Below are 55373 nucleotides of genomic sequence, written 5' to 3'. Positions count from 1 at the left end.
TAGTAATGCAGCAGGTACATTAGAATACCCCCGCGTGGGGTAACCTTAATGCTGTAGGCACTTAATGGTTCCCCCGCATTCAGATAGCCTCTAAAGGCCCTCCTGTAGTGATATTCATGCTCTCCTTACACCAAAAAGGAGACGCGGATAGCACAAATAGTGCTCTCTGGTATGGTTACAGTGCTTCAGGTGGCCATTGAAGAAGGCGATGCGGAGACAAAAAAAACTGTTTATAGAACCTAAATCGGCCTTTCTACCCCATACCGTGGTTCTGAAATTTACACCACATCTTTTCACAGTACCACTATGCTATAAGGTTAACAGGCTGTTTTTTATGATGTGGAAACAGTATTTTAAGAATCAGGCCACAGAGGTTACTTTGGTTACTGTAGTGAAAATCAGTACCGGATGTTTGCAATGTTAATGCTGGCACATTTGCGAAGAAACAATTGCGACTGATCACTTTTCTATTGGCTCTAAATGTAATGCTTAACCCAAAAGTGAGGGTAAACGATGGTAAAGACGATTCGGAGAAATACCAGAGTAACACTATATTTTGTTGGTTTACTGTGTTTTATTAGAGGGGTCGTTGCGGATCAAGTACCACAAACAAGCGATCCTGTTTTACCACAGGAGCTTGAAATCACTTCGGCAGACCCTGTTCTGATTTCAGAAGGTGAGTTTACGTTTCCTGTTTCACTGTTAAAGCAGGGGGTGAAGGGATGTGTCGAGCTAAATGTTGATTTGGATAGAGATGGAATTGTCGAAATGTGTCATATAGTATCATCTCTTGAGCCACTGCTTGATTCTCTTGTATGCCAATCGATGATTGAATCGGAGTTTTCACCTGCCTACGTTAAGGGGACGCCTGAACCATCAACTGTTTTTATGAATTACTGCTTTGATCCCAAAGTTATAGCTTCAGGTGGGGGAGAAACAGATCCCGATATTGAAGGCGTACTATTAAACTGGGTCACAATGGAGCCGGTTAAAGGAGCAAGGGTAGAGCTCTACTTTTCCGATACAACAGTTGATAGATCTGTTACAGTTCCCTTTAGTGATTATCTTGAGATTATCTCCAATGTGCCGGGTCAGGAGCTGTATGGCAATTCACTTGTAACAACGACGGAATCGTGTGGGAGTTTCAGTTTTCGAATGATACCACACTCACCTTTCATACTGAAGGTGAGCGCTTCGGGATATGAATCGATCTCACCTGCTTTTACATCCATTGATACATCCGGCCGCAGGATGCGTTTATATATTAATGAGCTTGACTCGATTGAGATTGATGAATCCGAATATGAGGTTGTTGTGCATGGTGCCACAGAAAGAGAGGAACGATTTAGTACTGAAGAGGTGCAGCGTTCCCGGGGGCTCACGTATTATTTGAGTGATCTAATACACTCTCACGCTTCGGTACAAGCTGCCCCTGAGACGCGATCAAAAGCGATCGTGCGCTCCGGAACCCCTTTTGAAAATCGCTACATTGTAGCCGGTGTCCCTTTTTTGGCCCCTTTTCATTTTGGTGGAAGCAACTACGCGGAGATTGACGCATTGATGCTTTCCGGTATTAGCGACGCGGAACTATTAATAAATAGAATTGCCGGCAAAAGGGTTGGTGCAAGTGGGTTTTTGCTTACAGTTGACCCTAAGATGAATGAAGAATTCACCCATTACAGACGACGTCCTGAATTATTACTGGACTTCAATATCATCGGTCAGGACCTACTATTTGCTTTCCCAAACAGCAGAAATGGAAATGATCTGCAGATAGGTTTTACCAGAGCTGAAAATCATACTCTTCGTTATGTCAACAATAGATTCAGTCATACATCGGACCATTTTAGTTTAGGTAATCCCCTCACTTATGGAAACATCAATCTTTATAATTCTTATTGGGGAGAAAATATCAAGGTTGAAATGTTTTTCTGGTTAGCCTGGGATGTTTGGAGTGACGGTTCCGGTGAGAATGTATTCAAACCATGGGGTATGGGTAGTATTACGTTGCAGCCGACCGGTAATGATCTCACTATTACAATAGGAGGCTCAAAACAATATTTTGCATCAGAAAACAGATTCAGACATTATACCTACATTAATGAGACTAATCTGGCAAATGTAGTCGCGTCCGCAAGCAGCAGTATTGACTTTCTTAATCTCGATAGTACCAATGTTGAATGCAGAATCGAATACCAACAGTGGGAAGGAAGCGTCGAATGGGGGAGATCCTTTTTACGGGATGGTTTCGGGGACAAAGGAGATGAAACCGCCGTAAGTGTTCAATCTGCAATGGAAAAAAGGCTTGGGAGTTTGAACATTGGGAGTGATATTCTGGTATCTGGTTTTCTTGTTGATCAAAATTTGGGATATATTGTTGATTACGGTTTATCCTTATCAGTACTGATGGGTGATATTCAGTTTGGCCTTTATGGGGGAAGAGTAACGTCAAGACCTGATATACGGGGACTTCCTGATAGTAATCTAAGACACAAGAAGTTACCAACCTATATGTTGTCTGCCCCGATATATTATACCTCACAGCGTTTCAGAACCGGTCTGCAACCTTATGTGCGAAGAAAACCAAAAGAGCTGAGGATAAATCCCTATGCTTCTGTGTGGGTCGGATCGGAAACCGATCCTGTACGTGCTGCGGGTGTAGATTGGGAAGCAGATCTGGAGCTTGCGGAGTGGATCAGCGTAAATTCAACGGTAAACTACTCCTTTGCTCAGCGAAAGTATGAACAGCAATACCGGGAGTATGAGTGGAATGTTCCGTGGACTATAACCGGAGGAGCTCATTTAAACCTTTCACCTTTTCATACCTATCTAAAGGGGATCTACAATTCAGGACTTTTCTATTATGATGAGGTACCGAAAAAGTATCGCCGCCTGCCAGCTTATAAAAATTTAGATCTTAGCATTCAATACCGAAACGAGGACATAGATCATCGCTTTATCAGAAGATATGATGTGTACATTACCTGCAAAAACTTAATGACTACAAGAAATATAACAAATTATTATTACACTAACGATGGTAGTAAAAGGCCGGTTTTCGGAGGAGATTTTACTATTGATGTTGGTTTAAAAGTGGGTGTTAGATTGTAACTCTGTATGTTTACGGTTTTCAGTCGCTGTATAGCTAAGACGCAATTTGTGAGGATTGCTATTCTGACGCTTAAAAGATATACTGTAGACTAATGTTAAAACTCACTGTTCAGCTATCGAATACAAAAGCAGGTTTTGATACATCCTTTTATGTGAGATAAATGAATCAGTTTCCAACGTTTCTTTATCGAACTTTTGACAGAGAAATGTATCACATTGAGCACATACTTCCAGCTTTTTTTTCTTAACGCAACATGTTATGAATGAGCATGAAGGGTGTTTATTAATAAAATCATCACCACAACAGCCCGGGCACTGTGAAGGTCCGTTGGTATAAAACCGTGGGCACAGGCCACAATCAAGCCCACAGCACCCTAAAATATGGTGTTTTTTGCTCATGATTTACCTTCGTCCAATTGTTAGACTGAGGTTTTGCTACCGGCTTACCCCAACCAGCGCGTTGTATCGATATCTTTCCGCGGTACTTTTATCCTGAGCTTCTACTCGTATCAGATAGGTACCTGTAGAAATTTTCCTGCCGGTGCGATTGGTCATTGGCCATACAATAGGTTCACTTCTTCCAGTTCGGTCTGTAGTGAAATCGTCTTTAAAAAGCAGTGTTCCAAGCTGATCATATATGGCTACTTTTACTGCAGAGTGTCCTGGATTAACAACTTTGAACCGGACTTCATTAGTATATATCGGAACCGGATTTTGCTCTAAGAGTATGCCGTACTCATTACCTCTGTTGTCTGGTTTACTATCGAAACGAAACGCTACAGATGTAACCGGCTCTATAGTGAGAGTACCAAAATTATAGCTTATGTCATAGTTGTCAGCAAAAGCGCCGTAAGGTTCAATATCGTAGGTTCCCGCAGTATCACTCTCAGCCCATCTAAACTTAGGCATGGTGATTGATGAGGTATCATCATCGTTAACAAAACCATCGTAGGTAGCAGTAAACAATGGCTCCGGATCACCTTCACTTATAACAAAGTCATTAGCGGTTATTGTTAAAGGAGCTGCGCTAATGATGAAAAAACCGTCACCGAATGAAATAGCGTAATTATCACCTGCGCCAAGATCTCCCTGTAGGACCCGATAGCTTCCAGTGCTTTCTCCGGGTTCTCGGGATAAAACCCCGGTAATCTCATCATCGCCTAAAAGATCGCCTGAAAAAATACTGTAGGTCAATTCAGGGTCTTTTTCACCATATATCTTTCTTACGGAATCGGCTGCTATGGTAATCGGTCTTGGATTAATGATAAAAGGAGCGTCCCTAAAGTATATGTGGTAGTTGTCCCCTGCACATACTGATCCCTGATTTATGTCGTAGGTTCCAACATTTTCTCCTGAGTCTCTGGACAAATCCCCCGTGAATTGATCATCTCCAATAAGGTCTGAAGCAGTGTAGGTCAGCTCAGGGTCGTCTTCTCCGTACACTTTACCGGTGGAGTCCGCAGCTACTGAGATCGGACGTGGGTTAATCACCAGTGTATCAGAGATTTGGACACTATCACTGCCATCCATTAGGGCAATTACCTCGTAGCGCCCGGCATCAACAGGCAAGCTATCTATGCCATTATAGGTAAGTTGTATCTGCGAATCTTCGGGTGCAGAAAGCACCGTTGCACTCTTTTCCAAACCGTCGTAAATGTGATAGAGATCTCCCAGAATAATAAGCTCTTTACCCGTAACTACGATATCATCAACATTTAAATGGCCATTGTAACCGGTATAATTCCATTTAAACCTCACGTCTCTCTTACCGTCAAAATTGCTAAGTGTCACGTTTAAAGAAGATGGATTGTTGGTCTCGGGGTTCCATTGTGAAATGTAAGTCCAGTCACCTCCATCAATACTGTAAGAGAGGGTTGCCTGAGATTCATCAGAGTGGCTGTAATAGTAGGTAAATGATAGGGTAAGGTCAGTATAGGCTGAAAAGTCCAGGGAAGGAGTTATCAAATCTGCATTTACTGTATCACCATTTCCAGAACCATCACTTTTTAAGTAGGCATAGTTTCCGGTAGTTCGCACTAAACCATCGGAATGTGTTCCAAAGTTCCACATCCTGCCATATCCCTGGTGGTCTTCCGTTTCCCACCCAAACGGAATGGTATCGGTTGCGTCAAAATTCTCTGAAAATACTACCGAAACGCTATCTGTTATGGCATTGGTTTTGATTCCAAGTGCAGACCATTGGGGTGATGGTGAAATTTTGGAATATATCTTGTAATAATAGCGGGTATTTGGGGTTAATCCGTTATGACTGAACGATTCTGCGTCTCCGGCATAAAGCACTGTTCCTCCACCATTGATAGAATCACCTTCCAGATAGTACTGCTCGTTTTCCGGTATACCGAAAAGGCTGTCGGTAGAGTAAAGAAGCAGGATATCTCTGTTCTCTTTTTTGTTCCATGTGAGGTCGATCTGTGAAACAGAGCTCGGGGTGGCCATAAAGTCCCTTGGCGCATCATGTGCGGGTCTGTAACCAGCAATTACATGTCTGATCTCCCGTAAAGTTCTTGCGTTGTCTGCATATACTGCATCCCCTGTTGGCGTTTCCTGGTAGTTGATATCCGGGTTTGAGAAGTGAGGGACCCATATTACACTATCGCCGTCCCAGGGGTCATTATAAGACATAACAGAGCAATACCTGTTACGATCATTTCCAATCCAGCGCCATCCCGCAGACCAGGTGTTGTCCGACCAGGTGTAGTTCCATTGTGTCGGTCCGGGTTGATGTTCCTGATCAGCTCTGTGGTGAGCTCCCATATTATGGCCCAGTTCATGAATAAAAGTATAGCTCCATGCTGCTTGCTGAATACGCGAAAGAGCAAAACCCATTTCTGGTTTACCATTTTTACAGTCCAATTGGTAACCAAGGCCTCCGGTTTGAGTTTCATAGGAGAACAGGTGTACCAGATCAGCTCCGTAAAGATCGCGCAGGTCATGGACCACATCCATGTAGCCATCATCGGGTGTTCTTAATCTTTTAAGGTCGGTGTCGGCACTTATTGTATCTTCTACGTAGTCGACCATACCAGAATAGACCAAAGAGATATTCATCAATGTGTTACTGTTATCGAGTACCAGATTGGCTCTTTCCATAGCCATAGCAACAACGTTATCGATGCCGCCGCCGTAGTTTTGGGCCCACTCTTTGGCCTTTGGCGTATAAACCACCATTATATCGATAATAACCGGCTGCAGGTCATCCTGAATATCCATTCCCTGGAGCTGGTTAAAACTCATTAGTCCGGGCTGCTCGTCAATATCCGGAACTATCGGAGGCGATCCTACCAATACATCAATATTTTTAACTTCTAAGAGTTGTTGTGTACCAGTGTTTACCATATCTCTGATGACATATCGCTCTGCTCTTTCAGGAATGGATATATACCCTGCGATTTTGTTCTCTGTAGTAGCGGATAAAAGAATATAGCCAAATTCGTAATCTGCTATTCTTGCCCGAATTGAAACAGTGCCATTTACATCCTCTTTAACCCGGTCAACAATCGCAATAAAATCTCGGTCCTCAAAGAGGTTCAGTTTAAGCGTGTCTTTCGTCGATATTACAGATGTATTTACCACAGCAGAATTAATTTCAACAAATCTGGAGCGTTTTTCTATTATATCGGTATCAGTTAAACTCTGTGCCAGCATACTTTGGTGGGGTGAATCAAATACCAAAGGAAAAGTTCTGTTAGTATGTGTCTGAGCCAGGATAATAGCTGGTACTACTACCAGTACCATTGCCAGTCTTTTAAAATGGTTTACCACTCTTTCCCTCCGGTGTAAAATTGTCGCTTACGCAAGACAGCTGTGCACGAAAAATAATGTAGTTTATTACCTATAAAATAGTAGTTACATCTGTGACGTTAGGTTTACCAGCAACACCTACACTTAAATACAATAAGCGAAGATTAGGGGCAAGGACAAAAATAAGAATTATTGCCCCGAAAAGGGACAGTTGATTTATAGTTTTTTTCATGTTTAGAAGATGTTGATTTCATTATTTTACAGGTAGTCTGAGTGCTTGTTTATGCTGGACACGGCAATAGTTGTTTGATTTCAAATGTATAGGGTTATATTTATGTGCGCTTAGGTTGCCTAAATGGTTAGGTATCATAGTGTTAGTATGTGTTTATAAATTGTAAGATATTGTTTCCTACTATTTTGTTTTCAGGTACTTAGAGTAGACTTTAAACCCAAAGTTTATCTATTTTATGAGTTAAAAGAGGGGTGAACCATTAAAAACCATAATGCTGCATAGTGTGGGGTTAATTATACATACTGTGTTACTTCTTTCTAAATGTTAAAAAATCAATCACTAAGCAGGTAGAGTGAGAAGGTGGAGCAGGGGGATGGGGACTTTCAACCCCAAAAAAAACAGTTCACGGTCTTAAAGGGTAGGTGTAACCCTATGTTATTTAGAGGGATAGGGTTTATGGCACGTTGTTTGATTATTTAAGCGCTCAGATAATAAATACAATTGTTTTTAAGGGAGGAAGTATGAACAGGACATTGAAAACTATAAGCATGGCAGTTGCGGTTTTTATGCTCGTGTCCGGGGCAACAGCACGACAGGCACCTGCACCAAATGCCCCTTCCGATATGGAACAGCATATGAACAGGGTTATGGAAGACGCAGAACCGGTGCTTGAAAAAGTACGGGAGAGTGTGGAGGAGTTCCAGACCCAGAGAGCAAGAGGCAGATCTGAGGAGTTTATTGCAGAGCGACGCCAGCAGGCTGAAGCGAACCTTAACGAAGCACTGGATAAGCTGCAGCAGCACATGGAGATCGTTTCTGAGCGTGTAAGAGAAAATGTATCGGAACAGGCCCGGGATAGAATGCAGAAGCGGGTTGATCAAAAGCTGCTGGAGATTCGACAAATTCGTGAAAGACTCGATTTAGAATAACCAAAGAAGAAAAACGCTTAGTATTGGCAGAATAAAACCAGGGTCAGAGTATGATACTCTGCCCTGATCGACGGGAGAGGGAGATGAAACCTGAACACTTTAAATACATAGCTTTCACTTCAATATTAGTGCTTCTGTTCTCTACTCAGGTAATCAGTGGCGACAGAGAAGGGGTAAAAAGAGATGCCTCATCAATGATGACACAAATAATGGAGTCGTTGTCAGAAGAAGATATCGCCCGAATAGATTCCGCGTCAAGAAACCGGCCAGCAGAAAAGGAGCGGGGCGCTGTAGTCAGGGAGAAGGAGCTCCAGGTGCACAACAGATTAAAGGACTTGCCCCCTGAGGTAAAAAAGCAGGTGGAACGTACCATCGCAGAGATCGAGTCCCGTAGAGAAGAGAGAGGTATTCAATTTAGAGAGCAGCTTGAGCAAAACAGAGGCACCCGGGATTAAATACGCGTTTTGGTTTCGGGGTCGAACAGGTGCAATCTGTTCATGTCCAGTTTTAAACCACAAGCAGTACCGGAAGCAACAGGGGTTCTTGACTGCATTGTAAATTTACCTGCTCCATCCAAAAATGCGTGAAGCAGATACTCCGGACCGAGGTTCTCGACAATAGTAAAGCAGATAGATGTATCTGCTTTTTCTTCACTGGTAAAAGAGATCGCTTCTGGTCTGATTCCAAGCACCACCTTTTTACCGTACATCTTTACCGCTTTTTCCTCAACAGCACCACTGAGTTTTATTTTTAGATTTTGGGATTGCAGCACAGTGTCTTCATCATTGTGCTGCACCGTTCCTTCGATGAGATTCAATGGCGGTGAGCCGATAAAAGAGGCGACAAAGATATTTCGCGGGCTGCTATAAATCTGATCTGGTGATCCGATCTGCTGCAATATACCCTTGTCAAGGATCGCGATGCGATCTCCAAGTGTCATAGCCTCAATTTGATCATGGGTAACATAAACAGTAGTAATTCCCAGTTTCTGCTGTATAGCTTTTAATTCAGCTCGCATTTCGGTTCTTAGTTTGGCGTCTAAGTTTGAAAGCGGTTCATCCATAAGAAATAGTGATGGGTTTCGAACAATCGCTCTTCCAATGGCCACCCGCTGACGCTGACCACCCGAAAGTTCCGATGGCTTTCGATCAAGAAGATCCTCAATTTGAAGGATTTTTGCTGTCTCCCTCACCTTGCTCAACCGCTCCTGCTTGGTTAGTTTTTCTTTAAGATTTGTGAGGGGGAACTCGATATTTTGCTCTATGGTCATATGAGGATAGATTGCATAGCTTTGAAACACAAAAGAGATGTCTCGTTCAAAAGGGGCAAGAAAGATTTTCTCCTTTGCATCAACCACACATTTATCGGAAAAGTGTATAGTTCCGCCGGTTGGTTTTTCCAGGCCGGCAATGAGGTTTAAGGTGGTGCTTTTGCCACATCCTGAAGGTCCAAGCAACACAAAAAGCTCACCGGGCTTTATACTCAAATCGATAGATTTAAGCACTTCAACCCTACCTCTGAGTGATGTAAATGTTTTAGATAACTCACAGAGTTTTACCTCTGTTGCGTCTGTGCTTTGGGCTTTGGGATTTTTAAAAGGTGGTTTTGTTTCAGTCATATCGTTTTAATTATGGGTTAAGTTTTTAAGCTTTGACAGATCCGCTCATAAGTCCACTGACAATATATTTCTGGAAAAGCAAAGTAAGCGCTACAAGGGGTACTGATGATACCGCTGAGGCTGCCATAAGATTACCCCAGGGTATTTCTCCATGTATCCCCTGAAAAAGCGCTATTCCTACCGGAATCGTTTGCGCTGAATGGTCAATAGTTAACATTAAAGCAAACAAAAATTCATTGAAACTCATAATAAAGACCAGCAAAAAGGCTGAAAATACCCCGGGAAGAGCAAGGGGTAGTATAATTTTAAACAGCACTTTAACTCTGCCTGCTCCATCAACCAGCGCTGCTTTGTCAAGATCTGTAGGGATTTGAAAGAAATAACTCATGTTTATCCACAGCGCAATTGGTGTGGTCCAGGCTGTATAGGGAAGAATCAGAGCTGCATACGTATTGGTGAGGCCGAAATCGGAAAAAAGCCTGAACAAGTATCCCACAATACTTATTTGAGGAAACATGGAAAGGGCTAACACTGCCACCGGAATAGCCACCCGGCCCGGAAAACGAAAGCGGGTTACCGCATAGGCAGAAAAACTGGTTATAATTGTGACAATCAGTGCTGTTACAGAACTGACAATAAGACTGTTTTTCAGGTACGCTGGAAAATTAAGTGAAGGAGATGTAAGGACGTTTCTGTAATTTTGAAACGTGTAGCTGACATTACCGGTAATAAGGAAATCGGGTTCAGTTGTAACAGAGATGACAATCATCCACAAAAAAGGGGTTAAAGCAAAAAACATCAGGAAAAGAGCACCTGCGAATATGAGAAATCTCTGGGTGAATAACTCTCTCATAAATTAGTTGATTCCCTTTTTAAAGTTACCCTTTTTTATGTACACTATCGTTATTGCAAAGGAGATTGCAAACATTATTACAGAAATAGTAGAACCCATTCCAAACTGATCATTATTAAAGTGCTGATAGCCGATATATGAAAGGGTTTGTGTCGTGCCGCCGGGGCCGCCTCCGGTGAGTACATAGACCAGGTCAAAAATTCGCAGAGAATCGATGGTGCGAAAGATTACTGCCACCAGTATCACCGGGCTTAAAAGGGGTAGAGTGATTTTGGTGAAACGTTTTACCATCGTTGCTCCATCAACCTTAGCCTGCTTGTAAAGGTCTCCGGGTATTGCCTGAAGTCCTGCCAGTAAAATAATTACCACAAACGGAGTTGTTTTCCAGACATCGGCAAGTACAATTGCCCAGAATGCACTATAGGAAGTACCCAGCCAATTGATATTATTTTCAGCAACTCCGCTTGAGGTAAAGATGAAGTTAATCACACCATAGCTGTATTGATACATCACCTGCCATGTTCTGCCTGCAATAATGGTGGGGATAGCCCATGGTATAAGAACGGCAGCTCTGAGCACACCACGACCCCTGAACTTTTCGTTAAGCAGGAGAGCAAACAGTAAACCCAAAAAAAGCTCCAGTAGTACCGCAACGGCAGCAAAGAGAAGCGTAAACACTGTAGCACGCCAGAACCCCGTTGATGTAAGGGCGCTACTATAGTTATCCAGGCCAATAAAGGCTCTTGGGAGATAGCTGACATCCCGGTACATACTGTTGACAAAAGTTCCAAAAATAGGGAACAGGATAAAAGCCGCACTAAAAGCAATTACAGGAAACAGAAACAGCAGGGCGATAACTGTTTCCCTGCTATTGATCTGTTTAAGTAGTTTACTGTGCATTTTCATGGGTGGTTATTAAGTTAACAATGCCCTTGTCTGCATTTTCCAGCGCTTGTGCAGCACTGACCTGACCTGCCAGAGCGGCGTTTATCTGCTTTTGTAGAATTTGGGAGATTTCTGAATAATAGGGGACAACCGGTCTGGGGACCGCCCCTTCAAACACCGGTTTTAGCTCAACAAGGTGAGGCGCGGAGCTTTGTATGGTTTCATTTTCATAAAGATCACTTCTGCCTGGATTCCAGCCAAGGTTCAGTGTCATATCCTTTTGAACATCATAGGAAGTTATATATTGTAAAAATTGTACGGCTTCTTCCGGCATATCGCTGTAAGCAGAGACCACCGCATGCCAGCCACCAAGTGTAGCGGCCGATTGGTGTTCGGGAAAAGAGGGCAGGGGTGCTATTGCCACTTTACCTTTTATTTCTGAGTCTTTTGCATTGTGAAGTCCCCAGGCATAGGGCCAGTTGCGCTGAAAGAGTGTATTGCCAGCCTGAAAAGTCATTCTTACCTCCTCCTCTTTCATGTCAGTGAAGGTATTGGGAGGGGAGACCGCGTGTTCATGGATAAGTGAGATCATAAATTCAAGAGCTTTAACATTTTCCTCTGTGGACGTGATTGAGTTACCATGTGAATCGAGGATACCACCTCCCGCGGAGACAAATGTCTCAAGAGCATTACAGATCAGTCCCTCATATTGTGCTCCCTGCCACACATAGCCCCAGAAATCACTGTTATGTTCCCGCTCACCGTTCTGGACCGTTTTGGCCATCTCAAGAAGTTGTTCCCAGGTCTGGGGCGGTGAATCGTACCCATACTTTTCCAGAAGGTCTTTTCTGTAGTAAAGAAGACCACCGTCAACATACAAAGGCAGGCCAATAAGCGACTCTTCATAGGTATTTGCCAATGAAATAACGGGTGAAAAGAATGGCTGGGTATCTATGTTGTAATCATTGAGGGGCATAAGCCACCCTGATGCTGCAAGCTGACCTATCCAGGCAACATCCACAAGCATCACATCCGGATCACTGCGCCTTCCCCTGAGCGCTAAAATAATACTCTGCTTTCGTTGATCGGTATCGGTGGTCTGACGAATGAGTCTTACCGCAATGCCGGTTTCCTCCTCAAACGTTTCGACCACAGACTCCCAGTAGGCAATTTCGTTGGGTGCACCGCCAGCCATAAATGTCAAAACCGGATCACCACTACAATGAAGAGACGTTAAGGAGATTAAAAGAGAGAGAAACAGCGCCGAAAGTTTCATGATGTGCTCCTTACTGAAACAGAGGTTAAGGTTCAGAAGGTGTAAATACAGTTATAGCGTAAAAAGCTTTAACACAAAGACCTGGAATACTAAGGAGAATATTTGATTGAAAGACATATCACCAGATCAGTACAAATGGAGATATAGTATTAGCAATATAGTAAATTATTGCTAATACAGGCAAGTATTGTTACAAAGATAATCAGATGCAGTGGTTAGCCGGCTTTAGCCTCTTGTACTGTGTTGGTGAAAACATCTGTAATCTCCTCTATATCACCTTTTGCATAGACTTCACCATTTTGGAGCAGTATGCCTTCATGGGCCACTTCATGGGCAAAGGGCAGATCATGGGTAACGATGATAAATCGTGTGTTTTCCTGCAGCGTTTTTAACCATTTACAGAAATCGTTGGTGGTGTTGATATCAAGCGCTGAAGTGGGTTCATCCAGCAGTAGGTAATCGGGTTCGAGGACCAAGGCGCGTGCTATTGCGGCTCTCTGGGCCTGACCACCACTAAGTTGACAGGGGTAGCTGGATTTAAGAGACTGCAACCCCAGGCGCTCAAGCACTCTGAGACTTCTTTGCTGTGCTTCTTTAGGTGAAACCCTGAACACCTTTTGCAGTGCAAGGGTCATGTTTCCCATAACCGTAAGATGGGGAAAGAGGTAAAGCTGCTGAAACACGATCCCTACCATCTTTCGAAACTGCTTTTCTTCTATTGTGCTTATCTCCTTACCCTTTACCAGTATCTCACCGGATTGTGGTAAGAGGAAACGACCAAGCAGGCGAAGCAGCGTTGTTTTTCCCGATCCGCTTTCACCCAGAACAACTGAGATTGGCTCCGAATCACGAAACGTTGCGGATATATTATTCAGTACAGGTTTACCGGGAACATATTCGTAGTTAACATTTTTAATTTCTATCATACGGTGTAACCTTTGCTTTTGAGATTGCGTTCAATTTTACCGGCAAGCTGCATCAGCGGGTAGGTAAAGGCAAAGAACATTATCGCTACAATAAAATAGAACCTCATCGGGTCATAGGTAACACTGATTATCGACTGTGTTTCTGTGATAATTTCATTTACCGATATTACGGAAACGAGTGCTGTATCTTTAAGAAGCGCAACTGCGGAATTAACCAGCGGGGGAAGAGCCACACGAAACGCCTGAGGCCACACAACGTAAAGAAACTGCTCTCTTCTGTTTAATCCAAGAGCCCTTGCCGCGATACCCTGTCCCTTGTCTACTGCCATCAGGCCCGAGCGTATAACCTCAGACATATATGCTGCGGAGTTAAGTGAAAGGGTTATAATGGCAGAAGCGATAGGGGAAAGAGAGATACCAAGCTGCGGTGCCCCAAAATAGACAAAGAAAAGTTGTATAAGAACCGGAGTTCCACGGATAAAATCTGTAATTGAGCGAAAAATTGTGTACCACACACGGGGTTCGGAGTGCAAAATGACTCCTACCGGTATAGCCAAAATGAGTCCTGCCAGAATTGATGCTATCGCAACACCGATGGTAATAACGAACCCCTGAATCAGCATAGAGGCAATAAGGCCCATGCTCATTGACTCAGATGCGCCTTCCTCAGCTATGCTTACTGTAGCAGGTCCAAAGTACCGTGCGTGTATCTCTTCAAGTGTACCGTCGCTTTCCATCGTTTCAAGCGCCTGATTAATTTTGCCAAGCAGCTCAGTATTCTGTTTTCTAACCGGAATACCCATCTGCTCTTCATAAAGAAGATCGCCGGCTAAAATAAAGGGCATGTTGGCAGATTTGATCTGATGGAGTCCAACCAGTCGGTCGCTCAAAAAAGCCTCGAGCCGGTTATTGTTCATGTCCTGAAAAATATCAACGGTGCTTCGGTAGGTAACCACCTGGACTTCGGGATGGTTTTCTCTGAGGAAATGCTCGTAAGTTTCACCCCGCACCACTCCGACCCTTTTACCACTAAGGTCTTCAATCCCCTCTATTTCCCCCTTATCTTTAAGATTGATAAAGACCTGAGCACCAGAGGTGTAATAGGGGGTAGAGAAGGAGACTCTTTCTGCACGCTGGGCAGTAATGGCCATTGATCCAATAATAGCATCATATCTGTTTGCAAGAAGGCCTGCAAGGATACCATCCCATTCGGTGGTGATAATCTCAAGCTCGTAGCCCAGATGATCGGCTATGGCTTTTGAAACATCGACATCAAACCCATCGAGCTCCCCCTGCACGTTATAAAAACTAAAGGGGGGGTATTGGCCAGTCAAAGCAACCGAGAGGGTTTGTTGCTCAGCAAATGGTGTTGAAAAAAAGAGGCAAAACAGCAGAAATAATAGAAACAAATGTAATTTTTTAAGCATGAAATTAACCTTGTGGCTTTGATTTGAGCCGCAGCATGATTAAATGATCATTTCTACTTATAAATACATTTGTGACATGGGTATGTCAAATCTGGGCATAAATCAGGGAGATCTGAAGGAAAATTCAACTTTGACATCTTTTCGATGCTCAGGGTTAATTTTCCAAAGCTGTGCGCGTCTGTAGCCGATCTGGTTGGCTATAAATATGTCGGGGAACTGTTGAATACGAATGTTATAGGTGTTTACCGTTTCATTATAAAATTCCCGGCGATCAGCAATCATCTCTTCAAGTTCGGTGATACGGGCCTGAAGCTGCCGGAAATTGATATCACTTTTAAGGTCCGGGTAGTTTTCCGTGAGAGCAAACAAAGAGCGAAGTGCAGATGTCAGCATGTTGCTTGCTTCAGTCTGCTGTTGAGGTGAGCTGGCACTTTGAAGCATTGAGCGGGCTTTGGTAACATTTTCAAGAGTTGAGCGTTCATGAATCATGTAGCCTTCGCACACCTTTATAAGCTTGGGAAGCTCATCATACCTTTGTTTAAGCAAAACATCGATATTGCTCCAGGTTTTTGATATATTGTTTTTTAGTGCCACCAGTCCGTTATAAATAGTGATTATATAAACGACACCAATAATTAAAAGCGCAAGAATTAAAACCAGTGCAACCCATGCCATAGTAGTAAACCTTTCATGTAGAAGGAGAATCAATGATAATAAATTAACATTAATCCCTCAATTTTACAACAATTGAATTAGAGAATGTGTACCGATCGCAAGCAATACCAACCCTGAGAGAAGGTACATAACAGATTGAATGCCAAGGTTTTTGATAAGATCCTTTTCTGATGAAGCAATTATAAGGGGCTTTCTTCCGTAGGGGGGTTTATCGATTATTACTTCCCGCTCAGGAGTTATCGATTTTTTCTTCTTTCTGATTTCCTGATCAATTATAGAAGCAGCCTCCAGGAGTTCATTTCTGTTTAGTTTGTTATCGGCACTGGTATCGAACCTGGCAATGGCTGATTTGCTGTAGTTTAGGGATTCCAATTTATGGCGAACCTGCTCTTCAATGGTCTTTTTTTGCCAGCTTCGTTTTGAAAACCCCAAGACATATAATTTTTTACCTTCCGGTATTACATCAAGTATAACGCGGGTATTTGAGTCCAGTTTTGAATACCGCATGGAAGCGCCAAAGTGTCCACCGGTTAACACTTCCCTGTACTTTTTAAAACTGGTGATGTGAGCATTTTTGGGATTGACACATATTCTTCCGGTATCATCAATGATGTAGAATGGAAGTTTTCCTGAAGAATATTCTCTTTTAAGTCTCCAATCACGTCTGTTTTCATGATCGTGACGTTTGTAGATCCTGCACCGGTAATAAACACAGGGGGTGAGGGTAAATGGAGCAAGCAGCTCATATTTTCCGGAAGCCACCCCGGTTAACTCGATCATTCCCATTGCTGCTGAGCGTATCCTTGATGTTGGTGTGTTTTGTACTGTCCTGCGCCACTTAAATAGATACAACCCTTTAACCAGTAAAAATAGTGCAGGAAAAAAGGACAGAATACCAAAAATATAAACTAAATAGGTATCTTTGTACTGGTGTATAGCACTAAACATTGATGCCCAGGCGGTGGGAAAGGCCAGAACAAAAATCGAACTGATTGTTGCTTTGCTAAAGGTATGCCCCTCGACCGCTGGAGGGGGAGATGCTCTTTTCATGATTCGTTTCAGTCGGTCTTCCTGACTGATTCGCCTCTTTTCACTGCTGGTTGGTGCTGGAGTGTTCAAAGGAGTGTTCAAAGGAGTGTTCAAAGGAGTGTGGACCTTTTCTCTCACGACTGCTTTGACGTCCTGGTTCGAAAAAAGTCCTCCAAAGTAGGCTGTACTTAGGATTTGCCCGTAGAGTGTGAGGTCATCAAAAACTTTTTCCCGCGGTTTATCTTTTATATATCGTGTGGTAAGATCTGATAAACCGAAGTAATCATCATATTTATACTGTTTGCAAATAGAGCAGAGGTTTTTTATCAGTATAGATAAATTGATACTTTTTGAGTGGCTCATTCGATCTTTCATACTTAAAAAGGAGAAGGTTTTGGGATCCACTCGTACCGCAATGTCGGGTTGCTCCGGAAGGTAAATGTCAACTACGGGATCGTGCATACATACTCCCTTGAGGGCAGCAGGAAGGTCCCCGTAACATGATGTACCAAACCTGGTTTTAAGCATGCGTCTTGCCTGATCATTACCGGAGATATCGGTGATTATAAAAAAAAGTTCTGCATTACTGTCAACACAAAGCAGTGGTTCGTTATTTGCACCACAGAGCGTTGTGATTGAATCGTGAAATGAAACGGTACGTGCGTTTTTCACCTGTGGGGCATTTTTTAAACCATTAAACGGTACACATTTTACTCGGTTACGTTTAAAAATAGCCTCTATATCATTAATGCTGCCGTTTTGGGGTACAGGGAATTTGTTAAGTCCGTGTCCTACCACAATTTGGCGTATTTCAAAAGGGGGCAGATTGCAGGAGTCAGCGAGATCTTTTATAAAAAAATCAACCGATGTATCCTGTGGTGATAAGGTCTTAAACAGAAGTGACTCTTTTTGAATCATACTCTTTAATTTCCTATCCTATGCCATTGGGTAATAGCTATTTATTTTAAGTTTTTTAGTACCAGCTGTTTCAATATAAATAGAAGAACAAAGATGGTGGTAAAAAAAATGACAATTTAACCGGGGAGCACAATGGGTTTAATTGGTGGCAAGATTTGACAAAAATTTAACCAACACGTTATATTACTGTAGAGAACAACAGCTTATAGAGTAAAACAGGTACATCATCCCCTTTGAACTGCAGAGGTTTCAAGGAGAAAGAGAAGCTGCATGTTAAAGCGAGTTCTGGTTGCAAATCGTGGAGAGATTGCTCTGAGGGTTATTCGTAGCTTAAAGGAGATAGGGGTAGAATCGGTAGCTGTGTATGCTCAAGCGGACAAAGAGTCACTTCATGTGAAATATGCTGACAAAGCTCTCTGCATTGGCAAAGGTAACCTAAGGGAGACCTATCTTAATAAGGGAGAGATAATTACAGCGGCAAAGGTTGCTAAAGCAGATGCTATACACCCAGGTTACGGATTTCTTTCTGAAAACGCTGAATTTGCCAAATTGGTAAATGCCTATGGTATCGTGTTTATCGGCCCTTCACCTGAGACCATTAGTCGAATGGGTGATAAAATAGCTGCTGTAAAAACAGCGCTTGAAGCCGATGTGCCGGTGATACCCGGTAGTCATGGAGCGGTGGAGAGTGATCAGGAGGTGATGCGAATCGCTTCTGAGATTGGGTATCCGCTTATAATTAAAGCCGCTGCAGGTGGTGGTGGCAAAGGGATGCGCATCGTTCGGGAGGAGGCCGAACTTGCAGAGAACCTTCATCTTGCACGCAATGAAGCTCAGAATTTCTTTGGTAATGACAGTGTATATGTGGAGCGTTTTATCGAGGTGGGACGTCACGTTGAAGTACAAATTCTTGCCGATGGATATGGAAATGCGGTAAGTGTGGGGGAGAGAGAGTGTTCGATTCAAAGACGTCACCAGAAACTAATTGAAGAGAGTCCTGCACCGTTTCTACCACAGCAGGTGCGCCAGAAGATGTTTGATTCTGCAGTACGACTGGCAAAGCAAACAGACTACATTGGCGCCGGCACGGTAGAATATATAGTTGATGAACAAAATCGGTTCTATTTTATCGAAATGAACACCCGCATTCAGGTTGAGCATCCGGTAACAGAGCTTTGTAGTGACATCGATTTGGTGAGACATCAGATATTGGTCGCCGGTGGTGCAAAACTGCCCTTCACTCAGCAAGAGGTCCTGCATGAGGGGCATTCAATAGAGTGCAGAATAAACGCTGAAGATCCCGATAAGGGCTTTATTCCATCACCGGGAACAATTACTCATCTTATACTACCCGGGGGCCCGGGGGTTAGAATCGACTCCCACATCTACCCCGGCTACACGATACCTCACCTTTATGACTCGCTTGTTGCAAAGATTATAGTACACGCTGAGAATCGTGATGTTGCTATAGCCAGAATGAAACGGGCACTGCATGAATTTAAGGTGGAAGGGATCGAAACAACAATACCACTGCATCTAAAAATTCTGGATAATGAGAGATTTAAGCAGGGTAAATATAATACCGATTTTATATCCCGGGAGAAAATACTGGCACAGTAAAGCCGTAATATTTAGATAAAAAAAGCCATTTCTTCGCAAGAAAAATGTGATACCCCATTGAAAGGAAAAACGGATGGAAAGAAGGACTAAAACTATGGACGACTCCTTGTTACGGCTTGAAACCGCTTCCGGTACCTTTTTAGCAGCTTCTGTTTTCAGCAGCAAAGCTTTGGCAAAAATGTTGATAAAAACGGGGGCAAATCACATTGAGCAGCCGATGGTGTGTGTAAGTAACAGAATCGATCTGCTTGATATCGTTGCAGAGTTCCCTGAAACTGCTTATTTGCTTTCTACCCGGTTTTGGCCTGGTAGTCTTAATCTGATTTTCAGCTCCGGAGAAAATGTGCCCGGGATTCTAAATAACCGCAGTTCAACTGTAATGGTTACTATGCCGCAAAATGATGAGTTCAGGCAATTTATTGACCTGCACGGTCCTTTGGCTGTGGTAAAAGACTCATGTGAAGAATCTGAGTTTTTGGGCAGTGAGGATGGGGAGGTGTTTAAAACTGATAGTGGGATTATTAACGATGACGCGACTGTTATTTCGTTTTTGGATTCTCATTCACCTCTGATTGTTTCACCTGGATCTATTCCGGTGGAGAAGATTAAAGAGGTTACCGGAACAATTGAATGGTTTACCGGAGGATCAGTGCAGAATTATTTCGATAAGCAATCGCCTTCACTTGTACTCTCAACACCACTATTTGTTGCGGAAAAGGATTCACTTTCTGTTTACGATCAGAGTAGCTGTAACAGAGTTGCTCTTGTGACTTTTGGGGAAAGTGTCAATTTTTCGTCAGAATATGAGTTCGTCAGAAATCTATCGCTTGCAGGGGATTTAGGTGAAGCCGCCGCAAATCTCTACCCTACGCTTCAGGACCTTGATTGCAGGGGTTATGATGCAATATTTCTTGAACTCCTGCCCTCTCAACATCCGCTTGGTTCACTGTTAAACAGGCGTTTGAGGGAGATCGGGCTCGATATTAGTAAATTTGGGCTATTGATGAATGAGGCGTATTAACCGTCGTCGCGCGTAATAGTAAAACCATAACGGGAGATTCTGAATCCACAACGCTGAACTAAGGTATTGATCCAGTTATACTGCTCACTTTGTGCTTACGACGTTTCACCTTTAGCTTATTTTATGCCTTCTCTCTTAGTTTCTCTATTATCTCGATGCCCAGAGAGGTAATCTTCTCAATCTGCTCATCACTCATTCCCAAATTCGATCATTTTTGGGGCGGCGGCTTTAATCTTTCCCTCACGTTGGTGTTGAAAATTATCGGCAACTTTTTTCAAAGAGGAGAATGAGGGTTGATGGACGCTCATTCTGGAAGCGATTAGAACCGCTTACCACCAAAACTTATTATCATCATCTCCAACAGTTTTGCTGCCTACGATACTCCTCACAGTATCCCTGTTATCTCTTCTGTCACTGCTTGTCAGCAAAATCTCCAGTAAAATGTGCTCTGATCCAATTTGCGTATTATGGCCTCTGATCTCAAAAGAAGTAATTTCCCCACCGTAAGCACGGTTTGTTACTGTTTTGCCATTTCTTGAAAGTTGCTCTCCATCAAATCTGTATTCTACTGTGTCGCCATGAGTTGGAGAAATGAATCGTATCGAATTCAATGAATAATCAAGTACAGAAGGAGTTCGTCGTATGTTAGTGGTTATCTCTTCGGCAATACGGATCGTTTCATCCCGCAATGAATACACATGGTCTCTTTGCGCTATTTGAAAGTTAAAAGTATTCCATGTGTAGAAAAGTATTGAGAGCAGCACTGCAGATATAGCCATAGCAACAGTAAGTTCAATTATACTTACCCCACAACGTTTAAATGGCTTCATCTCTTTAATTGTATTAAAAGTCATACCCCTGAATCATCCTGAAAGAATAGGATGGAAAATCTGATGGCTCCGGAGTAATATCAATATGTATTTCAATCGGCTCTGAATTATCCGTAAGGTGATGAGACAGAACGGTTCTGTTAACAGAATAACTCACCCCTCTGATTGTCTGTTGATAGACAGAATCCTGAATAATAAAACCCGTTGTTGCTGAATTTTTTATCCTTTCAGCCTCATTAAGAGCAAGGTGTGAAGCGCTACGGGCGACATTCGCTCTGCCACGGATCTTATCACCTGAATAGAGACCCTGAAGCAAAGATGTAGAGATTATTCCAAGTATAAAGACAGAAACCATCAATTCTACAATCGTGAACCCGTTTCGATCCGGTGGATTTGTTTTCATGTATACTACATCTCCTGCCAGCTTACAATTTTCGGTTGCCCCATAAAATAGGGCATTTTGTATTCTTTGATATTCTCAAGAGGTGCTATTGTACCGGAGAACAGATTCTCGCTATCTTCGTCATCCGGATTTAGGCTTATTTCCTGATAAATACAATCAGACAACCCTTTTGCCCGTAAAATACCTGCTAATTCTCCACCATGACATACTAAGTTATTCCCCCATAATATGCCGCTAATTTGTGTTGATGGGTCGGTTTTAATTGACCATGCATTGCCAATTGCTATAGCTGTTCCATCAAAGCGTGATGCCTCGGAGATTAGGATAGAGTAGTTCTGGGATGTACTGCCGGAATCATTACTGCTGCTTCTTTTGCCAAGACTCATAAAGGAACTTCTGTTCTTTGCTTCTGCTCTTCCATACAGGTTTATGGTCCCCATTGATATCGCGTTTCCTTCAAAAGTGGCATTATCACCTATAAATATACGATGATCGGAAAAAAGGGATACATTAACCAATTTGGAGTTATCTAATATTCTGATCTCTCCGGCAACCGCGAAGTCGAGATTTTGTACATTAAAAGATCCGCTTATCTGCAAATCTCCTAAAACAGTAATATTTCTTTTTTCATTCCAGGTAATATCAAAATAGGGAGCGTCAAGTAATAGATGTGTTCTTACAATATCAGGTATAGAGTGTACTGCATTCTTGGATCGAATAGTTAAAGGTGTCTCAAAAATGGATGTATCTGCATTAGCCAACCTGCTACTGTATTCCGATATAAACCGGTCTATTGCTTCCTGTTTGTTACTTTGATCGTCTGATTCCCGTATAACCGTGCCTCTGTAACTTCCTCTTACAGGATTATTATTTTCAAGTATAAGAACCGTATCCGGTAGCGCGGGAGGTCCGCTGCCAAGTTTTGCCTCTACCAATCGTGTTATATCAAGAACGGTTGCTTCAGAACTAATCAGACAATATATTCCCTGAGCTGTCAGTGCGACATCAGCACTGTTGCTGCTGTCATTATCATAGAGGGTGATTGTTTGTACTTCTCCATCCAGACGAAGTTTACCGTCGTTTAGGGTAATATCGTTTCTGTCATCAAACATACCCATGGAAAAGGAGGGGTTTGTCGTTGAAATGGTGGGCAGTGTATCTTCGGTACTTAAGTCATTGGTGAACAGATGAATCGCTTTATACACACCAGATCTGGCATTGAGTAGGGCCTGTAAATCAGAAGGTGAACGGAAAGAAACTTTTGTTGATCGTGTCTGGTAGGCAAGAAAAATTGATAAAGTTATAAACGCGACTGCTGAGAAGAATAGGATAAATGGCATCGTGTTGCCACTTCTGCTTCCTACCTGTATGTTCACGGAGTTTCCTCTACATTGATCTGGTAAGAACCCTGATTATCTCTGAGTGTAACACCATTTCTACTGATTGCGATAATGGTTGCTTCGTGTATCTTGTCACCTTTTTCTCTAATATAGGTCTGACCGGTATTATCCTCAAGTATTACAATATATGAAGGCTGGGTTAACACGCCTTTGACCTGTAGGGGTGTTCTTGGTTGAGGTTGAGCAACAGGCCTTCTGACAACAGCCGCAGGGCGTGTTGGTTTATTTGTGTACATTCTGAACGGAGATTGTAATTCATCAGGGAATGTTACAGGATGAGTATCGAATTGAATATTTAATGCCTGCTCTATGGAGTGAAAATCTTCTTGTTGGTCTCTTAAGGGAGAAGATGTGCTATCAGGGGATATCTGACTAAGAGATGAAGGTAGATCTAACAAAAATACTATACCGGTTGCGATGCATACGACCGAGAGTAATAGCAGAAGGGATTTGGTACTATCTGAGTGCATTACTGATTCTCCTGTGATGGGATGAAACAGGTTACAAGTAGTCTTACAAGCAGTGTATCTTGCGATTGTGCTTCTGTGCCAATTTGTTCCACCCTTAGCAGTTGAGGCACTGTTTCAAGGGAAGCAACAAACTTTCCTACAGAGTTGTATCCTGTGCTCATTTCAAGCTCAACAGGTATGTGAATCTGATTACCGATAGTGTTCCCCTCACCAGGCTGAATTTTTGTCAACTGAAAACCTGCATCCTTTGCGTGGTTAATAAGCTGGTCAAGAACATCAGAAATCGTTCTGGAGGAAGCCACTCTGGGTAAGTCTTTTAACTTCAACTCAAGAAGAGCATTGGTATTTGCTATCTCCGCTTTGATTTTATCGAATCCATCCGAGGATGATATGTAGGAGTTAAGTTGATTTATCTTACTCCGTTTTTCAATCAGCGCTAAAAGCTGCGGTACCGCAAAATAGTGTATCGAAGCGCAGAAAAGGAAAAAACCCGCACTCATGATTACTATTAACTGATAATGTAGAGCTATTTTTCGAATAAATCCAGAGTGCATATGATTCGGTATCGGCATATTTCTCTCTCTTCTGCATCCCGTTCAAGAGATGAAAGGGAGATGCCATGAATAAAGGTTAATGATTGCAAATTAGCGATAAAACGTGTAACTGAAGTTTCAGAATGTGCCCAACCACCAATGGCAATTCTAATCCTATCATCAGAGCCACCAATTGGTTCTGAGCCCAGGCGTTCAATAAACAGATCATCTGGTCTGCTCTCCCCAAGAGCCTGCAGTAACCTGCTCCAATTGGTACGTCTGGAGTAGGTTTGTTTAAAAGAGAGTATCTCCTGTGATAGCTTTTCGCTCTTCTCTGTTAAATCACGGATGTCCTGATCTTCTTTCAGTATAGAGTTGTACAGGCGTTGTTTTTCAGATAACTGATGAGAAGAATAAATTGTAAGAACACGCGGTGTGACAGAAAAGAGTAGTGCAAGTATAAGAAGGCAGACTGCTATTTTTTGTGCCAAAGGGCGAAACGTACTGTACTGATCTTCTTTGGCGATACCAAAGGTAGGCGCTTCACCTGTTCTTGAAAATGCAACACCTGCTGCTTTTAAAGCATCACTGCTTTCAATTAGCTCCTTTGGGATATCCGCTGATAGTGTATTTTTTGAGTTTAAATGAAAATCATTTAAATTCGATCCAATGGTTACACACGTATTTGGAAAATCATTGCGATTAAGTTTATGGCTCCAGTATCGCTCTATGCGAGCAAAATTACCAAAAACTTCCTCTGTCGTATGGCATGAAAGGTTAAAAACACCTTCAAGCTTATTGTTTATTACGATCCCGGCCTTAAGGATACCTTTATTAAAATGAAGCGAAATAAATGATTCCTTACACGCTTTGCAAAAGGTCTGAGGTATACTTATAAGGTAAAAATCATCGGTTACTAGGTCGATAATAGTTCCGGAAAGCGCTTTGATAAAAGCTTGGTTATGTACAGGAGATGTGGCAGCTTTAACTGCCGAATCGTATGGTGTAAAAATAAGGTCCTGAGCGGCACCGGTCGTATTGTTCAACCAATGTGTTGTAACACCCAGCATGGCACCATTGGATAAGAATAATTGTGGTTTTACACGGTTTGCGGACTGCCACTCTTTTATGGATTTAACTTTCCACTGTGATGAAGATGTACGTATAAGAGTAACCGAGATAAAATTCAGGCTTTCAGTAGGTACAACACCGGTAATTTTCTTACACTTTTTTTGGGGGCCTGAATGCATTATTCTGTATCCTGTTTGGCCGATTCCTCTACCTGAATAATTAAAGAATCAGCATTTTCAGGTTTGTCGAGCTTTGTTTGAATAAGTGGAGTTGGAAAGTCTTCCGGCTCCTGAGTTGGTAGACTGTCAGGTAATTTATCCTGTGTTGTATCATGCTCCTGACTTTGTAAATCTTCCTCGACCGATTCTTCTCTGCTAAAGAAGGATCTCATTTTATCCATCCCGTGATGAACCTGGCGCTCAAGAAAATTTTTCTGCTCAAGGCTCATATTTTCAAGTTCCTGGTCAAGATCAACCATTTGGTCTCTTGAAACAATCCTTGGTGTGATATACACCACCAGATTAGATTTTTGTCTGGTACGTCCTCTGTTTCTGAATAATGCACCAATAATTGGTAGCCTTCCCAGTATGGGCACTCTGTGTTGCCACTCTGTTTCCTGGTTTTTGATGAGTCCGCCAAGCACCAGCGTTTCACCATCATTTAATCGTACGGTAGTAGTCATAGAGCGGCTTGAGACATTGGGATAACCCTCTCTGTTTACGTTCTCGGAGTTAGAGACAACAGGGGTGATCTCTGCTGTAATCTGGCCACTTTGGCTTATCCAGGGGGTAATGTCCAGTTGTATACCAAACTGAATGGGTTGAAACCGAACAGTCTGGTTCTCTGCTGTGCCGGATACCATTCTAAAATACTGGGTTTCGCTTACGTCTATTGAGGCTCGGTGCCCGTTTAAAGTAAGTATGGATGGCTGGGCAAGAACCTGCGCTTTGTCCTGATGCTCAAGAACTCTAAGGGCGGCAAAAAAGTTGGAATCTATCAGGTCTGTAATTTTTTTACTGACATTAATACCTGAAAGTATTTCATGCATTAATTTACCACTAATACCAAGCTCTGTGCCTTCTGTTTGATCCGAAAGGCGCGTATTGGGTGCCGGGAGCGTCAGGTAAGAATCATCTCTCATATCCTTTTCGGTGCTGTAGCGTATACCCACTTCACTGTTAAGATTGTCTTTATACTCAACAATTACCGCGTCTATTCTGACCTGCGGGGTAGGTATATCGATAGCATTAATGAATTCTCTTGTGGTGACTATGTCCTCTGAAGTACCTGATACCAGTATTGCGTTCTGCTCTTTTATTACCCTGATATTGGTAGCAGGTATATCTTTAGGGAGAATTGAAGGAATGTTTTCCGCTTTAATGTGGTTAAGGTGTATCAGTTCAGACATAGAGAGTGCCTGGCCTGAAGGGGTTGCGGTATTTCTGTCACCTATAAGTATCACTCCTTCTCTCTGTACAAAGGTAAAACGGGTGCCACCAAGTAACAGAGCCAGAGCTTCTATTAACGGTGCATCATTTATCTTCGCATTTACCTCACTTTTTATATTCCCGTAGGTCACTATTTGTACATCGCCCTGCTCTGATATGGCACTGATCACATCTTCAAGATCCCCACTTTGCACATCCAGGCTTAAACGACCATCTCTGTAATCTACAAAAAAACCGCCAGTTGAGCCTCGTCGGTTTATACCTGTAGGGCGGGTCTGAACCGAAGAAGCTGGGTCAATAGTGGATATCTGATAGATGTTTCTGCGCCTTGTTGCCTGAAAACCATTTCCTTCAAGTATCGCCCGTATTCCATCATGGAGATCGACCTGATACAGTTTGCCGGTTACACGGCCATCAACTTCAGAATCTCTTACCACACTGATATTTGCCTTTGAACTTAAAATCTCCAGAAAGTCATTTACATCCATATTGTTTATGTCAAGACTCAGTTTTCCATCACTGTAGCTGATCTCCGATCGGGGCTGAATTGAGGCTTTTTGTATCCGGTAGACATTGCCCTCTCTAACAATCTCAAAGCCATTGGTCTGGGCAATGCGGTTAAGTCCCTCCATAACAGGAACATCATTAAGGTGAAGCGTTACAGTGCCCCTGACATCCTGATCCATAAGGATGCTAAGGTTATAACTTCTGGATATCATACGTATGACGTCGCGAATGTCGGTGTCTTTCACATCGAGGGATAAACGCTGCTCAACGGTATCTGCAGTACTGCTCTCTTCTGGCTGCAACTGAGAAAATGAGTTGATCCTCAGAGCTGCTATCAAGGTTAAACAAAGTATTAATTTCATGAAAACGGGGCCTTTTACTTGTAGAATGATCTATTCATCCTTGTTTTGGAAATGAAGGGCATCTTCGACCTGAACAACTCGCAACAGTTCTTCTGGTGTGGTGATACCCTGTTCTATTTTTTCTATGCCATCTTCAATAAGAGAAACAAAACTGTTCCCTTTAAGGTGTTTTCGAAGTGCGCTTTCGGAAATATTATCTGCAATCATTGATCGTACTTCTTCATTTACTATAAGAAGTTCAAATACTCCTGTTCGGCCTCTAAAGCCCGTAAAACCACAACGTTCACATCCCTGGGCAGCAAAGGTACGGGGCAGTGGATGAGAGCCAAGAAGTGATCGCCAGCGAAGCTTTGTTTCAGGAGACATCTTCTGTTCTGTTTTGCAATCGGGACAAAGAACCCGTACCAGTCTTTGTGCAAGGATTGCAAGCAGGGATGATGAGATCAAAAACCCCGGGATACCAAGATCCTTAAGCCGTGTTACAGCAGAGAGTGCATCATTGGTGTGCAGTGTTGAGAACACAAGGTGCCCGGTCTGGGATGCCTGCACTGCAATCTGTGCCGTTTCCGAATCACGAATCTCTCCCACCAGTATTACATCAGGGTCCTGACGAAGTATAGAGCGAAGTGCAGCCGCGAAGGTAACACCTGCCTTTTCGTTTATTTGAACCTGATTGATCCCCTCAAGCTTGTACTCTATTGGGTTTTCCACTGTTGTTATGTTTATCTCTTTGCCACGTATACGGTTGAGACAGGAAAAAAGAGTTGAACTCTTGCCGCTTCCAGTTGGACCGGTTACAAAAATCATCCCCTGAGGCTTCTCGATCAGATTATTAATTTTTTCCATTTGAGAAGGACTTATACCTGTGTTTTCCAAATTCAAAAGAGCTTTATCGTGTTTAAGAATACGGATTACAGTTTTCTCCCCATAATGGGTGGGAAGAGTGGAGACGCGAAAGTCAAATGCCTGCTCTTCAGAGGAATAGCGAATTCGTCCATCCTGAGGTATCCGCTTTTCTGCAATATCAATATCGGCCAGGATTTTTATCCTCGAAGTCAGTGGGGTATACATGTAACGGGTAACTTCGGTGTGCTGTTTAAGCATCCCATCAATCCGGAAACGAACCTGAGCATTGTGTTCGTAGGGTTCGATATGAATATCTGAAGCCCTGCACTTTATCGCTTCATCGAAAATAAGTGATACAAGTCTTACCACCGGCTCTGATTCGGTTCTCTGACGAATCTCTTCTACACTTAAACCATCTTCCCGGGGAAGGGATTTCTTCTCATACTCCCGTAAAATCTTCCCTGCTGATTGTTTGAAAAAACTATCGCCTTCAAAGAGTCTGCTTTGGGCGGCTTTGAGCTGCGAAGGGGGGGTAAGTACAGAGAGCACCGATTGGCTGCTGGCAGCAGAAGCCTCCATTATTATGTCAAAATCAAGGGGGTCGCACACTGCTATTCGAAGAAACTCACCGCCTCCGGTAAGAGGGAGACAATTACCGTTTTTGAACAGTTCTATGGGAAGTTCCTTTATAAGCTCTACATTTAATTCCTGATCCAGAGAGGAGAGAAATTCCATGTTAAACTGTTTTGCAAGAGCTTTATAAAGTGTTGTTTCATCTACATGGCCCTGCTCTGTTAACACTTCTCCGATACGTTTTTGCCCATTTTTTGAAATCTGCTCTGCATAATCAAGGACTGCATGCTCAAGAGATGTGTATAACTGTAGTATTGAGCCAATTGTTTTATTCATCGGAAAAAATGCTTCAAAAATGTTTAAAAAGGACTCTATTCGGGCGTTTTTTGCTGTTTATGCTCATATTTCTGCGCTTGTACCCTGCTTTAAGGAAAGAGATCAGGGAGCGGGAAACAAGGGTCTAAACAGAATCTGATCAAATAAAATAAATGATTTGAGATTAAAAGCAAGAATTTACTAAGCGATGGGAGAAAAAGAAAGGGTGAGAGGTGAATTGGTATGTTTTTTCAGGGTTTTGGGTAATGATTCTAAGGACGGTACGATTTCAAGTGTATCGTCCATAAGAGAGGGATAAAATGGTGCTTGATGTTTACTTTTTTATCTTTGAATTAGATGAAAAGTGATCCCATGCATGTAATTTTGTAACTTTTACAACAGCTTCTTTAGTTATTATTCGATCATGTGAAATAATCTAAGTATTTTTTCAAAACTATGGTTTTTTTTTATAAAATTTACACCAACAAATGAAGATTTTTGATAATAATTACAAATAGATAATAAATAAGTTGCCTAAGCTCTTTACACGCATGTATCTTATGACACGATATTTGGAATAAGATGTATCATCTGTTGTTATGGACTGTATACATTATATACAGTGCCATTTTAAGGTTTTGAAGAGAAATACGTTTATTCAGGTCTGCTTTAGTATACCTTCTTTAATAGTTTCAAATTGACCTCTGTTTACATTGTTGATCTCTCCTATAATCCCTTGCAGCATAAAAAAGTGTGATTGGATAATCATAGTGCATTTTTGGTAATACCTGCACCCTAAAATATGGAGTAAACATGAGAGAGCGATTAGATCTGCTATTTGGTATCATTCTAGTTATTGCTTGCACCCTCTGTAACGCAAATACCCTACCCTTTATAACCGAACATCCGAGGCAAAATTTGTTACTCACTGCCGGTGATACGGTAAAAATAGCTGTTACAGTGGGTGGAGATGGTCCGTTTTCGTATCAATGGGTATCGGATACTGGTGCGGTAATGGGTGCAACCGATTCGATTCTTGTGCTTGGTCCTGTTGGAAAAAATGACAATGGTACAACGATATACTGTGAAGTATCTAATAGCTATGGAACAATCAGCAGTCGTTCCGCAAATCTTATAGTAAAGCGACCTACCAGTCAATTAATTGTAGTTTCAGGGGAGTTAAGGAGTAAAAGTAGTAGTAGTATTTCAGGAGAAGCATTTGATATGGATTTTATTGTTAGACTTTATTCTTCTCTTACGTCTGATAGTTCGTTGTATAAAGAGAGTTTTTTACACTCTGATGGCAAGGGAATAACGGTGGATGGGAATAGGTTTTTCCTTCGCCTTGGTGAGGGCGAAACCGATAATGATCTTAGAGAAGTTATTCAAAGCAATACCAGTCTTTACGTTTCTTTTTCAGTGTCCAGACCCGGTGGCAATTTTGAGACTCTATCGCCCCGTACCCCACTGACAGCCTCCCCATATGCTTTCTCTGGTACCCCTGAAGTACTTCGTGGTGGTGTTGATCCCCGCCATGCCGGATTGGAGGCACCTGTGGGAACATATTATATCGATAACTCAAACGGTAAAACTTATATAAGAACACATAATAGTTGGGCTGAGCTTGAGTGAAGCTTATGAGAAAATAAATAATTTATTTACCCCAGGACTTTTTTACTTGTACTAATTGGGGTATTAAAACAGGAGATATGGTGATAAATAACCTATTTAAGCTTAACCTTTTGATAACTTTGTTGTTAGTGTTTCCTTTAGTATTTGTTTCTGGAACAAATGCAGATATCAGAGTAACAGCAATTGGAGACAGTCCTTTAGATACCGAGAGAACTGATGTAAGTGGAGAACGGATCTATTTGTTTGGTGGGGGTTCAGGTATTAAAGGGGAAGCAGATACCTGTATTTTTGCTAATGGATTTGTGAGGGGTGATTTCGAACTAAAAATAGAAAATACAGCAATTGTAGACCATACCAGAAAAACTACCCGTGGGCTTATGGTAAGAGCAGATACCGTTGCTCAGTCTGCCATGCTGGCTCTGCTCAATGGTGAAAATGGATTATTCCTTACTTATCGAACTACTCCCTCGGGTATAGCTAGAAGAGTTCAGTTGTGTACACACAACTATAGTCATTTAAAAATCGAGAGAAAAGGAGATACGTTTTCTCTTTTTTACAAGTCTGCGGAGGATTCTGCATATATTCAATACTCAACTAATTATACCATTCCTTTTCCTCTAATTCTCTTTGCAGGAGTTACTCATGCATCTAAAAGAGAGGACGTTATTACGGAGTCGAGGTATAGTTCTCTTTCAGGATTACTCTCCGGTCAAATTGAAGACTGCCAGAGCACAATTTACGATTTTGAATCTGCGGAATCATTTGAAGAACTGGGTTTCGTCAAACACCAATACTGGGAACTTTGCAGCCTGTTTGCTTATACAACAACTCCCGGAGGTGGGGAAAAGGCCATTCTAAAAACTGAACCGACTATTATTTCTCCCTATGATAGTGTAACTGTAAGTTGGTTAATGAACATCACAGGGGAGGAAGTTTCCGGGAGCGAACTAGAGAAATATTCTCTTATTGGTAAAAATGGAGTTACAATAGGAGATAGAGTAAATATAGAGGGTAAGGGAATCGGTTCTGGTCCAAACAGCCCTATATTGGTAGGTAATGACGTGGAGCTGACAAGTTTTTTAGAATCTGGTTTGCACACCTCTATAGGTCATCGTAGCACAATAAACGGTGATGTTTATTGTGCTGATACAATCTACATAGAGCAAGGTGTTGTAGTTGATGGAGACGTTCACCTCCATTATCCTGTATCTGTTCCAGAGCCTGAGCTTGTGAGTGTACCGGTGGGAACTTTGCCGATAACAGTTTGGGGTGGTGATACTGTATCAATTCCACCCGGGACGTATGGTTCTTTTGAAGCTTTTGCGGGTGCAAGAATCAGATTCTCATCCGGAGTTTATAATTTCAGTCATTTTAGATTACATCCGGATATAAGAATTCATATAGACCTTGATGATGATGGTGAATTGTTTCAGCTTAATACACGCGATGAATTAAGGTTTGCCGATAGAACGGAAATGATTGTTAATGATTCCACTCATCGGGAAAATGTCACTTTTTATACCAGACAGACCAATGATGTTGAGATAGGTACCTATGGTAATTACTTTGGTTATGTCATTGCTCCCAGAGCAAAAGTGATCCTGTACTCCGGCGGTACGTACCATTTCGGAGGTATCTATGCAAAACATGTCAATGTACAGCCTATGGTTAACTTATACGCTAAGAGTGTAACCAGGCCCAGAAGTGATTCTTTGACTTTGGTTTTTCATGTCGATGGTGAGGATCCGGATTATTCGATACAATATGAATTTGATGAAGAAGCTGATGCTGAATTTGAATTATTGCATGGCGATTCTGTAATTGAAAAACAAAAAATCAGCATGGGATCACCCCTAAATAGGGATTTAAATTTCATGTTAGATTTACAACCCGGGAGCAACAGCTCTTTTTCTTACTCTTTAGGGTATGGTTACGGGCCTATATTTAGCAATATTCACTTTGGTACTGAAATATCAGCTTTATCCATAGAATACAGTACAGGTGCTGATGATGAAAACAGAACAATTAATTTGAAAGATTTTAGAGTTTCATGTACAAGGGAAATATGTGAACCAGCTGTAGTAATCTCACAACCACAGAATAAAGAAGTATTTGAGGGTAAAGATGTACAGTTCGAAGTAAAGCTTCAAAATCCCCAAAATTACTCTTACCAATGGTATAAAGATAGTGTTTTAATTCCCGGTGCGGTTTATGCAGATTACACCATTAGAAATGTAGATACTACTTTGGATCAATCGAGATTTTATTGTAGAGTGGAAAGTGAATGTGATACTATCTATACCATAGAAGTTGAACTTTCTGTACACAAATGTAGAGCACCTTCAATTATCTACAAGGATTCTCTTAAGGTGGTTGGTGAAGGTCAAAGTGTTCATTTCTCAGTGATTGCTTCGGGCTTGAACCGAACCTACCAATGGTTTCGAAATGGAGTATTGATTAATGGTTCTAACTCAGCTCAAATTACTGTCCCTGAAGTGCATAGTTTTAATCATAACGATCTATTTACGGTAGAAATATCAAATAGTTGCGGTGAAATTGAAAGTGAAGGCACGCGCCTTGTCGTATTGCCTCATTTGTTTTGTGAAATTACCACACATCCTGTTTCAGATACACTTTTTATAGGTGAAACAGCACTCTTCTCAATCGAAACAGATTGTGAAGACGGGGAATTTAGTTGGTTTAGAAATGGTATTGAAATACCGGGAGTAAATACACCTGCATTACTTATTGATTCGGTAACAATAGCCGATTCAGGCAGTGTATTTAAGTGCGTAGCAACCAGCGGGGCAACCACAGATACAAGTAGAGCCGCAGTTCTTCATGTAGTCCGTCCTTCGCAGACTAATCGAATGCTTGCTATTTCGGGGCAATTGCGTGAAGGAAGTGGAAGACTGGTAGGAGGCGAAGTAATGAAAAGATTCATGGTAAGGTTGTTCACTGCAAAAACCGATGGAACTGAAGTGTATAAAGAGTTGAGTTCCAGCAGAGGGGTCCTGGTAAGAGAAGGACAGTTTACAATTGTTTTAGGTAGAGGCTTATCTGAGCAGAATTTGCAAACTGTTTTATCATCGTATCGCAGTTTATTTGCTGAGGTAAGCGTGATTTCTAGTCAAAAGTATGAAATTCTTGGTCCACGAATTGAGCTTAGTACCTCACCCTATGCGTTTAAAACAGGGGGTAAGATTATTTACGGTCAAGGTAATCCAAATCAACTGTCTCAAAATGCTCCCTTAGGTACGATGTACGTTGATGAAGAAGATCATATGAGAACATGGAAAAAGGTTGAAGATGAATGGATTTTGTTGGATTGATACATTTAACACTGGCAGGAAACAAAAATGAAGCGTTTTGTTCTTCTCTCACTCTTAATTAGTGCTATAAGTTTTTATCCTGAATCATCTGTACTATATGTTGATATACAGGCTGATGGTAATGGCGATGGAACTTCATGGCACGATGCTTATCGTTGTCTGCATAAAGCTCTTGAAACCGCAACTCAGGGAACCGATATACATATAGCCCAAGGAGTGTATTACACTGATAAAAAGGGCGGTTCAAGAAATCGTTATTTTTATCTTGGAGAGGATATCCGACTTATCGGCGGGTTTAAAACCGGTGGAAAGGATCGTGATTGGGATACTTACAAAACCATTTTAAGCGGTGATATAGAGAGGGATGATCGTTTTCGGTTCGGAACATTACGTAGAAATGAAAGTAATGCTTATCGAATAATATTTTCCCACAATGCAAAGGGTTCAGTACTGGATGGTCTGATAATTTCAGGTGCTTATGGATGCTCAAACAGAGAAAGCGCCTCTGGAAGTGCTGTTGAAGTTGCGGCGTGGGATAGTGACTCTTCTGTTTACTTCACTATTAGAAATACCTCGTTTTTTAATAATCGTACGTTTGGAAACGGGGCAGCAGTAAATTTTAAAGGGAAAAATATACATATAGAAAATAGCCAATTTGTAAATAATAAGGTGCTTGGTAGCGAGTCGTTTAAAAGTGGTGGAGCACTCTATTCAGATTGCCACAAGACATTTATAATTAACAGCAGATTCGAAAACAATAGTGCGCCAAAAGGCGGAGCATGTTTTGTTAATGGTTACACACTGAATAGTAGCGGTAATCTATTTTCAGAAAACTTCTCTCAAGGAGATGGTGGAGCTGCAATTTGGTTTAGTGGTCAATATGTGAATATAAGAAATTCAAAATTTACTGGTAATCGTGCTAAAAAGGGAGTAGGTGGTGCCGTTGCTTTCTCTGGACAAAACCTTTTTGTTGATGGGAGCAAATTTTTAAAAAACACTGCAAAGGGATCGGGTGCTATTAACTTTCACGGGGATCGTTTTGTTCTTACTAACAGTATTGCAAAAGACAATAAAGTGCAGTTTAATGCTGGATGTTTTTCTGTTAATGCTGTTGAATTTGAGATAACTTCCAACCGATTTGAAAGAAACAGTGCACAGGGTGGATATGGGGGAGTGGTATACTTTGAGGGGACAAACCTATACTCTAGAAATAATGTTTACCTTGAAAACTATGCACTTGGTGGTGGAGCACTATACCTGAAAATGAGTCAATTAGCAATCTATAATGATACTCTCACAAATAACGTCGCCCAAAGGAATCGTGGAGGAGCTCTTTACTTTGAAGGTGATACGTGTACAGTAGTTGCTTCCAGATTTAGTTCTAACAGTGCAAATAACGGTTCTGGTGGGGCGTTAAGTTTTATGGGAAAAAGGCTAAAACTTGATAGCACCTCTTTTATAGAAAACAGGGCCGATACCGCTGGTTCACTGTTCTTTAATAATGATATTGGGGATGAAAATACAGTACACAAAGGATTAAGTGGTTCTGTTAACCAGTTTTATGGAAACACTGCCACTACAAAGGGTGGAGCCATCTATTGGGTTGGTCGTGGCATCCTCAATGATTCAAGATTTGTTAATAACAAAGCTCAGTATGGCGCTGCTATTTATAGTTGGTACTACAAAGAAAAAGACAGCGAATTTGTAATTGATAATAGTATTTTAAAAGCAAATGAAAAATCTGTTATTAGTAACACTGTTTTTAAAGATAACAAGTCCATCGGAGCATCCTTGCCCTATAAATGGCCAGGTCTTTTTGAATCGTGTAATATTGAAAAAAAGAAATAGTGTAGAAAAAAATTTAAATATATCTGAATAGAGTTAGTGTATCAGTGTTCAGTGCATTACACCTAATTCCGGATTAAAAAGGGAGCCTTTTTTTGACAAGTAAAACTTTACATCGCAAATTTATGATTCTTATACTGCTAATGCTTTTATTCAGTATTCATGTAACTGCAGCGAGAATTGTTTATGTTGATCAAAATGCCGTTCAGGGTGAAGGGAACGGCTCTTCATGGGAAAATGCTTTTACCGATTTTCAAAAGGCTCTGGATAGTGTGGGAGTAATTAAAGGTGATGTAGAGTTGCGTATATCTAAAGGAGTATACGATCCGGGTGAAACAACCTATACAATCGGCTGGAGATCTGGTTTTGACAGACAAACCTTAACTATTGTTGGTGGATACTGCCCTGTTAATAACAGTAAGGATCCTGATAGCCTTACCACTTTTACCAGAGAAGATGTTTCCCAAAGAACAAAAAATCTAATGGCAGTAAAGTGGACACAAAAAGATAGAGATTTTTTAGTGCTTAAAAGGCTGAAATTTAAAGATAACCAAGAAACAGCACTTTCTGTTCATACGCCTCACATTGCCATTAAAGAATGTAAATTTGTTAACAATACTTCAACCGGAGATGGTGGGGCGATTAATTTAAATTCACCATATAGCGCTAAAGTTATTGATTCTAAGTTTGAAAATAACAAAGCCAATAGAGGTGGATCTGTATATTTTTATGGCCAAAGATTGTATATCACCGGAGATAATAGTTTTGTAGCAGATCGCGCGGCTAATGGTGGATCTGTATATTCCATATCTTATTACTCCAGTATTATTGATGCTACCTTTAGAAATTGTAAATCTATAGACAGTACAGATAATGAAGGGTTTGGTGGTGGAGCAGTTAACGTAGAAAGTGATACAATTATTTTAAAAAGTTCGACCTTTGAGAACAATAGCTCTAATTCTAATGCTGGTGCAGTTTACATAAGGGGTGAGGAGTCAACAATCATCGGCTGCAGCTTTGTTGATAACAGCAGTAGTATATATGGAGGAGCGGTTGTTAATTTTACCATTTTAACTACAATTAGTGATAACCGTTTTTACCAAAACAGTGCCGAATATGGCGGAGCTCTTAACCTGGGATCAGGCGGTAATTTAGAAGCTAATGTGTTCGAGAAAAATGTTGCTTCTTATATGGGGGGAGCTATATATGGTAGTGGGGGGTACAACTTAAGGCTCAATGCCTTTGAATTGGAATTTTTAGAAAATGAAGCTCAATTTGGAGGAGCGTGGGTACCAGATAAAGACACTGTAGTTGTTAATAACTCTGTATTTAGGGGAAACAAAGCTGATAGCGTAGGTGGAGTGTTTTTGTTCCTGCAACCAACCTGTAGCGAATCAGCATCAACCTATGGCGAAATTTTTGAGAGTAATTTCGATTCCAATATGGCAAATTTTGGAGGAGTTGTATCGGTTGCATCAGGTGCAAGAGCACTCTTTAGTAATTGTGCTTTTAAAAGTAATGAAGCTAAATATGGTGGTGGGGTTGGCTATGGCAGGTCGTATCACAGCACTGTATTGGACAGGAGTTTAATAACAGAAAACAGTGCTGATTATGGCTCAGTTGCTTACAATTGGAATGGTAAAATAATAAACTCTGTTGTTTATAATAATGATGCAAATTATACCATTTATAGTGATGATCATTCAGAAATGTATCCAGAGATAATTAACAGTACATTTACTCAAAACAGATCAGACAGTGGCTCAGCAGGTTTGTTTAATAGTCTTGTTGCTAATTCAATTCTTTGGGAAAATGATGGAGAAGAATTTGTCTTTGACGAAATTTTACCGCATAGTGAAACGGGAAATAATACTACACCGTTATATTCAATAATTAGTGATTGGTACTATGGAGGAGAAGGTAACAGCAGTAGGAATCCGCGATTTAATAACGTAGAAGAACGTAACTTTTCTCTTGCGCCAAACTCACCAGCAATAAATGCTGGAAGTGTAGAATTTTACCCAGTTGGTCTGTATCCTTATGATTTTAAAGGAAATAATAGGGTTTTTGGTGAATTCATTGATATTGGTGCTTTTGAGTATCAGGATACAGCACTCTCCCCTCCATGTATTTTATCAACGTTAAATGATTTTGAAATACCTTTTAACGATAACTTTGAAATCAATCTTGCAAAAACAAATGAATTTAACCAGGGATACTATGTTTCCTGCACCGATCAGGATCTTATGGAGCTAAGCTGGGGTGTAAAAACTGTTCCTCAAGGTATTACTGTTGGTATAGAACCTTTAACAAACACTCTGTCTGTAAAACCTGATAAAGAATGGCTTCCTGCTGATAGTTTCTTTATAACAGTTACCGTTTGTGATCCTTTGTATCCGGAGCTTGTAAGTGAAAGACAGGTGAAATTTATTGTATCCAATCCCGGACTAAATTTATGTAACATTGAGGTTATGCAAAATCCTGCTGGAAGAGATTTTCTGGGTACTGTCACAGTTGCCGGAAATACCGATCCAATTTGGTTTCAATCCGAAAGAGTTTATCTTTATGATGGACTGGGCGATATTAATGAATATGAAGCTATGCCCTATTTAGAGGGAATAGAAATTTTTGAGAACAGTAAACCCCATTCAAGAGGAGGGGAACAACGATGTGGAGAATATCAATTTTCATTTAATTCAACATCAAGTAATGTGTACACTGCCGGAGGTGTGTTTACAGGTAAAACGCTTTATGATTGGATCATGGATTCGACTTCAACAGGTAATATAAACTACAAAAATGATCAAACTGCCACATTCCTTTTTCCTTTTACTGATGGTGTTCAGGTAGAGCTTTCAAAAATGACTGTTGATGTTGATTTTGACGCACCTCTTACAAATCTATACTTATCACAACAAGCTGCACATAGTCTCACTTTACGATGGAACAGCTTTGAGAAAAATCTTGCCCGTCTTGTTTTGAATGTTATTCCTCAAGGGCAGGATGCACCTGAAAATTTTAGTATCGATTTGGGTGAAGAACACATTCAACAGCGGCGAATAACAGTTGATTCACTTCAAGATTCACGAGAGTATCTATTTCAACTGAAAGCTGTCGACCTTATGGGTAACGAAGGCATCTCGGAGTTAAGAGCTTCTACTAAGAGTGGTTACTATACAGTTTCAGGTAATATTGCTGGTAATCAGCTTCCGGGCATAGACACAACTACAGTGGTAACGGTTCAACTGGAAGGATTATTAAACCAGTTTACTATGTCTACTGAGATTGGAATCGGAGAGACATACACATTTGATAATGTTCCCAATGACGTTTATCATATCTCAGCTATAAGTGATATGTACAGCACCTTACCTTCAGTGATTGATACCGTTGTACTTAGATCGGATCTTACTGGTATTAATTTTATTTTATCCCCTCACAATGTAATAAAGGATGACGCAGTTTCGGTATCACAGGAGGAGGGGACTGGTGATTTATTATTCAGAGTTCAAACTGAGGAGTTATTCTATTCAGAACATCCTTCAGAAATAATGCTGAGCTGGGAGGGGGATTGTGACTCGCTTGGTACTGTGGCTGATTCTCAATCTTTTATAATTGATGATTACGGGCACACAGATTTGCCTGGAAATAAACAGGAGTGGACGTTTCGAATCACACGCCAGGAAGTAGAAGACTCGATATTAACTCGCAAAGGTGGTTTTGAGTATAACGTACGGTATATAGAATCAAGAATATCCACTTCTGCTTTGGGGTATTCTCAATTCAGAAAAGCCAATTGGAACTATCCAAGCTATAGCAATGAAGTAACTGAAGGATCAACATCCAGGGCTTTTTTCATGTATGCTCCACAGAGCTTCAGAAATCCAGATGAACCCCTTGTAACAGTACCATTAATGTCTCGTGATGATGCAGACTTTTTAGTACAAAACAGACGTCTTGGAATAAAAACTGATGTTGTCGTTCAGTTCAACCAGATTAGAAATGGTGAATTTTACGGCGATACGCTTCTATCTACTTATGATATTACAAATGTATCGGTACAGAATGATGATGGGTGGATCATTCGTCATCTTGATTGGAATACTACCTATACTCACAATACAAGTAAAAAGGATCCCTATTTTCTTTCCGGGCTTTATATAGAAGGCACCGGAGGTGAAGATGATACCGCATATGTACTTGCTTCTGGCGGGTCTTTTACTAATACTACCAATTACACCCAACCTTTTAGTCCTGAAATATATACTTCGTGGTTAATTGATATACCCGTTGATAATAATTACAGTGTATCATTCTTTGTTGAAGAAGCTAATGAGTCTGATACTGTCTTCTTTAAAATTGGAGACAATATCATTGCAGATTATGTAATTAAAAGCTCTGAGTCGGGATGGCAGCGAATAGAAAACTTAAATTACCGCCTGAGTAGTGGAGTCAAAGAACTTAAGATATATGGTGCCCCCAATACTGAAACAATCATTACAGCAGTAGCTTTAATAGAGGATGGGCACGCAGGTAACGTGCCAGAAAACAATTCTGTTGGTTTCTCTGCAATAAAAAATCGCAGATTAAAATTAAACAATTTTAATCTTCACGAAGACGCTCATTACAGAGCGGAAGTGTTTTTAAAAGACAGATACGGAAACAGAAGCGAGTCTGTAATATTCGATAACCTATATACAAAAGATAATTCTTTTACTGGGGATGTTATAATACACCAGGAAAATACAAGCGGTGATCTGGTGATAAATATTCAAAAACAGGATGACCGCTCACTTAGTGTTGAAGAAGTGAAATTTTACTTCGATGATACTAGTTTTAGTGTACCTGTAAATGTAGATATTGAGAACACTGGAAATACAGAGATCGTTATTGATCGCAGTGACTTAAGTGAGCTTATTTCTGTTGATGATTTTGCAAGGCGTACCGTTTATGACTCCTTAGAATTTATTGTCGCGGCTGAATCTACCTATACCAATAATTATAGCATACATCAGACAATTAACTCCTGTAGCGAATGCATTGAAAGTAATGATACTTTGATTTATACGGAATGTGAAATAAGAAGAACAGAAAAAAGAACGTTTTGGTGGTTTACAAAAACGGTGACCGAATACACTTGTCGGTATGATATTACAGAAATCATTACCGATACTGTTCAAGCTACAATGCGTTCGAGCTGGCCTGGAGGCACACAAAATAAAGTCGCTTCACAGGAATACAGGAAAGTTACCAATCCACAGTTTGAACTTACTGATAAAACTCATCGCTCTGTCACTTTAAATTCCACTAATTTAAACAAAATCGGCGAATCCAATCCTAAAGAACAGATGGCAGGTACACTATATATGAGTTGGTCACCTGGATCGTTATGTGAAGAAGTTACCAACAGAGAATATGAATTTGGGAATTTATATACTAAGGATGAAAATGGCTGGATTTCATTTATGCCCAGTTTTGAAGCTTCACTTAATTCTGGTGTTGGACAGTGGATTAAGCATGAAGGTGTGGGTGCAATTCATCAATGGATCGACAGATATACAGAGGAAGAGGGGCTTGCGGGCGGAAAATTCTATCCCCCTATAGGTGTAAACTACCGAAGTCATGATTTCCATGGAAACCTTGATGGTATACCTTTTATTTCATATGGAATCTATTTAACACAAGAACAGGCAAGTGCTGACAGGTCATCTGAGGAAGAACGGTATACGTTATGGTATCTTCCATCTGAAGGAAACACTGAAAGCAGACAAAAGTTTTACTGGTTTGTGAACGATGAAGCGATCGAGATGGGTGGTGAGCCTGTTTTCTCTGCTGATCCAGATTGGATACAGGGGCCAGCGGTGTATCTTGATTCAGGAATAAGTACCATAGACATCTATATGGTAGATGACGGTGTTGGAATTGATGGTATAGCTCTTAGCAAGGGTACAGAAGCACCCGTTTTTTCAAAACATGAGCTTGATACCTGGGGGGGTAATAAGGGATTTGAAATTGAAATTGTTGCAAACGATATCCCTTCAAATGAGAAAATTACTTTCAGCTATGTGGCCGTTGACCGGTACGGTAATATGTCCGACAGTGGACAATTAGAAAAAACAACACTTGAAAATGAGGATGGTGTACCTGGTGCGGTTATAACTCCGGAGATTCCACTGGAAAATGGATATTATATGTCTGTAACACCGGCTTTCACTGTTACTCTTGAAAGTGAGTTTGATGAAACTGCTGATATTGAAGCAACTCTTCACAAGGTAGTTGATGGCGAAGAGTATGAAATGGTTGTTGAAATAGAGCGCAATGATGAAAATGTCAATCAATGGCGGGTGTTCAATGAAGATGGATTAATTGAGTTCCCTGATCAGGGTGTCAGTGCTCAGAATTGTTATGTGCTGAGAATATTACCCAGTGATTCTGAAGGAAAACCCGGAAATTGGGTACAGCAGAGATTTGGCATTATAGCTGCCGATGGAGAAACTCCTCCTACGGTTACCATAATTAATCCGGTTTATGAAACAGCCTATTTGAAATTCAGATACCTAAATGGATTCGCAACCGCTGACAATACTATTATAGGTAACCTTGAGGTTCTGTTTAAGGATGGGTATGGTCCTCACAACGAAAACAGTAAACTTATATTGGAAGGTGCGACCATTCACACTACCTATACCGAGGATAGTGACGGTACTATCGAACATCAGTATATCGATAGTCTCAGTTATGGTGAGTTTGCTGCATATGAGTGTGATTACTGGGGTGAATTCTGTAGTAGGATCAATTCATTTTCGATTCCGTATGGAAATTATACCTTTGAGGTGAATGCTGATTTGTTATCCATGGAAACTGATCATTCGGGTGAATATAAAATCTATTCACAGGAAACTGTACTTTATGATGACAGAGATAACCCAGCAAGGCTGAGCTCGCATTTAGATCGGCAATCTTCGGTGCCATTCACTAAATATGGTGTAATAGATACCTTTTATTCTTGGAGAGATAGATTTTTTATTAGAGATGTTGTAAAGTATTCTCCATCAAGAGATGGGTTTAGTTTAGATGCATGTATTATGACCTTTTCCCGGGATAGATCGGGGTCAAATGATGTGTTTGAAATGGTTGCACAGGGGCAATGCCATAATTGTGGACCAAATCTTACCTTTACAGTCTTAGACCCCTCGTCTTTGAGACCAGCTTTTAAAGCCTTTGACTTACTTGACCGGCCTGTTGATATTACCTACACACATTCTGATCCTGAGTTAGTTGTCGATTACGGTACCGATGGTTTTAGTGTAGAAAACTCTGATATCGGCGAGGCTATCTACAGAGGCTGGAGGGTTAAGGTTGATGAATATGTATTCAATGAACATGGTGTTACTGTAAACGACATGAGCATAGGTCTCAATGAAGAAACATTCCCCCCTCAAAAAAATGATAACAATAGCTTTGTTCCCAACTTCAGTGGTCTTGAAATCAGAGGGGATATTGATCTTAATCAGGGTGCACTGCATGTAAGGGGTAGTGCTATAAGTGAGGCTAATGATGTATCTCTAACTACAAGAGGTGATTATACATTTACTGATATCTCAAAGTTAAGGTTCGGCTATGCACAGCCTACCGATTTTGAAATGACTATGCCTGAGGGCTATAACCTTAAGGCTCCAACCTGGAAAAACGAAACACTATACCCAAATGAGAGTTTGGTAATACCGGTGGGGGCGAGTGACGGGTTTATATTGGGATACGAAGGGATACGTAAGGTGCATGCCCAGGGAGAAATAGAGCGGACCTTTAAAGAGAAACAAGAAAATAAGCTTTCTGGGCGGTTGCCTATTACTATTAGAAAAGGTTATCTTACACTACGTGGTGATATTCTTATTACCTATGCAGCACGGAACTTTCAGGTAAGAGTAACTCCTAATGAAACGGATTCCCTATTCACTCTTGCTGCAAATTTTTTCAAAAACAGAGATGAAGAAGTAGGTATATCACGTGGTTCTATCGGTTTCTTCTCAGATTTTTCTGTAAATACGCTTTATGCAAAAAAAATGGGAGGAGGCAGATATTCCGTAGTGCCAAAACAGTTTGGAATTGCACCAATAACAGCGCCTGGTTTTGACATTTTTCATACATCCGAAGGTGTTAGAATTCTCCTTCTGGCTCCTGATTTCCAATTAGGGGGCCTTATTAGTAATAATGCTGGAGATATATTTGAAATGAGTAGTGACTGTAATTTCGAAACGTCTATATACAATGCTGGTTTTAATGTGGCGGGAGCTCTTACCAACATAAGTGGGCGTATTGACCTTCCTGATGACATAATGAGCTGCTTTGGTATAGGGGGGATCAGCAATATTACCCAACAAGTTGCACAATTTTCAATTCGTTCAATTATGCTTGGGTATGAAAAGGGTGAAGAACACGATAAACTAACAATTGGTACGGATGCTTCCATTCAACTCGGAAAAGCTTTTAGTAACATAGGAATGGAAGGGGAAAAGATACTACTAAGTGAGTTAACCACTTCCTATTCAAATAATACGTGGGCACTGGAAACCATGAGGGGGTCAGGATTTACTACACCAAGAACATTTAACCTTGGAAACCGCGGCTATGTGGAACTGCTGAATGGGGGGCATGGGTTATCTCTTGGTTATAAAAAGGGTGAAAACTTAAATGTTCGCATGGATAACTGGACTTTACGCACGACCGAAAAATTTCCTATAGAAGGACTTCGCAATATATCCTTAATACTTGACTCACTTATTTACGAAAAGGATTTAAATGGAGGAAATGATAAAGGAAGAATAAAGGCTATTGGTGCATCTATGGAATATGTACCTCCTAACGGAGAGCTTACGATTGGAAATTATGGATTTGGTGACGTTGTGCTTAGAGTTTCGGCAGATGGCAAAGACGCTGAGCTTGAAGGTGACGAAATCGGGAACAAATCAGGTGTGGACGCCTATTTTTCATTGGAATTTGGGTATATACAAATAGGGGATAGCACTATAAGCACTATGTGTGGTGACCAGAAAAGTGAAATAAGAATTTACTTTGATGGAAGGTATTTCGTAAGAGGCTGTTTAACATGGAACCAAAAAATAGGTGTTGTGCCCTGGGGTGATACCGACAATCCTACACTGTTTATTGATCCCGGAGAAAGTGGTGGTTCGGTTGGTTTTACTATAGAACAGGGGAAAGGATTTACAGGAAGCCTGTATAACGTTAAATTACGGTCCGCTTACTCTATACCGGTACTCGGAGATGTAAATGTTGATGTGAACCGGTTGTCTTTTGGTATACAAGATGGTAAGGCTTCACTTGATACGCTTGATGTTTCATGGCTTGTGAACAGGACCATCATGGATTACGATATCGCCAAAATATCGGTAAGAGAAGTTAATTTTGGCTATAATGCAGATATACCCGACAATATAAATTTAGAAAATGATGGAAAATCATTCTGGATAGGGATGCAACCTATTGTTGATTTTAGACTTGGTGAAAGTTGTGAACTTGATATTGACCCAAGTATCTATTTTGTATCCGATATTTCGGAATCTTCAAGAGACATTGAGTTTATATATAATTTTGGTGGTGGTTTTAATTGCGAAATAGCTGGAATGCAATTTGGTTCCGGAATAGAAGTAAGGGATGGTTATTTTGGATTACCCGATTCCTATATTGACCTCTCCAAGCTTGTTGAGAGAGGTATTATGAAAAAAGGCGCATCAGCAAGAGTGGATTTTGTGAACCTTAACTGGGAGAGGGTTGAAGGAGAATGGAAACTGAATGAAGACTTTGATACAGAGGTAGATCTTACTACTGATCATAGTTTTAATATCTGCGGACTTACCGTGAACGGTACCTTTGATTTTGGACGTCTTTTTAAATCGGGACGTGAACGAGGTGTTGGCTTTACCGGAATAACACTAAAGATGTCTGACAATTTTGGTGGAACAGAAATACCCATAGGAATGAATCTGTTTATTAACGGTAAGAAACCTTTCCTTCATCCGGAATTTGACCAGCCAAACAAAATTGTCATACCGATTAGCGGACTTAATCTTACCGATAATATATCGTTGTTTTCACTATTAATGGAATTTGGGGTGGAGCAGCGTGAAGAAAGCCAATCACGATCCTGGTATTTTCGTGGAAAGGCCTCGATGGATCTCAAAGGTGCCGTAAATAATGTTGCCGTTGACTTGTCGTTAGAACGGCCTCAACCAAGGGATAATATTACCGGGATAAATCATGCAATTCTTACTATAAAACTTGATAAAAGTGCCAGAATTCCTCTTGGTACAACTGGCGCCTATATTTCCGGATTCAGGGGAGCAATGTATGATGGATTCGGAATGCCTATAAGTGCAGTGGAATGTAATATTCCAGAGCTTCCCCCTGGTCTCAAAGCAGAGATCGCCATTTTTATTGAGTATGAGGATCCCCTTGTTGCCCAGGGAAGTGTAGGGTTTTGGGTTCATCTCAGAAGGTTAAATTTTGGACTGACCGGAGAGTTGACTGTCCTTGAAGGTATAGCGACAGCGCAATCATGCATTGCACTGTATAACAATGGAAGTGCTTTTCATGGATCCTTTATTGTTCGAATGGAGCTTGGTGTAGCTATAGAAGGTGGTTTTCGTATAGACATATGGTCCGATGAAACTGGAGGAAATTTTACCGCGGATGCAAGTGCAAGAATAGGACTTAAAAGAAAAACGCTTATAAACAGAAGATGGCTCAAGATACCAAGGAAAACGTTTTGGTTAGGGGAACAGTTTGTAAATGCAGGTAAATTTGATAACGAACAGAGTGGTTTTACAACCGGGTTTAGATTCTTTAGGCGTTCGTGGGGTGTTGGAATAATCGACAAAAAGTTTAAAATAGGTAACATGGGAAAGTATCGTCTCAAACCAGCTCCAATTTATCAAACTGCTGGTACATTTGGTACTATGAATGTGATGTCTGATGGTAGCGACCAGACTGCTTATATGGTTACTTCTGATGTGGAATATAAAAATCCGGGGCTGGTACTCGAAGGCACTGAGGTTATCTCAATTACCTCAGCAGTTTCAAGTGGAAGATATGAGTGGCCTGAAGAAGCACTAAGGGTTTATAATCCAGCAGATACCAGTGAACTTTTCTCCGATAACCTTGTGGAAGAAAGTGGTACACACTCTGATTATGAGGAAACACTTGATAATCTCAGAGCAAGAAGCTGGGAAAATAATGGTATTAAAGATTCGGTATTAGTTGCCTATCCTAAAACCTTATACGATGAAGAGGTTTTCTTTGAAAATCTGATGTTTGCCGGATTGAGGCCAGCTAAACCAAATGTAGATGCAACTGTAATGGATACTGATTCCGGTCAGGTTGTGGTATTTAGTGGTTCGGTAAGCGATTTTCAATTTGATACCCGCGATCTTATAAAGATTGATGAAGATGGGGAAACTGATACACTGTTTAGACAAAGAATGGACCTGAAGTTCTTTCTCTCCTCTTTAGGGCGTAGAGATACCCTTTCAAGAGGAAAACATATGTATAATTACCTGGATATCCATTATTCTCAATTTGAGGGGTATGAGGAAGGACACACTTCAATTCTCGATAATGAAAATATCGATTTTGTTTATGATGAAACTAAGATCGGTACACCGCAGGGAAGGGTGTTAAAGATCAATGATCTTGCGTTAAAAACAGACCAATTCTCTACAGGAAAATATGCTCTCAGCGTAGCGGTGGAAATTATCGATTTCGTTGTCGAGGATGGAAGAGAGGGTGGAAAAATTATCCTTCCTGATACGGCTCTTAGTGAAGCAGCAGTCTTTAGAAATGATCCTGTGGTTATTCTTAGCAGCACTACAAACGACATACTCAGCATTGATGTAGTTAATAATGCACCAGCTGAAGCCCCCAGAGGGCTTACTGCTACAGGTAGCAGTGTCAAAATCGAAGATGGTGAATTTTGGCCATCAAAAGATGAAACCAGATCTATCTATATGAAATGGGAGCAGGATTATAACCCGAATATAAGCGGTTACCTCGTTACATGGACTTCTGATAGTCATCCTGAGTATAGTCGGGAAGCATCTATTGGAAAAACTAACAGCTATACTATTACAATACCTTCAATTCCAGATAGTATATATGCTGTGGACAGTGCCAGTGCACAGGGAGCAATGACGCTTGATACTACCTATACCATTTCGGTAGATAGCTTCTATATTGATCTCAGTGAAGCTGACAAGGACAGGGCTGACCGTGTTGATACTGTTTATATCAATGATTCATCATTTGTTTTAAGATATTTCGAGAAAGTAAGGGATACTTCCTACGAAAAAACTATAACTGCTGTTGATGAAATATCACCTAACAAGGTATATGGTAAATCACTGGATATTGATTTTTACAGAAGTACAAGTTTTACTGTTACTTTAACACCTGTTAGTACCGTTCACAGAGAAGTTACAGAAACAGTACATCTATGGGATGAGACCGTAGAAATTACTGATACAATTCCTGTGGATAGTATACATGAGCATCTTTCGGTTTCCGTCAGTGGTGTAGAGCTTGGCAGTAGCGGCGGATCGGACAAAAATGACTTTGATATAACGTTTGATGCTTCAGATGTTAACGGTTCTGATCCTATCCCCGTTCCACTCAATGAGGGTAAAACTGTCCGAATGCAGGTTGATGCAACGCACCCTGATATTGCGATAGATGAAGCTGATGCTTCAGGGTATGGAGAAATATTTGCCATAATACCTAATAATTATGATGAAAGCGGAATATTGGATGTAAGTATTCCATCGGTTGGATCACGACACTCATCCTTTATGGTTACCGAATACGAAAAGCCTACTGGTTTAACTTTTACACCAATACAAGAAACTGTTACCTGCAGAGAAATGTTTGGCAGCTCCTGTTACAGAACAACCAGAGATGGTGACAGTGTTGATGTATGTAGGGATTCGTTAGTATGTTCTGATGAAGATTGTGAAAACTTGGACCCTAACAATCCTGAACACGAATTCGCACAAGTTGGGCTTTGTGGAGGAAAACCAGACGAGCTGGTAAGAAAGCGTACTCCTTTTGAAGAGTATACTGCGTATGTTGCTGTGGTTAACAACGGAAGGAGAGATGTTCCAGTTAACCAACCCGGACCTGCGGTTTACGACTCTGTAAGATTTATTGTTACACCTCCAAGACCTCTGGTTCATAACATTTCACCAGACTATATACGGAAAGGTAAAGCAGATACACTTTCTATAGCGGTAAGTAACATATGGAAAGATACCTCTGATCTCAGAGCTGAGGCGGTTATAGGATGGTATAATGATGATGGCTCTGTGACGGAAGAAAAATTTGATCTACAATGGAATGAAAATTTGTTTAAAATGGATACAACCGATAATCCTGATTGGCAGATAGCAACTGCAGCTCAGTATCAGATAAGGATTCCTGTAGAAACTATTAATCCGGATGTGAGGGGAGAATTTGATCTTTTTGTATATGTGAATAACAAAGATACTACCCTCAGTGGGATAGATGTTGCCACACCAAGTAACAGTTTTCCTGTAGCTTTCATCCACAATCCGGATGATATAGCCTGCCCTGTCAGGTATCACTGTGATAGCACCAATGCTATTTATGTAATGGATTTTATTGGTAATTATCCATTGTACCCAGAGGTTGGGGATAGTGTAACGGTGCTTTTTACCGAGCTGCATGATCTTAATCCTGATCATTATACTATCCATATACTTGATGATGAAAACAATGAATTGAAAGAGATCGAGGATTTCAGGGTTGAGTATTATGGCCTATGGTTTTATATGCCAAATCTTGGTACTTCAGGACAAGAAATACGGGTAGTAACTAATTTAAGTGATAAAAGCAACCTTCCCTCAGCATGTCATGATCAAGATTGGGGTATACGACAACCGCTTACCTATAGTGATGAACGTAATTACAGTATTGAACAGCATGGTGATGGATTCAGGATTACTCTCACAACCGATAACCATGAATTCGCCAAAAATGATGTTATCAGATACTTTTTCGGTCATAAAAAGCATCGGGGAGGGCCGGAAGGGTACAAAAAAACTTACCATAAAAACTCAGTGGTATCAATGGAAAGCTCAAACTGGGTTAATGCCGTAATTACTCAAAATGGTTCTAACAGGGATACTCTCATCAAGTGGATAGAAGTGAACAGATGTCCTGAACTGTATTATACTGCGGGAAATCCTGTTGATTCGATATTTACCGCGGTACCAGGAGATACACTTATCATTAAAAGTCAGGAACAGGATGGTCATGATGCGATAAACAGGCCTGAAATATACCACTGTTTCACATTTGCTGATGGAACCAGTGAGTGTAGTGATACAATTGTTATCAATTCTAACATGAGAAGTCCTTTGCGAATTGAACGCAAAAGTAAGGATGTACATTTCGATGACAGGGTGAGGTTTGAATGCTCAAGGGAGTACACTTTCGATATAGATCTTCCACCAACTGAGCGTATCAGAAAAATCACTATACCTTCGGCAAGAATAAATGAAGCAATAACAAGTCCCGTTTACAATTATCCGTTGTTATTAAGAATTGATGAATCAATAGTTGATGGTTTAGATGATTTGATTAACGGATACTTTAATTTCCGTAACAGTAATATGCGTCACCTGCCTTTTGAAATTGAAAGAATCGATTCTGCAAACACGCATATTGATGTGTGGGTGGAAATGGATACACTTGATCCTGGTTTGGGTAACAATAGTATCTACATTGTTAAAGACACTGTGGAGCACACATCTCTTGATATGTGGAGCACATACCGGGCTGTTTATCATTTACATAATAACCATGTGTTGGATAATTCTGCGCAAAACCGTTTTCATATTCCCGTTGAAAGTGATTCTGTGATAACCGATGGAGTAATAGGTAAGGGAATGTACACAAACAACACCATTACTTATGAACCGGAATCCGGGCACCTGCTGGGATTAAATGATGATGGTGTCACACTTAGTGGATGGATCAGAATTGAGCAGGAAATAACCGCAAATACAGAAATTGTTACCTTAACCGACGATCACAATACCACGGTGGTAACTCTTGCTTTAAGTCCGGAAGGAGCTGTGAAATTTGTAGCTGGAACTGACACTCTGTCTACCATGGACAATGTCGTTGAGATGAATGAATGGCTGCATGTTGCCGCAACCTATAACAAACGCGAAACAGAAAACAGAGGCCGAATCATAGTAAATGGAGTTCAGGTTGCCTCAAAGCCTATGAATAACGGTAGGAATCTTAGGTTCGGTAATGGAACACTGCATGTGGGAGGTGACAGGTATGGTGTTGCTTTCCCAGGTAGTATTGATGAGTTGCGCATTGCGCCGGTGGCTATAGCACCTGAGTGGCACACACTTGATTTCTATACCCAAAGAAGGCTCAATGATTTTCTCACACCTCCGGCAGGGGTGACATCGGTTACTTCTGTATCCGATCCTGCCTACAGAGTCGTGTCATCCATTGATGAGAAAACTCCTGTTTTCAACAATGAGTGGATAATAAATGAGCTTCCAAAGCACCTATCTGATAACCTACTGATTCAAATACCGTGGTACACAAGACGGCTGAGGGAGGATACGCTCTTTAGTGTGACTCTTAACGGGCCAGCAAAGGTTACAGTGCTTTACGACAGCCGTAAAGTAAGCATACCTTCATTTCTGGGTTCCTATGAAGGGCCAGAACAACGCGATGTTTTTCTGAGAAGTACAAAAAGCGGTACAGTTATTCCATTTGATACCTATACAAAACAGATTGAGCAAGGTGGTAAGGTTTTCTTTGGAAGTCCCGGTGCCGATGCCGATTTCCCTTTTGTGGTATTAATCGACACTCAATCTCCAACACACCACGGACTGAGGGTTTCTGCACAGAATACGGATACAAAAATTGAGTCGAAGATCAATGAAGAAACATTAATCTTTTCAGATCGAGAATACAGGCTTGACTCTCTTCCTCATAAATTGGCTGATGGAGTAATTGTAAGGACTTCAAATTCATTCCGTAACAGCAAATCGAATAATCGATTCACAGTGAACCGTCCTGCTAGGGTTACTATGCTTATGGATACAACCAGGGTTCCTGGTGAAGAGTTCGGTGCATGGAATGATGAATCACAAAGAGTAAGGGGTAAGCGTCTGCCAATCCTTAGTGCTGGCCAAGAGCAGGATATCTGGTTTAACCTCTATTCAAAGAGGTTGGCTGCCGGAGATTTTTCTGTTCCTGGAGCTGGTATCCATGAGGTGAGCAGTGAGTATGGTTATGCTTTCATCGTACAAGAGGATACCATAAGCAGAGACACTTTACCGATTATCGATACAGGTGTAAGTGTATACTATGATTCAGCTGTTTATATCAGATACATCCCTCATCATCTTGAAAATGCCGGGCTTGTAAGGACCTATCAGGCTGATTACAGTAGCGATGCACGGGAACTTATGCACATAGAGATGAACCGGAGTGGCTACCTATATTGCGCAATAGAGAGAGGGGTGAATAGTCCGCCATCATTTATTAGTGAATACGACAGCAATACCGGAGGATGGAAACCAGCTAATCAGATAATAAGTACTCAGTTTCAGGATTTTGATCTGTACAAAAAATTTCACAGACCCGGCAGCCACACCTTCTCAGGTATGCGCTCTGGGGGTGAAACATCAAACAGGTATAACTACTTCTTCGTGGTAAGGGATACGGTGTTACCTGAAACCATTGAGCCTGAAATGGGACAGGATCCCTTACGTACCGGATACCTTTACCCGGATGTGGCACCCTTTAAGGACAGGGATGCAGTTATAACCTATGTTACACCTGACATCAGGGGAAAAGAATTTATCGAACAGAACCTCTTTTCTTCAGGATGCAGACCTGTGTCATTTGTTACTAACAATCCGGTTAGGGTTTGGGTTGCAACAGATCCCAAAATGAGGACTGATGGATCATTTCTCTCAGAAGATAAGTGGGAGAGAACTTCCAGTGTGATCTCTTTGAGTGATGATCTTGAGGACAGAGTGGTTTGGAGCAGAGAGTTTGAACCCGGAACTATAACTATCCCGGGTGTGCACTGTGATGTGTTCCAGCCGGGGGTTGAGAATCCTATCATTGCTGTTGAATTCTATGCTTTACCGTACAGGGGATATGAGGCAACAGATCTTGCTGTGCGTGGAATCGGGGATGAACGCAGAGCAGAATCCAATAGTTATATCATGGAGGATCTGGACATTATATATGCTGCAGAGGTGGGGATGAGTTCACAGAGCTGGACAATGGATGTTAACCTGAAGAATGCGGCCGTTGAGCCAGGAGATACTATGAAAGTACTTGCTCCTTTCAGCGACTCTGTTATAGTACAGTCTGATTCATCTGTGGTGGTGACTTCACCAACCTTTACTTTACCCGATCTGGTACCGTATCATATCAGTGCCGCGGATGTTACGGTCAATGCTATAGATCTCAGAAGTCGGGGATGGGTAAGGGTTGCTTTTAAAAACGACTCCGATGTTCCTGTTGACCAGAGCTTTAAGGTTGTACTCTTTGAGGATATGGATGGTGATTACCGATACAACAGGTTTGTTGACCGGTATATAGGACGAATTGTTGTTGATGGTCTTGAGCCTAATCAGTCAAGGCTCTATCAGATCGATATCGATTCCAATCTTACCTATCCAAACAGGGTGTTGTTTGCTTTTCTGGATGAATATGACCAGATTGAGGAATTTGATAAGAGTAACAACATTATTTATACGGGAACAACGTGTGAAGGATACAGTCAACCTGTATACACAGAAGACGATGTGTTTGACAGAGAAACCATAGAGGCAAACCTGCCTCAGTTCAGGGATACAACCCTTTTCGCCTATCTGAGGGATACTGATGGAGATGGATTTATAGACAGTAACGATTCGCTTGCTGTGGTGTATACATCTGATTTCAAACTTCATGCAGTAATGGCTTATACCAATGAGCCGTTGTTTAATCCTTTCTATGTTGATATGAGCTCAGTGACAAATCTAAGAGTGGATGATTTTACCGGAACCGGAGTTCCGGAGATACTTATCGGCTCAAAGATCTACACTCCAAAGGGTGATAAGGTTATCGACCTTAGTGATACCGTGCCACCGGCAGATCTTCATTCCCTGCCATCCTTTGATTTTAACCGGGATGGAGAGGCTGACCCAATCATTTATGATCAGGGATTTGTTATGGTACGCAGTGGTAGAGACAATACACTGTTGTATGTTCATCCGTTCAACTCATGGACCGGGGAGCAGGATATGGTGACTGTAGGGGTCGCGGCCGATATTGTCAGGGGAGCCTATCGCTGTTATGATCTTAACGTCTCTTACCCAAGGCTATCCCCAATCAATGAAGATAGTACAGAGGTGACTGTGCGAATCGCAAATCCTGGTGCATCGACAATTGAGAGAGGGATCGATCTTACGGTTTATGCTGATGGGGTAGTGGAGGATTCATTGACCAGCGCAGTGGATGAAGTTACCGGCAGGCGGGATGACTGGAATGAGAGAAGAAAGGATCCGTCTGTGGTGTCTGTTGGTGAGCTTTTTATAACCAGCGATTTTCATCCGGGGGATTTTGAAGATGTAACCCTGAAAGTCAGGGTACCCGAAGGTGCTCAGAGGCTGTGGTTTGTGATAGATGGAAGGAATGTTTACTTCGAGGTTAATGAAGAGGACAATGTAGTGAGTTATGAGCTGTAAACTCACTGCCAGGGAGTGTTTTTAGAAATAAACGGTCAATTTCAAATAAATGGAGTTTAAATGGTTTTCAGAATAACATCAATGCTTCTTTTGTCGCTTTTTATCTCGGTTGTCGCAGATGAACGTCCTTCCGCGCCTGATATAAGTTCAGTTACTGCGGACGGCAACCGTTTTACTATTACAATTGATGAACACGATAACGCGGACTTGTATCATGTTGTTTTAATTCCTGATTTTAGTACTCCTATAGGGACCTATTTTGATGCTGCCAGAAATAGTGAGCAGGGGCCCGCCTACAGCACCCAGGATAATGAAATTGTAATTACCGCCCAGGGGTATAGTGGCAGATTCTTTGTGGCGGCCGCGGTGTCTAAAGCTGTTGGTGAAAATAAGCCCGCACTCTTTTCCCACTGGACTGTTTATACCGAAGATGGTGCTCCTTATCCACTCAGTACATCACACAGTGACAGTCCTGAGCGTCTGACCCAGCGTGCACGCAGGGTTTGTGAGCAGAACTCCGAACTTGTGGCAATAGATCTCTCCTTTTCCCTTAAAAGGGGTAACGCTTCAAGCCACAATCTAACGATCAGGGCAGGAAATACCAGTGTAATCGATTTGGATCTTGGTTCTGTGCGGGAAAAAACGATCAGGGAAGCCATTGATGAGGGCCACGACAACAACAAACTCTATTTAAAGCAGCAACAGGGGGATTTTA

27 protein-coding genes are annotated in these 55373 nt (G+C 41.3%); 10 read left to right on the top strand and 17 right to left on the bottom strand.

The window, feature by feature from the left end:
* Positions 1-513 precede the first annotated feature (513 nt).
* Positions 514-3111: an energy transducer TonB gene (locus QA601_14115; protein MDG5816225.1), complete on the top strand. Its 2598-nt coding sequence runs from the start codon at positions 514-516 to the stop codon at positions 3109-3111.
* A gap of 435 nt (positions 3112-3546) precedes the next feature.
* On the opposite strand, the gene QA601_14110 is transcribed toward QA601_14115, so the two are convergent.
* Positions 3547-6894 (bottom strand): MBG domain-containing protein, encoded by a 3348-nt coding sequence (locus QA601_14110; protein MDG5816224.1) that lies wholly within the window; start codon positions 6892-6894, stop codon positions 3547-3549.
* A gap of 732 nt (positions 6895-7626) precedes the next feature.
* Between QA601_14110 and QA601_14105 the strand changes: the two genes are divergently transcribed.
* Both QA601_14105 and QA601_14100 read left to right on the top strand, forming a co-directional pair.
* Positions 7627-8034: a hypothetical protein gene (locus QA601_14105; protein MDG5816223.1), complete on the top strand. Its 408-nt coding sequence runs from the start codon at positions 7627-7629 to the stop codon at positions 8032-8034.
* Between the two features lie 83 nt (positions 8035-8117).
* On the top strand, positions 8118-8489 hold the full coding sequence (locus tag QA601_14100) for a hypothetical protein (GenBank protein MDG5816222.1): 372 nt from the start codon (positions 8118-8120) through the stop codon (positions 8487-8489).
* Here the strand turns inward: QA601_14100 and QA601_14095 are convergent.
* The 8 genes from QA601_14095 to QA601_14060 form a co-directional block, all read right to left on the bottom strand.
* Positions 8486-9652: an ABC transporter ATP-binding protein gene (locus tag QA601_14095; GenBank protein MDG5816221.1), complete on the bottom strand. Its 1167-nt coding sequence runs from the start codon at positions 9650-9652 to the stop codon at positions 8486-8488. The two genes, QA601_14100 and QA601_14095, sit on opposite strands and share 4 nt — an antisense overlap.
* A 25-nt stretch (positions 9653-9677) precedes the next feature.
* Entirely contained in the window at positions 9678-10451 is a 774-nt protein-coding gene (locus QA601_14090) for a carbohydrate ABC transporter permease (protein MDG5816220.1), read from the bottom strand.
* 57 nt (positions 10452-10508) lie between these two features.
* Positions 10509-11405, bottom strand: coding sequence for a sugar ABC transporter permease (locus QA601_14085; protein ID MDG5816219.1), 897 nt, complete (start codon positions 11403-11405; stop codon positions 10509-10511).
* A complete protein-coding gene (locus QA601_14080; GenBank protein MDG5816218.1) occupies positions 11395-12666 on the bottom strand; it encodes an ABC transporter substrate-binding protein in 1272 nt (423 codons plus the stop codon). The genes QA601_14085 and QA601_14080 overlap by 11 nt, the downstream gene beginning before the upstream one ends.
* Before the next feature lie 215 nt (positions 12667-12881).
* Complete coding sequence (locus QA601_14075) at positions 12882-13592, bottom strand: ATP-binding cassette domain-containing protein (GenBank protein ID MDG5816217.1); 711 nt, start codon at positions 13590-13592, stop codon at positions 12882-12884.
* Positions 13589-15019: an ABC transporter substrate-binding protein/permease gene (locus tag QA601_14070; protein ID MDG5816216.1), complete on the bottom strand. Its 1431-nt coding sequence runs from the start codon at positions 15017-15019 to the stop codon at positions 13589-13591. Before QA601_14070 ends, QA601_14075 begins: the two co-directional genes overlap by 4 nt.
* Positions 15020-15121: 102 nt before the next feature.
* Entirely contained in the window at positions 15122-15694 is a 573-nt protein-coding gene (locus QA601_14065) for a LemA family protein (GenBank protein MDG5816215.1), read from the bottom strand.
* Positions 15695-15757: 63 nt separating this feature from the next.
* The gene (locus QA601_14060; GenBank protein ID MDG5816214.1) at positions 15758-17641 is read right to left on the bottom strand and encodes a hypothetical protein; all 1884 of its coding nucleotides are present in this window, start codon (positions 17639-17641) and stop codon (positions 15758-15760) included.
* A gap of 270 nt (positions 17642-17911) precedes the next feature.
* Here QA601_14060 and accC point away from each other — a divergent pair, with 270 nt between their 5' ends.
* A complete protein-coding gene (gene accC, locus QA601_14055) occupies positions 17912-19261 on the top strand; it encodes an acetyl-CoA carboxylase biotin carboxylase subunit (protein MDG5816213.1) in 1350 nt (449 codons plus the stop codon).
* A 73-nt stretch (positions 19262-19334) separates the two neighbouring features.
* Entirely contained in the window at positions 19335-20282 is a 948-nt protein-coding gene (locus QA601_14050; GenBank protein ID MDG5816212.1) for a Sua5/YciO/YrdC/YwlC family protein, read from the top strand.
* A gap of 329 nt (positions 20283-20611) precedes the next feature.
* On the opposite strand, the gene QA601_14045 is transcribed toward QA601_14050, so the two are convergent.
* Genes QA601_14045 through QA601_14010 form a run of 8 tightly spaced genes read right to left on the bottom strand, consistent with a single transcriptional unit; the run spans position 20612 to position 29061 of the window.
* Entirely contained in the window at positions 20612-21136 is a 525-nt protein-coding gene (locus tag QA601_14045) for a prepilin-type N-terminal cleavage/methylation domain-containing protein (protein ID MDG5816211.1), read from the bottom strand.
* Positions 21126-21515, bottom strand: a complete 390-nt coding sequence (locus QA601_14040) for a type II secretion system protein (GenBank protein ID MDG5816210.1) — start codon at positions 21513-21515, stop codon at positions 21126-21128. The genes QA601_14045 and QA601_14040 overlap by 11 nt, the downstream gene beginning before the upstream one ends.
* A 5-nt stretch (positions 21516-21520) precedes the next feature.
* The gene (locus tag QA601_14035; protein MDG5816209.1) at positions 21521-22891 is read right to left on the bottom strand and encodes a hypothetical protein; all 1371 of its coding nucleotides are present in this window, start codon (positions 22889-22891) and stop codon (positions 21521-21523) included.
* Positions 22888-23385 (bottom strand): hypothetical protein, encoded by a 498-nt coding sequence (locus QA601_14030; protein ID MDG5816208.1) that lies wholly within the window; start codon positions 23383-23385, stop codon positions 22888-22890. Before QA601_14030 ends, QA601_14035 begins: the two co-directional genes overlap by 4 nt.
* The gene (gene pilO, locus QA601_14025; protein MDG5816207.1) at positions 23385-23957 is read right to left on the bottom strand and encodes a type 4a pilus biogenesis protein PilO; all 573 of its coding nucleotides are present in this window, start codon (positions 23955-23957) and stop codon (positions 23385-23387) included. The genes QA601_14030 and pilO overlap by 1 nt, the downstream gene beginning before the upstream one ends.
* Complete coding sequence (locus QA601_14020) at positions 23912-25168, bottom strand: PilN domain-containing protein (protein MDG5816206.1); 1257 nt, start codon at positions 25166-25168, stop codon at positions 23912-23914. Before QA601_14020 ends, pilO begins: the two co-directional genes overlap by 46 nt.
* Positions 25168-27306 carry a secretin and TonB N-terminal domain-containing protein gene (locus QA601_14015; GenBank protein ID MDG5816205.1) on the bottom strand — a complete coding sequence of 713 codons (2139 nt, stop codon included), beginning with the start codon at positions 27304-27306 and terminating at the stop codon, positions 25168-25170. Before QA601_14015 ends, QA601_14020 begins: the two co-directional genes overlap by 1 nt.
* Positions 27307-27336: 30 nt before the next feature.
* Entirely contained in the window at positions 27337-29061 is a 1725-nt protein-coding gene (locus tag QA601_14010; GenBank protein ID MDG5816204.1) for a GspE/PulE family protein, read from the bottom strand.
* Positions 29062-29853: 792 nt separating this feature from the next.
* Here QA601_14010 and QA601_14005 point away from each other — a divergent pair.
* The 5 genes from QA601_14005 to QA601_13985 form a co-directional block, all read left to right on the top strand.
* Positions 29854-30672: an immunoglobulin domain-containing protein gene (locus QA601_14005; GenBank protein MDG5816203.1), complete on the top strand. Its 819-nt coding sequence runs from the start codon at positions 29854-29856 to the stop codon at positions 30670-30672.
* A 77-nt stretch (positions 30673-30749) separates the two neighbouring features.
* Positions 30750-34004 carry a hypothetical protein gene (locus QA601_14000; GenBank protein ID MDG5816202.1) on the top strand — a complete coding sequence of 1085 codons (3255 nt, stop codon included), beginning with the start codon at positions 30750-30752 and terminating at the stop codon, positions 34002-34004.
* A 27-nt stretch (positions 34005-34031) separates the two neighbouring features.
* Positions 34032-35852, top strand: a complete 1821-nt coding sequence (locus tag QA601_13995; GenBank protein ID MDG5816201.1) for a hypothetical protein — start codon at positions 34032-34034, stop codon at positions 35850-35852.
* 92 nt (positions 35853-35944) lie between these two features.
* Positions 35945-54658: a choice-of-anchor Q domain-containing protein gene (locus tag QA601_13990; protein ID MDG5816200.1), complete on the top strand. Its 18714-nt coding sequence runs from the start codon at positions 35945-35947 to the stop codon at positions 54656-54658.
* A gap of 60 nt (positions 54659-54718) precedes the next feature.
* On the top strand, positions 54719-55373 hold a 655-nt coding region (locus tag QA601_13985), incomplete at its 3' end, for a hypothetical protein (protein ID MDG5816199.1).

The organism is Chitinispirillales bacterium ANBcel5, from assembly GCA_029688955.1.
In the GTDB taxonomy this organism is placed as follows: domain Bacteria; phylum Fibrobacterota; class Chitinivibrionia; order Chitinivibrionales; family Chitinispirillaceae; genus Cellulosispirillum; species Cellulosispirillum alkaliphilum.
Note: the sequence above shows the minus strand (reverse complement) of the source record. Positions and strands in the feature narration are given on the sequence as shown.

Bases quoted from the DNA above. Each gene is read 5' to 3' on its own strand.
- QA601_14115 (MDG5816225.1), top strand. From the start codon at position 514: ATGGTAAAGACGATTCGGAGAAATACCAGAGTAACACTATATTTTGTT.
- QA601_14105 (MDG5816223.1), top strand. From the start codon at position 7,627: ATGAACAGGACATTGAAAACTATAAGCATGGCAGTTGCGGTTTTTATG.
- QA601_14100 (MDG5816222.1), top strand. From the start codon at position 8,118: ATGAAACCTGAACACTTTAAATACATAGCTTTCACTTCAATATTAGTG.
- QA601_14095 (MDG5816221.1), bottom strand. From the start codon at position 9,652: ATGACTGAAACAAAACCACCTTTTAAAAATCCCAAAGCCCAAAGCACA.
- QA601_14090 (MDG5816220.1), bottom strand. From the start codon at position 10,451: ATGTTTTTTGCTTTAACCCCTTTTTTGTGGATGATTGTCATCTCTGTT.
- QA601_14085 (MDG5816219.1), bottom strand. From the start codon at position 11,405: ATGCACAGTAAACTACTTAAACAGATCAATAGCAGGGAAACAGTTATC.
- QA601_14080 (MDG5816218.1), bottom strand. From the start codon at position 12,666: ATGAAACTTTCGGCGCTGTTTCTCTCTCTTTTAATCTCCTTAACGTCT.
- QA601_14075 (MDG5816217.1), bottom strand. From the start codon at position 13,592: ATGATAGAAATTAAAAATGTTAACTACGAATATGTTCCCGGTAAACCT.
- QA601_14070 (MDG5816216.1), bottom strand. From the start codon at position 15,019: ATGCTTAAAAAATTACATTTGTTTCTATTATTTCTGCTGTTTTGCCTC.
- QA601_14065 (MDG5816215.1), bottom strand. From the start codon at position 15,694: ATGGCATGGGTTGCACTGGTTTTAATTCTTGCGCTTTTAATTATTGGT.
- QA601_14060 (MDG5816214.1), bottom strand. From the start codon at position 17,641: ATGATTCAAAAAGAGTCACTTCTGTTTAAGACCTTATCACCACAGGAT.
- accC (MDG5816213.1), top strand. From the start codon at position 17,912: ATGTTAAAGCGAGTTCTGGTTGCAAATCGTGGAGAGATTGCTCTGAGG.
- QA601_14050 (MDG5816212.1), top strand. From the start codon at position 19,335: ATGGAAAGAAGGACTAAAACTATGGACGACTCCTTGTTACGGCTTGAA.
- QA601_14045 (MDG5816211.1), bottom strand. From the start codon at position 21,136: ATGACTTTTAATACAATTAAAGAGATGAAGCCATTTAAACGTTGTGGG.
- QA601_14040 (MDG5816210.1), bottom strand. From the start codon at position 21,515: ATGAAAACAAATCCACCGGATCGAAACGGGTTCACGATTGTAGAATTG.
- QA601_14030 (MDG5816208.1), bottom strand. From the start codon at position 23,385: ATGCACTCAGATAGTACCAAATCCCTTCTGCTATTACTCTCGGTCGTA.
- pilO (MDG5816207.1), bottom strand. From the start codon at position 23,957: ATGCCGATACCGAATCATATGCACTCTGGATTTATTCGAAAAATAGCT.
- QA601_14020 (MDG5816206.1), bottom strand. From the start codon at position 25,168: ATGCATTCAGGCCCCCAAAAAAAGTGTAAGAAAATTACCGGTGTTGTA.
- QA601_14015 (MDG5816205.1), bottom strand. From the start codon at position 27,306: ATGAAATTAATACTTTGTTTAACCTTGATAGCAGCTCTGAGGATCAAC.
- QA601_14010 (MDG5816204.1), bottom strand. From the start codon at position 29,061: ATGAATAAAACAATTGGCTCAATACTACAGTTATACACATCTCTTGAG.
- QA601_14005 (MDG5816203.1), top strand. From the start codon at position 29,854: ATGAGAGAGCGATTAGATCTGCTATTTGGTATCATTCTAGTTATTGCT.
- QA601_14000 (MDG5816202.1), top strand. From the start codon at position 30,750: ATGGTGATAAATAACCTATTTAAGCTTAACCTTTTGATAACTTTGTTG.
- QA601_13995 (MDG5816201.1), top strand. From the start codon at position 34,032: ATGAAGCGTTTTGTTCTTCTCTCACTCTTAATTAGTGCTATAAGTTTT.